Source organism: Shewanella sp. CG12_big_fil_rev_8_21_14_0_65_47_15 (genome assembly GCF_002783505.1).
In the GTDB taxonomy this organism is placed as follows: domain Bacteria; phylum Pseudomonadota; class Gammaproteobacteria; order Enterobacterales; family Shewanellaceae; genus Shewanella.
The window spans coordinates 1-51,112 of the sequence record NZ_PFGL01000020.1 but is presented as its reverse complement, the minus strand read 5'-3'; the positions used below and the strand labels follow the sequence as shown (position 1 = coordinate 51,112).

37 protein-coding genes, 1 tRNA gene, 1 pseudogene and 1 riboswitch (1 of these 40 cut by a window edge) are annotated in these 51,112 nt (G+C 46.2%); of the genes and pseudogenes, 25 read left to right on the top strand and 14 right to left on the bottom strand.

The genetic code is table 11. The features are described from left to right. The 7 genes from COW15_RS06075 to COW15_RS06045 all read left to right on the top strand — a co-directional run. Positions 1-63 (top strand) — tRNA-Val (locus COW15_RS06075); it begins 46 nt to the left of the window's first position. A 168-nt stretch (positions 64-231) separates the two neighbouring features. Further along, positions 232-462, top strand: a complete 231-nt coding sequence (locus COW15_RS06070; RefSeq protein WP_293630963.1) for a hypothetical protein — start codon at positions 232-234, stop codon at positions 460-462. A 447-nt stretch (positions 463-909) separates the two neighbouring features. Next, on the top strand, positions 910-1,929 hold the full coding sequence (locus COW15_RS06065; protein ID WP_293630960.1) for a TRAP transporter substrate-binding protein: 1,020 nt from the start codon (positions 910-912) through the stop codon (positions 1,927-1,929). A 65-nt stretch (positions 1,930-1,994) separates the two neighbouring features. Beyond that, positions 1,995-2,651, top strand: a complete 657-nt coding sequence (locus COW15_RS06060; RefSeq protein ID WP_293630959.1) for a TRAP transporter small permease — start codon at positions 1,995-1,997, stop codon at positions 2,649-2,651. Further along, complete coding sequence (locus COW15_RS06055; protein ID WP_293630958.1) at positions 2,651-4,048, top strand: TRAP transporter large permease subunit; 1,398 nt, start codon at positions 2,651-2,653, stop codon at positions 4,046-4,048. The genes COW15_RS06060 and COW15_RS06055 overlap by 1 nt, the downstream gene beginning before the upstream one ends. Before the next feature lie 101 nt (positions 4,049-4,149). Then, positions 4,150-5,961, top strand: a complete 1,812-nt coding sequence (locus tag COW15_RS06050) for an ATP-binding protein (RefSeq protein ID WP_293630956.1) — start codon at positions 4,150-4,152, stop codon at positions 5,959-5,961. Further along, the gene (locus tag COW15_RS06045; RefSeq protein ID WP_293630954.1) at positions 5,958-7,337 is read left to right on the top strand and encodes a sigma-54 dependent transcriptional regulator; all 1,380 of its coding nucleotides are present in this window, start codon (positions 5,958-5,960) and stop codon (positions 7,335-7,337) included. The genes COW15_RS06050 and COW15_RS06045 overlap by 4 nt, the downstream gene beginning before the upstream one ends. Positions 7,338-7,437: 100 nt before the next feature. Here the strand turns inward: COW15_RS06045 and COW15_RS06040 are convergent, their stop codons facing one another. Continuing rightward, a complete protein-coding gene (locus COW15_RS06040) occupies positions 7,438-10,521 on the bottom strand; it encodes a transglycosylase domain-containing protein (RefSeq protein WP_293630953.1) in 3,084 nt (1,027 codons plus the stop codon). 278 nt (positions 10,522-10,799) lie between these two features. Then, positions 10,800-11,393 carry a thymidine kinase gene (locus COW15_RS06035; protein ID WP_293630952.1) on the bottom strand — a complete coding sequence of 198 codons (594 nt, stop codon included), beginning with the start codon at positions 11,391-11,393 and terminating at the stop codon, positions 10,800-10,802. Between the two features lie 538 nt (positions 11,394-11,931). Between COW15_RS06035 and COW15_RS06030 the strand changes: the two genes are divergently transcribed. Both COW15_RS06030 and COW15_RS06025 read left to right on the top strand, forming a co-directional pair. Beyond that, entirely contained in the window at positions 11,932-14,031 is a 2,100-nt protein-coding gene (locus COW15_RS06030; protein WP_293630951.1) for a cytochrome c3 family protein, read from the top strand. Between the two features lie 247 nt (positions 14,032-14,278). Then, positions 14,279-14,599 (top strand): annotated as a pseudogene (locus tag COW15_RS06025) (dipeptidyl carboxypeptidase II); the annotation flags it as partial. A 139-nt stretch (positions 14,600-14,738) separates the two neighbouring features. Here COW15_RS06025 and COW15_RS06020 read toward each other — a convergent pair. The 3 genes from COW15_RS06020 to COW15_RS06010 form a co-directional block, all read right to left on the bottom strand. Next, entirely contained in the window at positions 14,739-16,307 is a 1,569-nt protein-coding gene (locus COW15_RS06020; protein ID WP_293630950.1) for a Na+/H+ antiporter NhaC family protein, read from the bottom strand. Between the two features lie 79 nt (positions 16,308-16,386). Then, a riboswitch (Lysine riboswitch) is annotated at positions 16,387-16,583 on the bottom strand. 95 nt (positions 16,584-16,678) lie between these two features. Next, a complete protein-coding gene (locus COW15_RS06015) occupies positions 16,679-17,605 on the bottom strand; it encodes an FAD-binding protein (protein ID WP_293630949.1) in 927 nt (308 codons plus the stop codon). Further along, the gene (locus tag COW15_RS06010; protein ID WP_293630947.1) at positions 17,606-18,355 is read right to left on the bottom strand and encodes an electron transfer flavoprotein subunit beta/FixA family protein; all 750 of its coding nucleotides are present in this window, start codon (positions 18,353-18,355) and stop codon (positions 17,606-17,608) included. A 311-nt stretch (positions 18,356-18,666) separates the two neighbouring features. Between COW15_RS06010 and COW15_RS06005 the strand changes: the two genes are divergently transcribed. From COW15_RS06005 to COW15_RS05970, 8 genes are all read left to right on the top strand, one after another. Then, the gene (locus COW15_RS06005) at positions 18,667-19,059 is read left to right on the top strand and encodes an H-NS family nucleoid-associated regulatory protein (RefSeq protein WP_293630946.1); all 393 of its coding nucleotides are present in this window, start codon (positions 18,667-18,669) and stop codon (positions 19,057-19,059) included. 219 nt (positions 19,060-19,278) lie between these two features. Next, complete coding sequence (locus tag COW15_RS06000) at positions 19,279-22,353, top strand: amidohydrolase family protein (RefSeq protein WP_293630945.1); 3,075 nt, start codon at positions 19,279-19,281, stop codon at positions 22,351-22,353. Next, complete coding sequence (locus COW15_RS05995; RefSeq protein WP_293630944.1) at positions 22,353-23,663, top strand: amidohydrolase family protein; 1,311 nt, start codon at positions 22,353-22,355, stop codon at positions 23,661-23,663. Before COW15_RS06000 ends, COW15_RS05995 begins: the two co-directional genes overlap by 1 nt. A 77-nt stretch (positions 23,664-23,740) precedes the next feature. Further along, entirely contained in the window at positions 23,741-24,121 is a 381-nt protein-coding gene (gene rcsF, locus COW15_RS05990; protein ID WP_293630942.1) for an Rcs stress response system protein RcsF, read from the top strand. A 116-nt stretch (positions 24,122-24,237) separates the two neighbouring features. Continuing rightward, complete coding sequence (tsaA, locus tag COW15_RS05985) at positions 24,238-24,972, top strand: tRNA (N6-threonylcarbamoyladenosine(37)-N6)-methyltransferase TrmO (protein ID WP_293630940.1); 735 nt, start codon at positions 24,238-24,240, stop codon at positions 24,970-24,972. Further along, positions 24,973-25,614 (top strand): acyltransferase, encoded by a 642-nt coding sequence (locus COW15_RS05980; protein ID WP_293630938.1) that lies wholly within the window; start codon positions 24,973-24,975, stop codon positions 25,612-25,614. A 33-nt stretch (positions 25,615-25,647) separates the two neighbouring features. Continuing rightward, positions 25,648-25,779, top strand: a complete 132-nt coding sequence (locus COW15_RS05975; protein WP_293630936.1) for a hypothetical protein — start codon at positions 25,648-25,650, stop codon at positions 25,777-25,779. A gap of 109 nt (positions 25,780-25,888) precedes the next feature. Next, on the top strand, positions 25,889-27,604 hold the full coding sequence (locus tag COW15_RS05970; RefSeq protein ID WP_293630934.1) for a proline--tRNA ligase: 1,716 nt from the start codon (positions 25,889-25,891) through the stop codon (positions 27,602-27,604). A gap of 82 nt (positions 27,605-27,686) precedes the next feature. On the opposite strand, the gene COW15_RS05965 is transcribed toward COW15_RS05970, so the two are convergent. Continuing rightward, entirely contained in the window at positions 27,687-28,568 is an 882-nt protein-coding gene (locus tag COW15_RS05965; RefSeq protein WP_363699917.1) for a helix-turn-helix transcriptional regulator, read from the bottom strand. A gap of 184 nt (positions 28,569-28,752) precedes the next feature. Between COW15_RS05965 and panB the strand changes: the two genes are divergently transcribed. The 6 genes from panB (at position 28,753) to COW15_RS05935 (ending at position 35,427) form a co-directional block, all read left to right on the top strand. Then, the gene (gene panB / locus COW15_RS05960) at positions 28,753-29,595 is read left to right on the top strand and encodes a 3-methyl-2-oxobutanoate hydroxymethyltransferase (protein WP_293630931.1); all 843 of its coding nucleotides are present in this window, start codon (positions 28,753-28,755) and stop codon (positions 29,593-29,595) included. 136 nt (positions 29,596-29,731) lie between these two features. After that, on the top strand, positions 29,732-30,856 hold the full coding sequence (locus COW15_RS05955) for a patatin-like phospholipase family protein (RefSeq protein WP_293630930.1): 1,125 nt from the start codon (positions 29,732-29,734) through the stop codon (positions 30,854-30,856). Positions 30,857-31,139: 283 nt separating this feature from the next. Further along, positions 31,140-31,391, top strand: a complete 252-nt coding sequence (locus COW15_RS05950; protein ID WP_293630929.1) for a hypothetical protein — start codon at positions 31,140-31,142, stop codon at positions 31,389-31,391. Positions 31,392-31,539: 148 nt separating this feature from the next. Further along, complete coding sequence (locus COW15_RS05945) at positions 31,540-32,250, top strand: YjbF family lipoprotein (protein ID WP_293630928.1); 711 nt, start codon at positions 31,540-31,542, stop codon at positions 32,248-32,250. Positions 32,251-32,260: 10 nt separating this feature from the next. Further along, positions 32,261-33,046 carry a capsule biosynthesis GfcC family protein gene (locus COW15_RS05940; protein WP_293630927.1) on the top strand — a complete coding sequence of 262 codons (786 nt, stop codon included), beginning with the start codon at positions 32,261-32,263 and terminating at the stop codon, positions 33,044-33,046. After that, entirely contained in the window at positions 33,046-35,427 is a 2,382-nt protein-coding gene (locus COW15_RS05935) for a YjbH domain-containing protein (protein ID WP_293630926.1), read from the top strand. The genes COW15_RS05940 and COW15_RS05935 overlap by 1 nt, the downstream gene beginning before the upstream one ends. Positions 35,428-35,557: 130 nt before the next feature. Here COW15_RS05935 and rfbC read toward each other — a convergent pair whose 3' ends face one another. The 3 genes from rfbC to COW15_RS05920 form a co-directional block, all read right to left on the bottom strand. Next, positions 35,558-36,097: a dTDP-4-dehydrorhamnose 3,5-epimerase gene (rfbC, locus tag COW15_RS05930; protein ID WP_293630925.1), complete on the bottom strand. Its 540-nt coding sequence runs from the start codon at positions 36,095-36,097 to the stop codon at positions 35,558-35,560. Further along, on the bottom strand, positions 36,084-36,974 hold the full coding sequence (rfbA, locus tag COW15_RS05925; RefSeq protein ID WP_293630924.1) for a glucose-1-phosphate thymidylyltransferase RfbA: 891 nt from the start codon (positions 36,972-36,974) through the stop codon (positions 36,084-36,086). Before rfbA ends, rfbC begins: the two co-directional genes overlap by 14 nt. Positions 36,975-37,625: 651 nt before the next feature. Continuing rightward, entirely contained in the window at positions 37,626-38,993 is a 1,368-nt protein-coding gene (locus tag COW15_RS05920; RefSeq protein WP_293630922.1) for a GAF domain-containing sensor histidine kinase, read from the bottom strand. Positions 38,994-39,409: 416 nt separating this feature from the next. Here COW15_RS05920 and COW15_RS05915 point away from each other — a divergent pair, with 416 nt between their 5' ends. Together COW15_RS05915 and COW15_RS05910 are read left to right on the top strand one after the other, a co-directional pair. Continuing rightward, entirely contained in the window at positions 39,410-39,850 is a 441-nt protein-coding gene (locus tag COW15_RS05915) for a copper resistance protein NlpE (RefSeq protein WP_293630920.1), read from the top strand. Positions 39,851-39,858: 8 nt separating this feature from the next. Next, positions 39,859-40,485 carry a HutD family protein gene (locus tag COW15_RS05910; RefSeq protein ID WP_293630918.1) on the top strand — a complete coding sequence of 209 codons (627 nt, stop codon included), beginning with the start codon at positions 39,859-39,861 and terminating at the stop codon, positions 40,483-40,485. A 225-nt stretch (positions 40,486-40,710) separates the two neighbouring features. On the opposite strand, the gene COW15_RS05905 is transcribed toward COW15_RS05910, so the two are convergent. From COW15_RS05905 to COW15_RS05885, 5 genes are all read right to left on the bottom strand, one after another. After that, a complete protein-coding gene (locus COW15_RS05905) occupies positions 40,711-41,013 on the bottom strand; it encodes a GIY-YIG nuclease family protein (protein ID WP_293630916.1) in 303 nt (100 codons plus the stop codon). A 558-nt stretch (positions 41,014-41,571) separates the two neighbouring features. After that, complete coding sequence (gene rfbB, locus COW15_RS05900) at positions 41,572-42,597, bottom strand: dTDP-glucose 4,6-dehydratase (protein ID WP_293630915.1); 1,026 nt, start codon at positions 42,595-42,597, stop codon at positions 41,572-41,574. Between the two features lie 224 nt (positions 42,598-42,821). After that, a complete protein-coding gene (locus COW15_RS05895) occupies positions 42,822-45,041 on the bottom strand; it encodes a DUF255 domain-containing protein (RefSeq protein WP_293630913.1) in 2,220 nt (739 codons plus the stop codon). Continuing rightward, the gene (locus tag COW15_RS05890) at positions 45,041-48,208 is read right to left on the bottom strand and encodes a CRTAC1 family protein (protein WP_293630911.1); all 3,168 of its coding nucleotides are present in this window, start codon (positions 48,206-48,208) and stop codon (positions 45,041-45,043) included. The genes COW15_RS05895 and COW15_RS05890 overlap by 1 nt, the downstream gene beginning before the upstream one ends. A 111-nt stretch (positions 48,209-48,319) precedes the next feature. Next, positions 48,320-51,112: VCBS repeat-containing protein (locus COW15_RS05885; protein ID WP_293630909.1), on the bottom strand; the 2,793-nt coding region annotated here is incomplete at its 5' end.

Genomic DNA, 51,112 nt, shown 5'->3' with positions numbered 1-51,112 from the left:
AGCTGGGAGAGCACCTCCCTTACAAGGAGGGGGTCACTGGTTCGAGCCCAGTAGCGACCACCATACTTTTTCCCTCTTATACTTTACCCTCAGCCCTACTCAACTATGCTTGATCTAGATCAGTGCGTGCTTAATTGGCAATTTCACATTTAATGTCCTGTTAACCACCCAATGCGATTGCCGCCCATGCCTGATTTCACTCTGCCTTTGGCATACTTGGAGATCAACACTATGGCCAGTGTCAGCCAATCCGCCTCCTTAACCCATATTGCGGCTTATCTAAAACACACCCACGCCTGTGATGAACAAACCGCCCTAAAGGAAGCACGGGAAGTCATGCAGAATCTGGTCAGCATGCGCCAAAAGGGCTATATCACGGGTTGGTATTTTGATGAATACGGTCACTTAGAGTTGCTCCCCAGCGATGCCATTCTCAAACGTATTGGTGCTGAAGATGAGTGATTTTCCAATATAGCTCCCGCGCATACTAAAGCCATATACAGTATTCTCCTTAGACGCAGCTTTCTCTTCACTTAAACCATGCCATCAACTTTTTAAACTCAGCCACTTTTTAAACTCTTTTTGATCTAAAAATAACTGATTACGCTTACTTAATCGGCAATGGCCGAATACTCATCAGCAAGGTAGAAATAAGCATTTGGGTGGATTTCCACCCAAACAAAGAATAAGCGTGAGCGAGATCTCACCCATTAAACTAAAAGTGTGACAAACATCAAATGAACTACACTTTAGTAACCAAACACTTACAGAGCGCAACGTAAGTTGGCGTGGTATTTGCCTTTAGTAAGACAGACCTCAGGGAAATCAAGGCTGTATTCCTACTCACACTTGGTAACAAACTAACCAAGACTGGGGACAAATCCTAACAACAGAAAAAGGAACTCAAAAATGACATTGAATCAACAGATTGGAATCACCCGTCCATTGAAAACCGTTGCAAAAATGCTAGCCCTCGCTTCTGTTTTCGCAACCAGCTTTAACCTGTTCGCCGCCCCAGTTGAAATCAAATTTTCCCACGTCGTCGCGGAAAATACGCCAAAAGGTCAAATGGCCCTAAAATTTAAGGAACTCGTTGAGCAACGTTTACCGGGTGAATACACTGTCAGCGTATTTCCTAACTCACAGTTATTTGGGGATAACAATGAGTTAGCAGCACTATTGTTAAACGACGTGCAATTTGTAGCACCTTCGCTCTCTAAATTTGAGCGTTACACTAAACGCCTGCAAGTGTTTGATTTACCATTTTTATTTAATGATATGGATGCAGTAAACCGTTTCCAACAGGGAGATGCGGGCCAAACTCTGTTGAACTCCATGAGCCGTAAGGGAATTGTCGGTTTAGGCTATCTACACAATGGCATGAAGCAATTTTCTGCCAATACTCCGTTAAAACAACCTGCCGATGCCAAGGGTCTTAAGTTCCGTGTAATGGCATCTGACGTATTAGCGGCTCAGTTTGATGCCGTGGGCGCTATTCCAGTGAAAAAACCTTTCTCTGAAGTATTCACCCTGCTACAAACCCGCGCCATCGATGGTCAAGAAAATACCTGGTCTAACACTTACTCACAAAAATTCTATGAAGTTCAAAGCCATATTACAGAAAGTAACCATGGAGTCTTAGATTATATGGTCGTGACTTCTGATGCGTTCTGGAAAGGTTTACCCGCTGACAAACGTAAGATCATCAAAGAAGCATTAGATGAGTCCATTGCACTGGGTAATAAAATCGCTGCCGAGAAAGATAGCGCAGATAAACAGTTAATCCTTGATTCTAAACGCTCTGCTCTAGTGACTTTAACGTCAGAAGAACGCCAACAATGGATCGATGTAATGAAGCCTGTTTGGGCTAAGTTTGAAGATCAAGTTGGTAAAGATGTGATTGAAGCCGCTGTTGCTGCAAATAAATAATAATGATACTAAACCGCTTAACCCTATTCGGGGTTAAGCGGTATTTCAGCGAGGGGAGTACTGCTGTGATATCGCGAATTTTTGGTTACTTTGAAGAAGGTGTGCTCAATCTACTGATCACCTTAATGACACTACTCGTATTTTCCGAGGTCGTAGCACGATTTTTCTTCCATACGGGTTTTTTATGGATCCAAGAACTCACCTTAACCCTGTGTGGTTGGTTTGTGTTATTTGGCATGTCCTACGGGGTAAAAGTCGGAGCCCATATCGGTGTCGATGCCTTTGTGAAAACCCTGCCACCTAAGGCGAAGAAGATCACATCCTTAATCACGGCCTTGATTTGCTTAACCTACTGCGGACTCTTTCTAAAGGGCAGTTGGTCTTACCTATCGCAAATGTACCAAATCGGTGTGCCAATGGAGGACATCAACTTCCCCAAATTCCTGTTAAATAGTTTAGATCCTGACTTTGCATGGAACACTCTACGAATCGATGTAGAAGATGGTGCTGTGCCCATATGGATATCCCAAAGTATTCTGCTGATTGGCTTTAGTATGCTCACATGGCGTTTCCTTGAGCTCTTTATTGCCATTTTACGCAACCAAGTCTCTGGCCTCCAATTTGCCGATGAAGCGAAAGAAAGTATGCATTTAATTGATGAAAGTGCTCAACAGGCACATAGCACTCTGACATCGGACACAGATAACAAGGAGGCGAAATAATGGCGATTGCAACTCTATTTACCGCCCTGCTCGTCTGTATGTTTTTAGGCATGCCCATCGCGATTGCGTTAGGTTTTTCCAGCATGCTGACGATTTTATTCTTTTCCAATGATTCACTAGCCTCAATTGCACTAAAGCTGTATGAGTCCTCGTCTGAGCATTACACGCTGCTGGCAATTCCTTTCTTTATCCTGTCTTCCGCCTTCCTCTCCACTGGGGGGGTTGCTAGACGAATTATCGACTTCGCCATGGACAGCATTGGCCATATTCGTGGTGGTTTAGCCATGGCATCCGTAATGGCCTGTATGCTATTTGCCGCAGTTTCGGGCTCATCCCCCGCCACAGTGGCAGCCATTGGTTCGATTGTGATCGTGGGTATGGTGAAAGCGGGTTACCCCGAAAAGTTCGCTGCAGGTGTGATTACCACTTCGGGTACCCTTGGCATTTTGATCCCACCTTCGATTGTGATGCTGGTTTATGCCGCAGCGACAGAGGTATCAGCGGCCAGAATGTTTATGGCGGGCTTAATCCCAGGTTTAATGATGGGATTTCTGTTGATGGTCGTTATCTACATAATCGCCCGCTTCAAGAATCTGCCTTCACGCCCTTTCCCTGGTTTTAAGCAACTTGGGATATCCAGTAGTAAAGCACTCGGTGGGTTAGCGCTTATCTTTATCGTATTAGGTTCGATCTATGGCGGTGTGGCGAGTCCCACTGAAGCGTCGGCTGTCGCCTGTATGTATGCCTACTTTATTGCCGTATTTGGCTACCGTGATATTGGTCCACTCAAAAATGTGGCTTGGCGTAATCCAAACGAAAATCTACTCGCGGCATGCGGGCGCAACTTAGCTCATATGCTGTTAGGGTTGATTAAAACCCCCATAGATAAAGAAGTTCGACATGTGGTACGGGATGGCGCCAAGGTCAGCATTATGCTGCTGTTTATCATCGCTAACGCTATGCTGTTTGCCCATGTGTTAACCACAGAACGCATTCCCCATATCATCGCTGAATATATTGTGAGCATGGGCCTACCCGCTTGGGGCTTCCTGATCATTGTGAACTTGCTGCTGCTGGCTGCGGGTAACTTTATGGAGCCTTCGGCCATTGTGCTCATTATGGCGCCAATCCTGTTCCCCATCGCCACCCAGTTGGGGATAGATCCGATCCATTTAGGCATTATCATGGTCGTGAACATGGAGATTGGGATGCTAACACCGCCAGTGGGGCTCAACCTCTTCGTGACGGCGGGGATCACAGGCCGCAGTATCGGCTGGGTTATTCAATCCGTGCTCCCATGGTTAGCCTTAATGTTGGCCTTCCTCGTCCTTATCACCTATGTGCCGCAAATATCGCTGTTTTTACCCGAACTGCTCGATAAGCTGAACGGATATTAATCTCAAGGGATAAAGATTATTCCTTGATCCTAGTTAGTTTTTAAGCGAGCCTACTCAGGCTCGCTTTGTTTTGTCTTAAGTGATAATCAGGATTATCCGCAATGCTACCCATGACACCAAAAGCCAAGAAACGTCTTCTGCTGACCATAGTGCTACTCGCGGGCCTATTTGTCATTTTGAAATTAACCTATTGGGTACATTTATATCAGGGCAAAGTGGAGATCCAACAACAGTCGGAAAAACAATTAAAGGAACTCGTTAGCTTTTTGGATGGTGCCCTCTCCCGTTACGAAAGCATTCCCCATGTGCTCTCCACAAACCCTATGTTGGCTAACGTGCTTAATGATCAGCAAAATCCGAACAAAATCCAAGAATTAAACCTCTATTTAGAGGAAATACAGCATGTTACAGAGGCTTCAGACATCTATCTTATCGATGCATTAGGGATTGCCATTGCCGCCAGTAACTGGCAACAGAGTTTCTCTTTTATCGGTAAGGACTATTCCTTCAGACCCTATTATACCGATGCCATCTCGGGTAATTTAGGCCGCTACTATGCGGTGGGAACTAGCTCTGATAAACGCGGGTTTTACTTTTCATATCCCATTTATCAACAGGGAGGCAAAGGCATACTCGGGGCTATTATCGTCAAAGTCGATATTGCCGATATAGAACAGCAGAGCACGAGTATAGCGATGGCGGGTCGATACCAGTTTTTGATCAGCGATCCCGACGACATAGTGTTTATCTCCAGCGTCGACGAGTGGCGCCTAACGTCTCTCACGCCACTGACTCAAGCGAAACAGTATGCGCTGAATGCCTCAAAACGCTACGCCGAACGTCCGATAGGCGAATTGTTAATGAAACCCCAATATCAAGAAAAGGGTAATAACGGCGATCATATTTATCAAATACGCACGGGCAATGCCCTAGCCCAGTATATGGATACCCATCATTTGATGACCAAGGCGGGTTGGCGCGTGCATATTCTCTCGCCGATGAAGCCGCTGATCGAGTCTATGCCGGCGATGATGCTATTGTCGGCCTCGATTTATCTGTTACTGGCACTGGGCATCCTCTTTAGCAGTGAGCGGCGTCGCAACCTGCAACGTATGCAACTGGCGCAAAACCTGCTCGAACAACGGGTCGAAGAGCGGACTCAAGATCTCAAGCAGGCCAACAATCGCCTAAAGGATACCCAAGATGAATTGATCCAGGCGGCAAAATTAACCGTGATAGGCAGTCTGTCCGCCAGTATCAACCACGAACTCAATCAACCACTGGCAGCCCTACGCAGCTATGCACAGAATACTCAAACCTTCCTTGTCCGTAATATGCAGGATAAGGCATTGGATAATCTTAAGATTATTATCGAACTCACAGATAGACTTGCCGATATTGTCGGTCAATTTAAAAGTTTTACCCGCAAGAGCCAAGGCACCGACAGCGCCACCGATATTAACCGCTGTATTAAGCAGGCGCTGACGATAGTGCAACCCGAAATTGATAAGCAAGGGGTTGAATTGGATGTACAATTACCCGAAGGACAATACCAAGTCTGGGGCGATAGGGTCAGATTGCAGCAGGTGTTTGTCAATATTATGAGTAATGCCATTGTCGCCATGCAGCTATCGGTTAGACGGCGTTTGATTATTCGTGTTACCAGTACAGATAAATTCTGTATCAGCATTCAAGATTCGGGGCCCGGCGTCAGGGAAAGTCAAATGGAAAAAATCTTCGAGCCCTATTTCACCACGAACGAACGCCATGGCCTTGGGCTAGGATTATCGATTTCCCAACGTATTATTGAGTCAATGCAGGGTCAGATCAATGTCGCCAATGCCGAAGACGGCGGCGCTATTTTCCATATTATTTTGCCGATTTATTTGCTCGAGGAACGCCAGTCAATATGAGTTTGCCCACATCAATCCAAGACTATTCGGTGCTTATCATCGATGATGAACTTCATATAGGCACTGTATTAGTGCAGTTATTTGAACTCGAAGGTATTAAAGCCCTCGCCAGCACTGAGCCTAAAGGCATAGCTAAACTACTGGACAAAGACTGGGCAGGGGTCGTGATCTCCGACGTCAATATGCCACAGCTCGATGGCATCAGCCTGATGCAGCAAATTCGCCAACAGGACCCCGATCTCCCCGTAGTGCTACTCACCGGCTTTGGTGACATAGCAATGGCCGTTAGCGCGTTAAAGCAAGGTGCCTATGATTTTCTCGAAAAACCCTTCAACAATGAGCATATGCTCGATGTAGTAAAACGTGCACTGGATAAACGCAGCCTCACCCTCGAGAATCGTAAATTAAAGAAAGAGTTAGAAAGTCAAAGTCTTCCGGGGCCGCGAATTTTAGGTCACAGTGCTGGCATTAACAGAATGCGCCATATCATAGATCAAGTGATAGATACCCCCGCCGATGTGTTAATTGAAGGCGAAACCGGCACAGGCAAAGAACTCGTTGCCCGTTATTTACACGATCATAGCAGCCGCAGCCAAGCCAATTTTGTCGCCATTAACTGTGGTGCCATCCCTGAAAATCTTATTGAAAGCGAGCTATTTGGCGCCGAAGCCGGTGCATTTACCGGCGTAGATAAAATGCGCATAGGTAAATTTGAATATGCCAATGGCGGCACGTTATTTTTAGATGAGATTGAAAGTACGCCGCTGTCACTGCAGGTCAAACTGTTGCGAGTACTTGAGGATCGTAAGGTTGAACGCTTAGGTTCAAATAAGAGTATTAATTTAGATATTCGTGTTATTGCTGCCACTAAGGTCGATTTAAAGGGCCTGTGCGACACGGGGGAATTTCGCCAAGACTTACTCTACCGCTTAAACTTAGTCACAGTGCCAATCCCGCCGCTGAGGGATCGCCGCGAAGATATCCCCCTATTATTTTTACACTTTGCTCGAGTCGCTTCGGCGCGTTACCACAAGGCGCTTATCCCCCTCAACGCCGAGCAAAATGCCATTATCACCTCACACGACTGGCCGGGTAATGTGCGCGAGCTAAGGAATCTCGCCGAGCGTTATGTACTCCTCGGTGGTGAAGCCGCCTTTGCGGGTAGCCTAGGGAATACCCCTAGTCTGCACTCCAGCATGTCACTACTGCAACGGGTCGAATTTTTTGAGCGCGTGCTGATTGAAGAAGCCTTAAGTCATAATAAGGGCAGTATAAAACTCACGATGGAACAGCTCGAGCTGCCCCGTAAAACCTTATACGATAAAATGCGTAAATATGACTTAGACAGAAAACAGTATGTGAATTTAGAGGAGTGATAGACAAAACCCCGCGTAAGTTACGCGGGGTTTATAAAATATATTTTTTAGTCAATTAGTTATCTTGGCAAAATCCAATACCCAAAATACACTCGGCAAACTACTCCATCGCAGCTTCAACGGCACACATTCCCTTTTGGTTTTTTACATAGGGGGCGAGGATCGGCATCATGCCCTTCATCACCTGCAGCGGCAGTGCCGAGGTAAAGCTAAAATCATCGGACTTACTGCCCGGCACAAAAGCCGTTAAAGTGCCAAAATAGTTATCCCCTAAATAAAACACAAAGGTGGCGGTGCGGTTCATCGCCGTGGTGGCGACTTTTCGGCCCTGCTGCATTTGCGTCACAATGCGGTTATCTCCCGTGCCCGTTTTGCCACCTATGGCCAGCATTGCCCCATTCTCATCGGTGAAAATACCTTTTAAACGCCTTGCCGTACCATTTTGTACCACGTTTGCCAATGCCGCTTTGAGCGCCTGAGCGACTTCATGGCGCATCACGCGCTCACCTTGGGTATGCTGATTTTGCAGCCGAACCTCGTAGGGGGTATCCGCCGCAAAATGCAGCTGATTAATACGCACTGTGGCCAATCTTACGCCATCGTTCTGGATTATCCCCATCAGTTCGGCCAACGCAGCGGGTCTATCCCCCGAGCTGCCCAGCGCCGACCCTAAGGAAGGCACCATAGATTCAAAGGGATAGCCTAAACGCGCCCAGCGTTGGTGAATATCGAGGAAGGCCTCCACCTCGAGCATCACCCGTACCCGCACATCACGGGCGTTCTTATGCCGAGTCCTAAAGAGCCAACGGTAGACTTCCTGACGCTCAGCTTTACTGGCTTCTTTCACATCGCTTAGGTTGGCATCCGGGTGGTGATTAAGGTAATCGAGTACCCATAACTCCAAGGGGTGAACCCGCGCGATATAGCCTTGATCGGGCAGGTTATATTTATCTGGACCATATTTGTTATACAGATCTTTAATACGCTTATCGCTGTAGCTATTTTGTGGCAAGTGCTGCTGTAAAAAGGCCTTAAAAGAGGCGATAGACTCATTGGGCTGTAAATACCGATAGGCCGCAGTAAGCTGTTGTTCCGATTGTGATAAGCCATCGAAGAACATGTCGAACCTTTCATTTGCGGCCACTTTCTTGTACTTGCGGTAGAACTTAGTCACAAAGGTATTGCCTTCACGGTCGGCAAATATTCGCAAATATTCCTCACGGCGGGGATCTTTATCATTACGCAGCAGCTGGGCCATATTGCCTTCGTTTTGCATACTGCTGCTGTAGTTCACTATGTCGCGCATCAAGCGCACAAAGGGCAAGTTAATCGAGTCTTGCAGCGCCTGGTACATGGTTGGTGTTTTAAGATCTTCCGACTTCTTAAAGTTATTAAACACATGTAATCCACCGCCGGTGAAAAACTGCTCATTGGGCGATGCAGAATATTCCCGTTGCAGGGCAGCATCTAACATGCGGTCTAGGCGTCTATCTGGGTTAGCAATCAGATAATCGATGGCCCAGCGCGTTAAGTGATCCCTCGGTTCTATAATGATCGACTCTAACTCAATCCCGTGTTTCTTCGCATACTTATCGTGGATCTCAGCGATGATCTCCAAATATGTTGCTAATACGCGCAGTTTCGCGGTCGAGCCGAGTTCTAACTTGCTTCCTTCATTGATATCAAAGGGTTGGTCCGTACTGTCGGTCTGTACCCGAACGCGGTTAGCCGTATCGGTACGCTCGTATAAGGTAAAACTATAGAGCACATTTTGCAGTTGGCTGGGTTCCAATAAACGCTCGCCCAAGAGGCCGACCTGCTCTGCGGTTGACACTTTTCCAAGGCTGCGCAGGTAATGGCTGACCTGTTGCTGCAAGTCACTGTGTAGGCTGCTATTGACCGTAAGATCTAATCGGTCTAAATCATATAAGCCGACGTTTAACATCCCTGCGGTGCGGATACGGATAGTGTTAACGCCTTTATCGGCCCCCGATGACTGGGTATTACGTTGGGGTTTAGTCACCTTAAATTGCAATCTTTGCGCTAATGCTGCATCCCTTAAGCCACGGTCTATCAGGTAATATTGACCGAGTAATCGAATGTGGCTATCGACTAAATTTTCAAGATCTTCATGGCCTTGTAATAAATAATAGGAAGGTCGGCGCTGGGCAATCATCAGGGCAACCACTTGGCGGAACACTTGCCCACGCTTAGCCGCATTCGCTTTGATTTGGGGTGAGGCTAATAGCTGATTCGCCGTATCGAAATCGGTACCAAACCATGCCCACAGTCCATCACCAATCCCATGTACTTCGCCATGATTGGGTGCAGAGGATAAAGGCACGGTATTTAAATAATCTTGCACGATACGTTTACGGGCGGGCTCCGTTTTCTCCCCCTGCTGGTACACACGCACAGTGGCAGAACCAATCTGCAGTAATTTATCTTTAATGCTCAAGGTTAAACCTTGGGAAGAATGGCGAAATTTCTCAATCTGGGTCGCCAGCGTACTGCCGCCTGCCGTGGAGACATTCATCCCGAGCATTTCAGCAATTTGACTCATTCCCGCCACCACAAATCGTGGCCAATCGATCACTGGGTTAAGTTTTTCTTCCGTTGTCCACAACTCGCGGTTTTCAATAAACAGCAAGGTATTGACGATCTCGTTAGGGATCTTATCGTCATCCTGATAGACACGTTTAGGGTAGGTAAACTCGTATAGATCGGTATTACGGCAGTCGAGTAAAGTGAGCCCCGATTGCGCTTTCTCATGGTAAGGCGGGAAAAATCCTAACTGCGCATATTCCTGCAATGCTGGCGAAAATGCCACTTGCTGGGTGATCTGGAAATTTCGCTGCAATAATCTGTCGATATACAGGGGCAACTTGCTGTAACCATGGCGCTCATCGAAAGGACCATAACTTGGGTAGATAATCGATGGGGTCGGCTCGCTTCTCAACTCATAGGTGAGTTTCTGGGCATATTGATTAATGTATTTTGCCTGATAGAAAGAGGTCTTAACCTCTTGGCCAATCAAAATCGCTAAACAGAGTATAAGAATAAAAAATAGGAACCAAGCACGTCCCTTAGATCTGGCCTTAGGCTTAGGCTCGGCCTTAGGTTCGGGTTGCGGCGGACGAGGACGATAATTTTCGAACTTCATCTCTTGCGTAGTATTAGGCAAAACTGCTCCAAAAAATCACTAAAATCACTTTTTCACGTGGGATCTGATAGCCCACTTATGCTCGCAACAGAGGTTAGCGACTAAGTGTATAGCCGCTAAACACTCAAGTAGTGCTCATTTCACCCATCGGAGGATTTCCTTTTCCTATGCATCGACTTTGACTCTTTGGAGAGCAAGCTAATTTGTCGTCAGATTTTTCGCTATTTTAATGAGTTAACTGTTCATCTCAAAGTGGTTTATCTAAAAATATTCACCATTTGCCCTTTGACATCATTACCTCAGGCGATATTGGGCTCATCCCAAATAAACTCACGGAAATGCTTACGGCAAACCGATTCGTAACTATCATTACCGCCAATCGCCACTTGCTCACCTTCGCGCATCACTTTGCCATCGCCATCGAGGCGCACCACCATATTGGCTTTGCGGCCGCAATGGCAGATAGTCTTCAATTCGACTAACTTATCGGCCCAAGCCAGCAAATAATGACTGCCGCTAAAGAGTTCCCCTTGAAAGTCCGTACGTAAACCATAGCACAACACAGGAATATCTATTTTATCAACAATATAGGTTAATTGTTTAACCTGTTCTTTGCTTAAAAACTGACACTCATCCACCAAGACGCAACTCAGTGGCATTGCCTGATGTGCAGTTTGGATCATATCGATAAGGTTATCTTGGCTGCTAAAAACCTGCGCTTCAGTCTCAATACCGATACGAGAAGCCACCTTGCCCTTACCGTATCTATCATCGATCGAGGCCGTCATCACTAAGGTATTCATCCCGCGTTCGCGATAGTTATAGGAAGATTGCAATAAGGAAGTGGATTTGCCCGCGTTCATTGCTGAGTAATAAAAATAGAGTTGTGCCAAAACGAATACCCTTAAAACGTTATTTATTCACGTCTGTCGCCAGAGCTAAATTAGGTAATAGTCTACCATTAGGCTCCATATCAGAACACTAGCCAACCCTAAGCTTTAAGTCGAAATTCAGCAATAGCGCCATAAATCCAATATCTGCATGCCTAAAAATTCGCCCAAACACCGATTAAGTGGCTCCATTAGCTGCCCACAAACAGCAACACTTGTTAAATCCGCGTAAATATATCAAGTTGTTAAATTAACCTTAATTAAACCTTAAATATTGTTTTATAAGGAAAAAGTAATGAATATTAAATGTTAAAAATGAGATCTACCTCCAAAGTAATAGGTGTAAATGCGGTAAAGTTCAAAAATTCAACAACCAATTAACTCTAATATCCACTTTGAGCCAATTTGTGCTCAATTAAAAAAATAAAGTATTCGATAGCTTGCAAATTAAAACCTACGGTTCAAAGCACTAATCTCCCCCTGCAAACTTTAGTGCTGCAATCCGTCCTTTATATGCATATTGGATCAATTGGAGATTATGATGAGAATTTTCACCTCTAGAAAACTGGCCTATTTCGTTGCCTTAGCACTAACAGGTGCCCTTGTTGGGTGTGGTGATGATGGCAAAGATGGTGCCGATGGCGCACCAGGAACGCCCGGCATTCCAGGGACGCCAGGCACACCAGGAACACCTGGCGAGCCATGGACGCCACCTGTAGTAACAAGTTCGACGGCAACCAATATCAAAGTGCTCAGCTACAACTTCGATGAAGGTAGTATCACTTATGAATTCGAGATTACCGATGAAAATGGCAGCCCAATCAATGGATTGTTAAATGCTCAAGCTAAAGTAGCAGCCTTAACCGATAAAGGATTTATCAACAACCGTACCGAAAGCGATATTAATGGAGTTGCAGATAATGTGCATATAGGTGGAGCGGCAACCCAAGCAACCGAAGGAGCCACACTCACCACTATCGACGATGGCAAATACCAATTTAAAGCACCGATGAAAGGTGTTAATCCCAGCACTGAAGGTATCGTTTGGTTACGTGTCGGTGGTAACGATGGTATTGCGACCTCCCAACCATTAGTGGTTAACAAACCTGAGGGCACCCATTCTACGACTACGGACAGTTGCTACTCTTGCCATATTGACTACTCAACCAGCCCACGTCGTCATGCGAGTTATGTTGCTAGCGGTATGGACAGTGAAGTCACCTTTGTTGAAGGTTGTTTAGCTTGTCACGGCTCAGTCAGCCGCGCAGCTAAAAACGCCGAAGGTTTCTCTATTGGTGGATATGCTACCAACACACTATCAAAAATTGGCCATGTTAATCACCAGGAATTTACCAAAGATTTCAGCGTGATGAACTGTACTTCCTGCCACGTAGAAGCGCCTAACAATATCAACGTATCAGGCCCAGGCTGTATTGACTGCCATAACAGCGGTGGGGTACCAGGCGCTATCATTCCAAGTGATGGTGCAGATTTACGCATTATGCACGAAAGCAAAACAGGTATCACAGAGCGTCAAGTACTGCGTGCTAAATATAAACTGGAATTATCAACACCCGTTAAAGTGGATGATATTTCAACTAAAACTGACCACTATGCTCCCGATGGATCAGCAGCGGCTAAAGTTGAACCCGGTTGGTGTACCACACTGACAGTGAAAGATACCGAAGGCAATATCTTCAGTATTAAAGATAACTTTAACTATTCAGATCCTCTGGTATTTGATGCTAAGAAACCTATTGTCTATGCGGGTGCTTATTTGCATGCCTATGACAATAACACTGTAGTGGGACGCCCCGGCAACCGCACTAACTACTACTATGGTTACAATGCGGATGGCACCAAGAATATCTGTCACTTACTCACTGATATCCAAGCCGTTAATGCTAACTACGCCTACTCAGCTCGCGTCACCTTTAGTACCCCGGGTTGGATGGAATACGATGGTAATCAACGTTACCAAAGTAATGGCAAACTAAGAGCCAATGGCTATGACGGCTCTATGGGCGTTTCCTTTACCGCTTACTCTGATGTTGTTGATCCTGTGACCACAGCTAAAGTCTCTGCCTTTGAACGTCGTACCGTCGTCAGTGATAACAGCTGTACCACTTGTCACAATGATGCCACTGCGTTCCACAAAAATGGGGCCTTCGATGAAGGTGGTAAAGCCTGTGTGGCCTGCCATGATAATGGTATGGCACGTACATCAGCAGTATTAGGCGCAGGTTTTGGCCCTATGGTTCACAGCTGGCACTGGGGTGAAGGTGCTAAAGTCGGTGAAATTGCAGCCGATGGCACTCAAGCGAAAACCGCTAACGGCGCAGGTGCAATTGAAGCCTCTACTAGCTGTGTTGCCTGTCACGAAACGGCTATTGATTTAAGCAAAGTGCCAAATCAATACATCCTTGAGCCAGGTAATAAAATGACCAGCCCAGTCACAGCTAACTGCTTCGCTTGTCATAATAGCGATTCTGCTAAGGCGCATATGGCCAGTAATGGTGGCGAAATCAGCGTACCAAGTGTTGCTGACTGGTTTAAACAACCCACTTCAGAATCTTGCGCTGTATGTCACGACACAGGAAGAAGTACTGGTATTGATAAATACCACAAGTTTACTCGCTAATTAGTCATTTCATCATCGCATGATTAAGTAGTAAGTAAAAAAGCGGTACCTATTTTCCCTGCAAGGAAATAGCAAAGGAGCCTCGCCCATGCGAGGCTCTTTTTTAGTTCGAATCACAAACTGTTACAAACCACTCTCAGACCTATTTAAGTTATTAAGGTTAGAGCTCTAAAAAACAACAATTCCAAGAAAATCAATTAATTATGCGTAAAAATTTTATTCCCATCGCCATCGACGCCACGCTCGCCAACGTTCACTGCACTTGACCAAAGAGATAGCGATCGTTATCGATAGTAAAGACCAACTAGCGGGTCTAACTGAAAGTGACATCACCTCGGCAGCATATGATGCCAAAGCCGCAGGCCACGATGGCAAGTATCTGATGAACATAACCAACACCACTCGCCAGCCCGTATTGGTCTCACTGGAAAACCGTGAACTGTGCCAACATATTTGGGAAGCCTCAGCTAACCGTGGCTTAAGCGGTGAAAACGAAACCGCTTCACTGGTATCATGTTTAGTACAGCTACGCGCAGAATGTGCCCCCTTCTTAGCCTACAAAAACTTCCGCGGCCAAGAGCCAACCACTGAGAGCCTATTAAACCGTCACGGTTTAAAGTAAGCCCTTTAGTCATCGCCTTTTGAACCATAAAAAATCAGCCAGCATATTGCTGGCTGATGTATCGCTGAAACCTCAAGCTAACCCGCTACTTGGCCACACGATTAGACTGTATGCGTAGCCAAATGATACTGATCACAAACATCAGACCACACGTTGCTAAACCCGCAGTAACGGATTCAGTAAATCCAAGTACAACATAACCCGCTAAGCTAATAAACGCTGCAATCAATGCATAGGGTAGCTGAGTGACCACATGGTCGATATGATGACAACTCGCGCCCGTGGACGACAAAATAGTGGTATCGGAAATCGGCGAGCAATGATCGCCAAATACCGCCCCCGCGAGTACAGAGGCAAGCATAGGTAACATCATGCTAGTGTGGCTTCCCATCGCCATATCGGCGGCAATCGGCAACATGATCCCGAAGGTGCCCCAACTCGTGCCGGTTGAAAACGCGGTTATGCCCGCTAGCACAAACATTAAGGCGGGTAGAAACGCGAAAGGAATATTTCCTGTTGCTAAACTCGCCATAAACTTACCGGTTTCGAGTTGGCCAATAACCCCTGCGATTGTCCAGGCGAATAACAGGATATAAATGGCCGGCAGCATAGAGCGGGCACCCTGCACGACACCTTTAACCACCATAGATTTCTCAACCCCCTGCGCAAGGTTAACCACTAATGCAACCGCTAAACCTGCTAGGGAGCCAAAGAATAATGATGAACTGACATCAGTCTTCTCAAAGGCTGAAATAATATTAAATTCAACACCTTCTTTTGCCAAAACCTGGGCACCACTGTCGATCATAAAATACAGGGTTGCAAATACCAGCACAGTAATTGGCAGGAATAAGCCTAAGATTTTGCCGCTTTCCGCTTCCGGGAGATCGGCATTCGCACCAGGGGGCAACCCTTTGGTCTCATCGTATAAATTTCCGCGCTGGGCATTGAGTTCATGCTCGCGCATAGGGCCAATATCCAGCCCCATAAAAGCAACACAGAGTAATAACAACAAAGAGAAAATCGCGTAGAAATTCATTGGGATCATTTGAATAAATACACTCAAATGTCCAGAATCCGCAAAACCGTGTGCCGTTAAAATTCCGCCAATTAACGCAATAATATAAGCCCCCCAGCTAGAAACGGGGGAAATAACACAAACTGGCGCCGCCGTTGAATCCAATAAATACGCTAACTTAGCACGGGAAATATAATAGCGGTCGGTGACGGGTCTAGCGACAGAACCAACGACTAAGCTATTGAAATAGTCGTCAATAAAGACAACACAGCCTAAGAACATGGTCAGTAATTTTGCATCACGTTTATTGCGAATATGCAAACGCGCCCAGTCGGCGAATGCGCGAGCACTGCCACTCACAGTAATCAGTGCGGTGATCATGCCCAGTACAATTAAGAAACCGAGAATATATAAGTTCCAAGAATTAACCGCGCCATCGGCCCAAAAAAGTCCCTTAATGCTATTAAATAAAAACTCACCACTGGCAAGAGGTGAAAATTGATTGAGTAATAAAACACCAATCACAATACCTAAACCTAAGGAGAGGAGTACGCGGCGAGTTAAAATCGCCAATACAATCGCTACCACGGGCGGCAGCAATGAAAGTGCCGAATCGGCATAACTCATAACAGTCATTGATTATTTCTTCGTCAAAATACGAATGGAGGGCGACTGAACTGGTGGGGAAAGGCAATAGATACCCAAGGTCACCTGTCCTATCAGTAGCGCTCCATAGTAACTATTTCTAATATCCATATCAGAAAATACTATGGCAGTGCTGCACCTATTAAGTACAACCCCAGCAGTTGATCGTGATAAATCGAACCACTTCGGCACCAAATCCTTTCGCGATCGATCAACGGAATCACCCTACTGATCACTACTGATATTTGGCGCGCCTCTACTTCTAAGAACGCCCATGCGTGGGCGTGAGGCACATAAAAACATAAGCGGCTAAGCAGATGCCACCGCAAAGCCGCTTACTGTGACCTAGATCACGGATAAAATCAACCGAGACTCGCAATCAACTCAGGAACAGCATCAAACAGGTCGGCCTCGAGACCATAATCGGCCACTTGGAAGATAGGCGCTTCAGGATCTTTATTGATGGCAACGATAACTTTCGCGTCTTTCATCCCCGCTAAATGTTGAATCGCACCGGAAATACCGACGGCAATATACAGATTTGGCGCAACAATTTTGCCAGTCTGGCCCACTTGTAAATCGTTAGGTACAAAGCCAGCATCAACTGCGGCGCGTGATGCACCGACAGCGGCACCGAGCTTATCTGCCAGTTGTTCTAACATACCGAAGTTTTCACCGCTGCCCATACCGCGACCACCGGAGACGATAATGCCCGCATTACCTAATTCAGGACGCGCAGAAACCGTTAAGGATTGAGACACAAATTGTGTTCTCGCCGCAAACACTTTATCGAGTAGCGTCAGTGCAGCATTGTTACCCTCGGCCGTCGCATCAAATGCACTGGCACGCACTGTCATCACTTTTATCGCATCATGACTTTGCACTGTCGCTAAGGCATTGCCCGCATAAATAGGTCGCACAAAAGTGTCAGCATTAACAATGGCAATCACCTCAGAGAGTTGTGCCACATCTAATAGTGCCGCGACCCGTGGCATAGCATCTTTGCCAAAGCTTGATGCCGCAGCCAGTATATGGCTGTAATGAGGTGCTAAATCCACCAGTAATTTTGAGATATTTTCCGCAAGATGCGCTTCGTAGACACTGGCATCGGCAAGTAAAACTTGGCTAACACCTTGTAATGTTTGCGCAGATTGCGCAACAGCACTGCATTGATGACCGACAACTAATACATGCACATCCCCACCAATGGCACGCGCCGCCGTGACAACCTTGGCGGTATCGAGTTTCAGAGCCGCATTATCGTGTTCAGCTAATACTAAAATGGCCATTTAGATCACCTTCGCTTCATTTTTTAACTTTTCGACTAGCTCAGCTACCGAGGCTACCATAATGCCAGCTTTGCGCTCTGCAGGTGGCGTCACTTTCACTAGGGTTTGGTGGTTTTTCAAGGTCACACCCAAATCGGCAATCGTCATAACATCCAAAGGTTTACGTTTCGCCTTCATAATGTTTGGCAATGAAGCATAACGGGGTTCATTCAAACGTAAATCGGCCGTCACTACAGCCGGTAATGGTAGACTCAGGGTTTGCATACCACCGTCGATTTCACGGGCGACTTGCACCGACTGACCTTCGACTTTAATTTCGGAAGCGAAGGTTGCCTGCGGCATATCCGACAGTGCAGCAAACATTTGCCCTGTCTGGTTATTGTCACCATCGATAGACTGCTTACCAAAAATCACCAATTCGGCCTGTTCTTTTTCCTGTACAGCCTTAAGGAGTTTGGCGATAGATAAAGGCACTAGCTCGTCTTCGGTATCGATGTGGATCGCACGGTCAGCACCGAGTGCCAGCGCAGTACGCAATTGTTCTTGAACGGCTTTATTACCGATGCTAACGACCACCACTTCAGTAGCACTGCCCGCTTCTTTCAAACGAACCGCTTCTTCTACTGCGATTTCACAAAAAGGGTTCAACGCCATTTTGAGGTTTGCGGTGTCAACACTTGTGTTGTCAGCTTTGACCCTGACCTTCACATTGGCATCAACTACGCGCTTAACAGGCACCAATACTTTCATAGGGTTTCCTTCCTACACTTTCATGTACATGGACAAAACATTGGTCGTTACCAATGCAGGATAGAGCAACTTTACGTCCTGTTAACGTTAACGTCAACTAAAGTCAAACGCCTGTTTGTATTTTTTAATACTGGGCTGTTGGCCACATTTTTGAACACTTATTTGCCACATATAAAAAAGTTCAAATTTTAAATAATATTTAATTTCTCAATATTGTGTAATTTTATTTGATTCGAGCTATATTAGTTTCTATCATTTAGGGGTTGTTCACCATTATCCTGTATTAAAAATAGAGTGGGACGAAAATAGATATGAGCGAATTTTTAGAGATATTAACTCACGGTCGTCGTTTTAAAGCTGCGGTAAAAGATCTCAGCGTAGAAGAACTGCGTGATTTAGCCGCTAAACTAGATAAAATTCTAGTAGAACGTGAATCAATGGAAGAAGAAGAACTGCAAGCCATCGCGGCTCGTAACGCTAAGATTGAAGAAATCCGCCAACAAATGGAAGCTGTCGGTTTATCCATCGATGACTTAGGTGGTGTAGCGGTTAAAGCGGCCAGCAAAAAGCGTGCTCCTCGTCCAGCAAAATATCAAATTGAAGTTGACGGTGAAATGGTTCAGTGGACAGGCCAAGGTCGTATGCCAACCGTATTTAAGAACGAGATCAACAAAGGTCGTTCTATGGATGATTTCTTAATCTAATCCAGCCTAAAAGTACCGCACTTGTAATAGTGATTACAGCATTACAGTTAGGTAACATAAAAAACTCGCCATCTGGCGAGTTTTTTTATGCCTCAATTGTCCAAAATAGGTCGACGTTCCCCATTACAGTCAATGCTAAAATTGCGTTACAATTCTGACTTAGTATTTACCCCCGCTTTCGGTTACTCTTTATCCACCCTCCCCTACTCAAATAAAAACATGCAGATAAACAATAAGATAATAATAAGCTGCGGCATAATAACTAGCTTTGTTCCCTTCAGTATTTTCGCCCAAGGGAATCCGGTACAGCCCGTTAATAAGTTAACCGCTTTTACCCATGCAGAATTACTTGTCGCACCGGGAAAACGACTAACCGATGCCACTCTATTGGTTGAAAATAATAGAATTAAAGCCATTATTGAGCATGGAGATATACCCGCCTCTGCATTACAAATCGACCTCACGGGTTACACTATCTACCCAGGTTTTATCGATCCCTTCACCGACTACGGCATTGAATTTGAATATCCCAAACTCGGTTTAACCCGTCCCGTATATGATATTAAACGTATAGGCGGAAATGCCGAAAACGGTGCAATTCATGCTGAAAAAGAATGGTTTAATTACGTTTATCCCAATAAAGAACGAGCAAAGGATTGGATCAATAACGGTTTTACTAGCGTGCAGAGTAGTAAGCTCGATGGCATTTTTCGCGGCACAGGTGTGAGTCTGTCCTTAGCCGACAAAACCGCTAATGAAGTGATTTATCGAGCACGTACTCAACCCTTTATGGCATTTGATAAAGGCACATCTGAGCAGGATTACCCCAATTCATTAATGGGAAGTATTGCACTGATCAGACAGACCTTTGCCGATGCAAACTGGTATAACCAAAATAAGCACAAATCCGCCAATAGCACAATAAACTCCCCGTTTGAGTTTAATATCGCCTTTGAAAAATTAGATCATTTAGCCGAGAAGCCAATTGTCTTTGAAACGAAAAATCTCAATGATTTATTACGCGCGGCTCACCTACTCAAAGAACATCAACAGCCCGCTAATCTTTTAGGAAGCGGTCAAGAATACGCTCGCATTAACGAGCTAAAAACCTTGAACTATCCCTTGATCCTACCGCTCAACTACCCACAAGCTCCAGACGTCGGTACCGATGATGCCGACCGAGAAGTGTCGCTGGCAGACTTAAGGCAATGGGAGCGTGCACCAACAAATCCAGCCGTAGTCGCCAAAGCCGATATTCCCTTTGCCTTGACTCAATACGGCATTAAGACCGATGCTTTTTGGCCACGTTTGCGCCAAGCCATTGCCCAAGGGTTAACCGAAGAAAAAGCCTTGGCCGCACTCACCATTCAAGCCGCTGAAATGGCGGGAACCGCAGATTTTACTGGCAAACTCGCCCCTGGATTTATGGCTGATTTTGTGGTCACTAAGGGCAATATCTTTAAAGATGGCCAGATCTATAGCGTTTGGTTACAGGGCCAAGAGCAGAGTATTCGCTCACTTTCGCAGGCTAAATTACTGGGTAATTACCAATTAAGTTTCAATAACCTCACGCTGGATTTATCGCTGCAAGATATCAGCAAAGACGATAAACCTAAGTTTCAGGGTAGCTTGAGTAGTGGTGAACAAAGCATCTCGCTTACTAACCTCACGCTAGAAGATGACGGTAGAGTCAGTTTTAATGCCAATCTTGCCGCCGCCGGGATCCAAGGGATCAGCCGTTTTACCCTATGGCTGGCTAAGGATGGTATTCAGGGGCGCATGGTCGATGCCCAAAGCCGCAGTACCAATGTTGCCGGCATGACCATCGCAGTAAACGATGAGCAAATAACAGAACAAGCCCCAAAGATAGCGGCAAACACAAATATAGTGAGTCAACTCACCTACCCCAATGTTGCCTATGGCCTGAATGAAGCGCCTAAGGTTGAAAAACTGCATATCAAGAATGCCACCCTGTGGACCTCGGATAAACAAGGCATTCTCGAACATGCGGATCTGTTGATGGCCAATGGCCGCATCGAAAAAATTGGCCAGCAATTAACGACGCCATCGGGTTATCAAGTACTCGATGCAACGGGCAAACACCTTACTGCGGGCATTATCGACGAACATTCCCATATCGCCATCAATGGTGGCACGAATGAAGGCACTGATGCGGTCACCTCTGAGGTGCGTATTGGCGATGTGGTTAATTCAGAAGATATCTCAATCTACCGCGCCCTCGCAGGTGGTGTCACCAGTGCGCAATTGCTCCACGGCAGCGCGAATCCTATCGGCGGCCAATCGCAACTGATCAAGATGAAATGGGGAGAAAGCGCCGAGCAACTTAAATTTACCAATGCACCGACGAGTATTAAATTTGCCCTTGGCGAAAACGTAAAACAGAGCAACTGGGGCGAGAAGTTTGTGCAGCGCTACCCGCAGACTCGCATGGGAGTTAAAGCCTTATTTGCAGAAACCTTCGATGCCGCCATCGCCTATCAGAATGCGTTAAAAGCCTATGATGATCTGCGCTCCAGCGATAAGAAAAAAACCATCGCACCGCGGCCAAGCTATCGCCTACAGGCCGTCGCTGAAGTATTAAATCAACAGCGCGATGTGCATATTCACTCCTATGTGCAGTCAGAAATTCTGATGTTTTTGCGTTTAGCCGAAGCCTATCACTTTAAAGTGCAAACCTTTACCCATGTGCTCGAAGGTTACAAAGTCGCCAGCGAGTTAGCCGCCCATGGTGCTGGCGCATCGACCTTTGCCGATTGGTGGGCCTATAAGTTTGAGGTGTATGACGCTATCCCGCAAAACGCTTGCCTAATGCAAAACAAAGGCGTGACCACTAGCATTAACTCAGACGACTACGAAATGCAGCGCAGACTCAACCAAGAAGCGGCTAAGTCTATGATGTATTGCAATATGTCAAAAGAGGATGCTTGGAATATGGTCACCATCAATCCCGCTAAGCAGTTAAGAGTCGATGAATACGTGGGCTCACTGACCCCTGGGAAAATGGCCGATATCGTACTTTGGAACGCAGAGCCGCTGTCTATTTACGCTAAGGTGAACCAGGCATGGGTTGAAGGAAAACGCTATTTTGACCGTGACCAAGACCAACTCGCCCAGCAGGCCGTAGTCAACGAGCGCGCCAAACTTATCCAAAAAATTCTCAGCAGTGATGATAACGCCAAAGCCGGTGAAAAAGTCACGCCACTCAACGAACCCCAGTGGCACTGCGACACCCACTATCTGGCATGGGGCCACACTCACCAGGGAGCCAAATAATGCAACCTTTACCGACAATACTCTTGTTTGCAACATTACTGGGGGGGCTCCCCACAGTAAGTGCCAACGATATAGTGCCGACACCAAAGCAAAGCCACACAGTGCTGATTAAGCACGCCACAGTCCACACCGTCAGCCAAGGTGTGCTTAGTAATACCGATGTGTTAATTGAGAATGGAAAAATTACCGCAGTGGGGAGTCCATTAAATATGCCCGCTGACGGAGGAGCTGACACTCAAATCGTCGATGCGAGCGGTAAACATTTGTATCCGGGGCTGATTGCCCTCGATACCAGCTTAGGTTTAGTCGAAATTGAGATGAGTCGCCCCACCGTCGATAACGCCGAAGTCGGTGATTTTAATCCACAAATTAGCACAGCAAGCGCCTATAATCCGGATTCAGAACTTATCCCTACCATACGCTATAACGGTATCACCCACGCCCAAATCGTCCCCAGCGGCGATGGGTTAGCGGGGCAATCGGTGCTGATCAATCTCGATGCGTGGACGATTGAAGATGCACTCAAGCCAAGTGCTGGGCAATTTCATGTCTACTGGCCGCAAATCAAGCGCATGCCCGAAGATGAAAAAGAGAAAGCCAAGGCAATCGAGAACAATCAACGGGCTATCGATAGACTTAACGCTGCCTTTGAGGATGGCTATCGTTATTTTTTAAGTGATCAACATAAAAACCAGGATGAAAGCAATCAGTCCAGCACTCAGAATCTGCGTTGGCAGGCCATGTTGCCACTATACCAAGGTAAAGCGACACTGTTTGCCCATGCCGATACGGTTGGACAAATTGAGCAAGTGATTGCCCTAGCGAAAAAATACCAATTCAAACTGGTGATTGTCGGCGGCTATGACGCATGGCGTTTAGCCTCAAGCCTAAGGGAAGTCAATGCCAGCGTCATTTATCCCCATACCTTGAGCCTGCCTAAACGTAAAGATGAACCCGTGGATTTGCCCTTTAAGATCCCATCATTGCTCGCCAATGCGGGGATCCCCTTCGCCCTGGGTTTCTCATCGGATTGGAATAGTCGCAATCTCCCCTATGCCGCGGGTTACAGCGCCGCCTATGGTTTAACACCGGAGCAAGCACTTAAATCTGTCACCCTAGATGCGGCAACCCTGTTAGGGGTGGAGGATTTAGGGGCTATCGCAGTGGGGTATCAGGGCAGTGTCGTGCTGTCCGAGGGGGACATTCTCGACCCTATGACCAATAAGATTGTGGCTATCTGGATTGAAGGACGGCAGATAGATCTGAATAATCGCCATCAGCAGCTTTATCAAAAGTACCTTAAGCGGTAGAATTTGCTCAGATAATAATATCGCATCGGCGCAGTCTTTAAGACTGCGCTGTTTTCCCCTCAAACGCAGGTCAAACCATGAAGATGATCCTCTCAAGTGCATTAGTGCTACTGCTCAGTGCCTGTGCAAGCGACTACAGTTTTAACAGTAATTTGAACGGTGAGGCAATCGATGACTATTTCAAGGCCTCCGATGTTACCCTCTATGAAGGTGATACCTTGCCTAAAGGGCACTACGAATTAAAGGGACTAGTTCAAGGCGAATCCTGCCAAGCCGATGTGAATGCCGTACCCGCTTCACTTGCGGATGCCAGAACCGAAGCTCGCCGCACCGCCGCAGATAAAGGCGCTAACGGCATTATCATCAAACAATGTGTGATGTTAGATGAAGCCGCCCAGGGTTGTATCAGTCGCGCCCTATGCGTCGGCCAAGCCATCAAAACGGCTACCCCAGAGTAAGCTTCACGCATAGCAAGCGTACTGCTGCCGATTCGATGATCTGAGATTGTCCATATCAACCGCTTAACAATGAGCTTATGCGGTTGTTATATTTAGCCTTTTAGGTAATTTTTTGCATGACATTTACCAACCAAATTGTCGCCGTCGCGATCTGCCGCACTCCCTATAAACAAAAGTTTGGCATACCAAGGCAACCCGGACTGGTTGAAGCCCGTGGCTATGTCGAACTCGAACCCCATGTGAATCATATCGATGCGGTACGTGGTATCGAGCAATATTCCCATCTGTGGTTACTGTTTTGCTTCCATGAGAATCTTGCCCAAGGTTGGAAAACCACAGTGCGGCCACCCAGATTAGGCGGCAATGAAAAACTCGGCGTATTTGCCACTCGTTCCACGTTTAGGCCCAATGGCATTGGGCAGTCGGTCGTTAAACTGCACGGCGTAGTGCAGCGTAAGGGCAAAGTTTGCCTCGAGATTTCCGGTATGGATCTCCTCGATGGCACGCCGATTATCGATATTAAGCCCTATATTCCCTTCTCGGATTCCATTATCGATGCGATAGGCGGCATCGCCCAGGAAGCGCCCCACTTAATTTCGGTGGTATTTTCTGCCCATGCCAACGCCCAAATTAAGCGTTACGCCGAGCAGGAAAACTACACAGATTTAGCCCTACTGATCCGCGGTGTACTCGGTCAAGATCCACGGCCTGCCTACAAAAAAGCCAAGGATGATCCTAAGCTTTATCAAGTCGCCCTCTATGATTTAGATGTGTTTTGGCAGATGGCGGTCGATGATAATGAGCAAGAATACATCTTGGTATTAGAACTCAAACCGGGGAAATGTGGCTAAATGTCTGCGCCAACGCCTAGATCAGAGCCGGCATCTTTGCCTGACTATCAAAGCCAACATAAAAAGCGTCTCTCTTGGATGCCATGGCTGTATTTTTCTTTAAAAGAGAAACATTTAGTCTGGGCTAAACCCTGGCAGGATGAAATCCAAGCCACACTTTGCGCCCTCGAAACAGTACAAATAGGCGAGCACTGTTTTATCGCCCCCGAAGCCCAGTTATTTGCCGAGCCCAACCGCGATATTCGCATGGGTAATCGCTGCATGATCGCCGCCGACTGTTTTTTGCATGGCCCCATTACTATGGGGGATGAAGTGGCGATTAATCATGGCAGCTCCCTCGATGGTGGCAGGCTAGGCATCAAGATAGGTAATCAAACTCGCATCGCTAATAATGTGACTATCTATGCCTTTAACCATGGCATGGCGCCAGATACACCTATATATCAACAAGCTGCCAACTCCAAAGGTATTGTGATAGGCAAAGATGTGTGGATTGGCGCCCAAGCTGGCATAGTCGATGGTGTGACGATTGGCGATCACGCCGTGGTCGGCATGGGCAGCATAGTAACAAAAGACGTGCCCAACTGGGCCATAGTTGCTGGCAACCCCGCCAAAGTGATCGGCGATAGGCGGGATAAGTAAACATAAACAGAAACGTGGATCTAGATACTAGCAGTGACGAAGTCACGCTCTAGCCGCGTAGCGCTCTTCCTTCCGTTATCCGTTATCCGTTATCCGTTATCCGTTATCCGTTATCCGTTATCCGTTATCCGTTATCCGTTATCCGTTATCCGTTATCCAGCATAAAAAAATGCCTTTTACCCCCAGCTAACTGAATTTAACCTAAATCCCTAGGTGACATCATCCAAGCAGGTGATAAAATGGCGCCCATTCAACTCAAATTTGGACATCGGTAATGCGCGTCAGCAAGTACCTACTATCAACACAAAAAGAAACTCCTGCCAACGCAGAGGTCATTAGCCATCAATTAATGTTACGTGCCGGTATGATCCGCCGTAATGCGTCGGGCCTTTACAGCTACCTGCCCACGGGCTTACGTGTACTGCGTAAAGTCGAAGCTATTGTTCGTGAAGAAATGAACAAAGCAGGCGCGATTGAAATATTAATGCCTATGGTACAACCGGCTGATTTGTGGGTAGAAACGGGTCGTTGGGATAAATTTGGTCCAGAATTGCTACGCTTTAAGGATCGCCACAACCGTGACTTCGTTCTGGGGCCAACCCACGAAGAAGTGATCACCGACTTAATCCGTAAAGAAGTCAGCTCTTACAAGCAATTACCGCTGAATCTTTACCAAATCCAAACCAAATTCCGCGATGAAGTGCGCCCACGCTTTGGTGTGATGCGTTCACGCGAGTTCCTGATGAAAGATGCCTACTCTTTCCACCTCGATGTCGATACCATGAATGCGACCTATGAGGCCATGTATCAAGCCTATAGCAACATTCTGTCGCGCATGGGCTTAGCCTTCCGCCCCGTATTAGCTGACACAGGTTCTATCGGTGGCAGCATGTCACACGAGTTCCATGTACTGGCACAAAGCGGTGAAGATTTAATTGCTTATTCGACTGGCAGTGACTATGCGGCCAACATTGAAAAAGCCGAATCACCTATGCCAACCGAGGCTCGCGGCGCCGCCACCGAAGAGTTACGTTTAGTCGATACCCCCAATGCTAAAACCATTGCCGAGTTAGTTGAGCAATTTAATTTGGATATCACTAAGACAGTTAAAACTTTGATCGTAATGGGTGCAACCGAAGCCGCTCCGCTAGTAGCATTAATTGTTCGCGGTGACCACGATCTTAACGAAATCAAAGCCGACAAATTAGATTTAGTGGCATCACCCTTAGAATTTGCACCAGAAGCCCTTATTCGTGACGCCATTGGCGCAGGTCCCGGATCACTCGGTCCTGTGGGCTTAACTATGCCAATCATTATCGATCATAGCGTCAGCGTGATGAGCGATTTTGCCGCCGGTGCTAACGTCGATGATAAACATTACTTTGGCATCAACTGGGAGCGGGATCTGCCGACAGCACAAGCTGCCGATATCCGTAATGTGGTTGAAGGCGAGCCAACACCCGATGGTTTAGGCACTTATGCGATGGCCCGCGGTATCGAAGTCGGCCATATCTTCCAACTCGGCACTAACTACTCTAAATCGATGAATGCAACTGTACTCGATGAAAACGGCAAGTCACAGGTGCTGCTGATGGGTTGTTATGGTGTCGGCGTGAGCCGTATTGTAGCCGCAGCCATCGAGCAAAACTTCGATGACCGTGGCATCATTTGGCCAGAAGCGATTGCCCCCTTTAGCGTGGGTATTCTGCCAATGAATATGCACAAGTCGCACCGCGTAACCGATATCGCCGAGCAGTTGTACAAGGACTTAACCGCAGCGGGTATCGACGTGTTACTGGATGATCGTAAAGAGCGCCCAGGCGTGATGTTCGCCGATATGGAACTGATTGGACTCCCGCACACTGTGGTAATTGGCGATCGCAATATCGATGCCGGCGTATATGAATACAAAAACCGCCGCACCGGTGAAAAGCAAGATATTCCATTTGACCAGCTGGTCGACTTCCTGAAAAGCCAGATTAAAGCCTAAGCCTTAGCTCTAGTCGAATAAAAAAATTAAACGCACTTAGGTTGTACTTAAGTGCGTTTTTTATTGGCTATAATGCGGCTTTTTACTGCTGTATTTTGGGCACTGTCGTTTGCGCTAACAGGTACTGACTCGGAGCGACGCCCATCAACTGCCTAAACATATAACCAAAGGCTGAACCCGAGGCATAACCCAAGGATAACGCTGTAGTGAGCACAGATTCACCTCGGCTGAGCATTTGAATCGCCACCTGCAATCTAAGCCTTTGCAACCATTGGCTATAACTCAGCCCTGTTTGCCGTTTAAATAATCTCGCTAACGTGCGGGCCGAGGCGCCGACCTCCCGCTGCCAATCCACTAAAGTGCGTTGTTCGCTCGGATCCGCCAGCAAAGCCTCGGTAATACGCAGTAATTTTTTATCCCTAGGATAAGGTAAATCCAAGGCGACCTTAGGTGCGAGCACCATAAAGTCACGGATCACCATCAAGAGCCGCATGACGCTATCCTTATCATCAGGGTCTATCAGCCCCGTCTCACTCTGCACCAAGGCATTTGCCTCTTGCAGTAATAACTGCAAAACAGGCTTCACACTCAGACAAGTGCAGTCGGGTGGAAAGCCACCTATCTGTGTTTCATCCAAATACAGACTACTCAATTGCACTTGAGCAAGCGCTATAACCTCATGATCGACAAAGGGAGGCACCCACACTGCTTGTTCAGGCGGCACTATGTAGCGCCCGGCAGGCGTGATCACACTCAACACACCCTGACTGGCATAAATGACCTGCCCCCAAGAATGACTGTGCCGCTGCACATGCTCAAACGGCATGAGTGTTCGCTTAAGCAACATAATGGAGGCACTTAGCCCTGCGGCGGCTAAACGTGAAGGTGCGACCTGCGTGTGCTGAGTAATATGCTGCTGGGATAAATGAATGCCGGTGACTTGACTCAAGGTGTTATCGCCCAAGGTGATCTTTATATCGAAACTTCTTTTCGTATTATCGAGCATCTTCCGTATAGAAGCGCCTCTTTGTATAAAGCACCTTTATATAGAAGTGTCTTTTTATCTAGATATTAAGTCAATCTATCGAGTTAAAGCCAACGCAGCAAGCGCTAACATACCCTCTCAGATTTAACGAGTTGGAGATGATATGAGTATCCATATGAATAAAAACCGAGTCACGCCCGTAACCTTACAAAAAATGAAAGGTAAAACGCCCATAGTCGCCCTCACTGCCTATGAAAAACCGATGGCGGAACTTATCGATCCCCATGTGGATATGATTATCGTCGGCGACTCTGTCGGCATGGTGGTTTATGGACAAGACTCCACACTCGGGGTTACCTTAGAAATGATGATTAATCATGGCCTTGCTGTCACTCGCGGCGCAGCACACGCCTGCGTGATTATTGATATGCCCTTTGGAAGTTATCAAGAATCGCCTCAGCAAGCCTTTAGACATGCGAGCCAAGTATTGATACGCACAGGCGCGCAGGCGGTAAAACTCGAAGGGGGCGCAGAAATGCTCGATACCACTCGTTTTTTAACCCAGCGAGGGATCCCTGTGATGCCACACATAGGATTAATGCCGCAACACGTGAATCAATTGGGTGGATTTAAAACCCAAGCAAGGGATGCTGCCGCCATCGAAACCCTCGTTAGCTTAGCAAAAGACTTTGAGCAAGCAGGCGCTTTTAGCATACTGATTGAAGGTACCTCCGAACTCGCGGCGCGCACCGTGACTGCAGAAGTCTCAATCCCAGTCATCGGCATTGGCGCCTCACCCACCTGTGATGGCCAAGTGCTCGTAACTGAAGATATCCTAGGCTTATTTTCTGACTACACGCCTAAATTTGCCAAACGCTATATCGACTTAGGCCCCTTAATCACTCACGCCTGCGCCGAATACGCCAGAGAGGTGAGAACCGCTGAGTTTCCAACAGCAGAGCATTGCTTTGGCCTCAGCCAAACGATCAAGCTTACAGCGGATTAATTGTCTAAAGCGAAATGTTGCAGCAATCGAATAAACGATAAATCGAAATTTACAACTAATTAAGTCTATCGACTTGCTTTTTATAGGGCGGCGTTGCTTTAATAAAATCATTAAAACAATAAATTGAGTCTTGAGATTGCCTACATCAACAGCATTAGTCCTAGGCGGAGGCGGCGCGCGAGCAGCTTATCAGGTCGGTGTGTTAAAAGCACTGGTCCAACTATATCCCCGCAATCATGGCATCCCCTTTAAAATCATCTGTGGTACTTCTGCTGGCGCGATAAATGGCACTTCGATTGCGACCCATGCCTCTTGTTTTCACCTCGGAGTAAAAAAACTCGAATGGGTATGGCGACATTTTGAAACCCGAAAAGTGTATCGTGCCTCGATTGTGGGGGTGTTGAGTCACTTAGCCAAAATGGCGCTCAAGGGAATGCAGGATGATAAGGTCAATACCGATGCGGGTAGCTTGCTGGATAACGACCCACTGCGAACGCTACTGAATGAGCTTATCGACTTTAAACGCATCGATCGCAATATCCGTAACGGTGCGCTTACGGCCCTCAGTGTGGATGCCTCCTGTTATAACAACTCCCGCTCAGTCACCTTTTTTCAAGCCTCGAGGGATATAGAAAATTGGACCAGAGCGAGACGCAGCGGCGAACGTATGATGCTCAACACTGAGCATTTACTCGCCAGCTCCGCTATTCCTATGGTGTTTCCATCGATTAAGCTTAACCAAGCCTATTATGGCGATGGTTCGGTCCACCAGCTTGCACCACTGTCGAGCCCCATTCACTTAGGAGCCAATCGGCTATTGGTCATCAATTTGGACAGCCCCCATAAACATTACCCGATGGAGTTGGAATATCACCCCAAAACGGCCACGATTGCGGGTCATCTGCTCGATACCATCTTTTCCGATACCTTAAATAGCGATCTTGAACGATTGGAGCGCATTAATCACACCCTAAGCCTTATCCCGGAAACGAGTCGAACTCAACTGACCCTGCAACCCATAAAGGCCTTAGTGATCAAGCCAAGCGAAGATTTAAGTAAGATAGCGGCACGTTTCTACGACGATATGCCCTGGGCCATTAAAACCTTACTGGGTTTTATTGGTATCGATAGGCAATCGGACTCGAGTATCGTGTCCTACTTATTATTCGAGAAATCCTATACCAGTGCGTTAATCGATTTAGGTTATAAGGATGCCATGGAACAACTGAGTGAAATAAAGACCTTCTTCAACTTGGCTTAATTGCACCTGAATCCATTTTTTCATTAACGAGCCTAAGGAAGGTTTTGAATTACTAAAACGTAAATGGTATAAGATCAAGGTGCCCATCTTAGGCATATATACTTAACAGGAATGGGTTAAACTCATTCTAAACTAAGGAATATTCTATAGCAGCTAAACAGCAAATCAGTCTAAAGTCTGAATACACTGATAGATTTAGCATTGATCATTTAAGTTGAATCACCTATCATGCTGTACTAGATTAGCTAAAAATTAGGTTAATTTTTTCTAAAAGGGAATCACGATGAAAAAAACTTCATTAGCACTTATTGCTGCTATTTCAATGTTAGGCTCAGTAGCTGCTCAAGCAGTTGATGACGCTGGTACAACAACTGACGGTAAAACTTTTGGCGGTTCGAACGGGGCTATGGTTGGTGCTGGTATTGGTGCTGGTGCAGTTGTGACTGGTGTGTTAATTGCTGCAAACGGCGCTGACGGTAACCCAATTTCCAACTCAGGTACTGGTACTGGCTCTACTACAGGTACTGGTAACTAATCAGTTAAAACCTTTTCCAAACAACCGCCTATTGGCGGTTGTTTTTTTTAAGCTCATCGAGAGAAAATCAAGCTCTGGTTATGGCTTGAAATCAGTCTCACATCTCTTTACATTTGATATTTATTACTATTGAGAATAAGCAATTCGGATGCGTATAAATAAAAAACTATTGCCGCTAGTCACCCTCTCGGCCGTATTAGTAGGCATGTCTGGCTGTAGCCAACGAATTAGCGCCTTAAACGATACGATAAAGCTCGCTTTTATTGGGGATGACGACGTCAAACTCACCACAGAGCAGGTAAAAGCCAATCCCTACGCCAGTATTTATGCCAAGCTCGACGATATGCCACAGGCATTTATTGCTTTAGCCTTTGCCGAGCCCCAAGTCACCCTATCTTCAATAAGACCGACCCCAGATACACTGGAACTTAAATGGTTGTCGGCGGATAAAGGGATGTTAGTCACAAGAAATGGTCGTTTAGTTAAAACCCATAACCTGCTTGCTGGCAACTTAGTCGCAATTGCAAGCACACAACCCGACCCTCTTCTATTGGGTTTGCATTTAAGCAACACGCCCAAAATGTGGACGCGCACCCTTGACTGGCAACCTAATTACCACTTTGGCTACATCGCGAGTTCGCAATTTAATTTTATTGCCGAAGAAAACATCCTTATCAATGATACGCCAACACAGGCGCTGCATTTCAGCGAAATGGTTTCAATCGCCGCGCTTGATATCCACTATCAAAATGAATTTTGGATCAAACCGAATAATGGCCAAGTGATTAAGAGTCGCCAAAAGATAGCGCCTAATCTGCCCTTTATCGATATCACCTTACTTAAGCCATTCGCCTCTTAGTGGAGCCATTATGAGATCCTATTTAACCCCTCTGGCACTGCTCGCTAGTACGCTTTTTTTATCGACGGCTCAAGCAGAAACTCAGCTATTTGTCGCGACGTCTTCGAGCAAAGATGCCCAGGTACAAATCACCTATCCCAGCGCAATCCGGATCAGACAAGCACTGCAGGACGGCTTAGTACAACTGCCTCTCTATAACAAAAACACTAACGATGAGGTAGAGCCAATCTATTGGTTAGGTGCAGCCCTACTCGATATTCAACATACCGCAGCCTTAGAAGCTAAGCGCCAGCAAGTGCTTAGTCAATTAGCCGACATGGGACAAAAAGCAGATAACAGCAGCTATATTGCAAAACTGGCACAATTAGCCCAATTTTTACGCCAAATAAAACTTGGTCAGCGCGTTATACAGCCTTTGGATATGGATCTTGTTCGGATCACGGATGCCTATAATTCACTCCTCGATGGTCGTTTTTTGTTAGTGTTACCTCCACGTCCAACCACAGTGACAGTCGTTGGCGCTGTCGCTCAAACTGGCAATATGGCATGGCAGAGCCAAATGGACAGCCGAGAATACCTTAAGCAAGCGGGCTTATTGGATAATGTCGAAAATAGTTTCGTCTGGATCATTCAACCCGATGGCAAAGCGATAAAACAACCTATCGCCTATTGGAATCATCAAGTTCAGGATGTCGCTCCTGGAGCAACACTTTTTGCTGAGTTTTCAAGCCTTTTTGATGATTACTCTGATCTAAATGCAAACATCGTTGAATTACTCAGGAATCGGGCTCTGTAATGAAAATTTCTCCCCCTTCAATCCATCGCTTAGGCCGTTTATCCGCACTGTCACTGGCGCTCTTACCCCTATTCAATGCCGTCGCCGATGAATTTTCATCCCCCCAACTGTTACCATCACAATCTGATTTTGGTGGTGTGGGTCTAATGCAAATGCCCACGGGACGCATGGCTCCCGAGGGCGAGTTTAATTTCGCCACTAGCTATAACGATGACTATCAGCACTTTAGTGCATCGGTACAGTTATTCCCTTGGTTTGAAACCACGGTGCGATACACCCAAGTGCAAGATCTGTTATACAGCAATGACCCTAGTTTTAGTGGTAACACTAAATACACAGATAAAGGTATCGACTTTAAAGTTCGCCTGCTTGAAGAAACGAATTGGCTACCCGAAACCTCCATAGGTGTACGGGACTTTGGTGGTACAGGCTTATTTGATGGCGAATTTATTGCTGCGACAAAAAGGGTTGGTCCATTAGATTTTACCTTAGGCATAGGTTGGGGCTATATAGGTAATAGCGGCAACCTCACCCAGGATAAAAAAGATCTCAACTACAACTGCGACAGGGACACCTCCTATGGTGGCAAAGGTGGCACTGTTGACTACCAGCGCTGGTTTAAGGGCTGTGCGGCACTTTTTGGTGGAGTTGAATATCAAACCCCTTGGGACCCCCTACGGTTAAAAGTGGAATACGACGGCAACGACTATCAATCCGACTTCCCCGTTGTACGTGGTGATATCCCCATGCCACAGGACAGCAAGTTTAACTATGGCATGCTATACCGCTTTGGTGATTGGGGGGATCTGCACTTAAGCTATGAGCGCGGTAATACTTGGACCTTAGGCTTTAGTTTGCAAACCAATTTTAATACTTTAACGCAAATTAAACTCGACCCTGCGGCGGCTAAATATCAGCCCCTGCCCGCGGCACCTTTAACACAGGTATCAACCAATTCAGAGCAAAGCAGTGCCGCGCCGTCTTCGGCCAGTACAGTAACGAGCACTAAAGTAGAACCCACAGCTCAAATTGCCGCTGAAGTTACTAAGGAAGTTACCTCGGAAGTTGCCACTGCAGAGGTCTCGATACAGCCTCAAATCGTCGCAAACACAGTCGATTGGACAAAAGTGGCGCAGCAACTGGGAGAGATTGCAGGTTACTATAATGCCAAAATTTATCTCGATACCGACAGTATTACTGTGATTGGTGAGCAGACTCGATTTAGAGATAGAAACGAAGCCCATCACAGGGCGGCCACTATCCTAGCGAACAATACCGATATCACTCGCATTAAAGAATATCGTTTAATCGAGACCCACTATAACCAACCGATGACCGAAACACGCATCGATGCACAAAAATTTGCCAGCATCGCAAGCTATGGTTACCTCAATGCCAAAATGACGGATTCGAGCCAAGTGAGTGTCCCAAGCTTGCCGCAGGGACAACTGGTGACCAGCACAGATAAAGATTGGTTAGATAACTTAGGTTTCGATATTTCCCCAACTATGGTGCAATCCTTTGGCGGCTCCGAAGGCTTCTACATGTTTAATATTGGGATGACAGGCACGGCGAGTTATCGATTTACCGATAACTTTGAGTTTGCAGGCTCTATTTATCTTAACCTCTATGATAACTACGATAAGTTTCTCTACGATGTGCCACCCGATGGCACAGACTTAAAACGTGTCCGCACCTTGATCCGCCAATATGTTCATGACAATCCTGTGCGGATCAATAACCTGCAACTGACTTGGATGGATAATCTTAGCGAAAATATCTCCTACCAAGCCTATGGTGGCTATCTAGAAATGATGTATGGCGGTGTGGGAACTGAGTTTATGTATCGCCCACTCAATAGCCAATGGGCCTTCGGATTTGATGTTAACTATGCTAAACAGCGTGATCCCGATAGTATGCTTGGCTTCTTCGAGGAAGAGCATCAATTTGACCCTATAACCAATCGCCCCTATCGCGTACAAACGGGTGTCGTTACGGGGCATGTAACGGCCTATTACCAACCCGAATGGTTCCCAAGCACCCTGTTAAAGGTGAGTGCGGGCAAATATCTCGCCGAAGATAAAGGTGTGACTGTCGATTTGTCTAAGCAGTTTGATAGCGGTGTGATTGTCGGCGCATTTGCCACTAAGACTAACCTGTCGGCGGAAGAATATGGCGAGGGTAGCTTTACCAAAGGTTTCTATATTTCAGTGCCATTCGATCTGATGACCATCAAGTCGACCCACAGCCGCGCCTTCCTATCGTGGGTGCCGCTAACCCGTGACGGTGGTCAAATGCTCGGTCGTAAGTACAACTTATTTGATGTCACTGACGCACGCGCGCCCTGGTATACCAGACCAAGTGTTGAACCAGCAAAATAGCGAGTAACCAGCTAAAACGAAAAACGGGCAAGAATTATCTTGCCCGTTTTGTTTTTCGCCCCTAACAGAAATTAAAAATCACAAACTCACAATGAATAGCGATGAATAATAAGTTAATGCCGCGCCTGCATTAAATGCCGGCGCTGGCGACACTGTCCCGCGTGGATAAAATCGGTGCGGCTATCAAGGGCCAATCGATGGCGAAGTCGGCATGGTCCCAAGCAAGCACATATTCATCCTGCGGCGCGTAATAATCGGTGCAACGGTAAATCACATCGGCATAATCACTCAGCACGTAAAAACCGTGGGCAAACCCGGGTGGGATCCACATCTGCAAGTGATTATCGGCCGATAATATCCGACCGACCCATTTCCCATAGGTCGATGAATTTTTACGAATATCCACCGCAACATCGAAAATACTTCCCGCACACACTCGCACAAGCTTTCCCTGGGGTTGCTGCAATTGATAATGTAATCCCCGCAGGACATTTTGCTGCGAGCGGCTGTGATTCTCCTGTACAAAAACAGCGGCAGAGAGTCCTCGATTGGCAAGGCAATCATCAAAATAGGATTGCCTAAAGGTTTCCATAAAAAAGCCGCGTTCATCACCAAATACCTGGGGCTCAAATACCAGCACCTCAGCTAACTCAGTTTCAATACACTTCATTAAATACCTGTTTATTAAGCAGTCCTAACAAATACTCACCATAACCACTTTTCAATAAAGGTTGCGCCAAGGCTTGTAGCTGTACAGCATCAATCCAGCCTAGATAGAATGCTGTTTCTTCAGGGCAATTGATTTTGAGCCCTTGCCGTTTTTCAATCGCGGCAACAAACTGTGTTGCCTCTGCCATAGCGTCGGGCGTCCCAGTATCAAGCCAGGCGGTTCCTCGCCCCATAATCTCAACCTGTAGCTCACCTAAACTCAAATAACGGCTGATCACATCGACAATCTCCAACTCTCCCCGCGCCGAAGGATGCACACTCTTAGCAAAATCACAGGCTCGACTATCAAAAAAATACAATCCGGGAATCGCATAGGAAGACCGCGCCGCTAAGGGTTTCTCTTCGATTGAAATAGCCTTTCCTGAGTCATCAAATTCAACCACACCATAGACATTAGGATTGGCCACATGATAGCCAAAAACAGTCGCCCCCGATTGTATTTGTAATGCTTTCTGTAGGTTTGCGCTAAGATGCTGACCATAAAATAAGTTATCACCTAAGATGAGTGCACATGCATCCCCGGCTAAAAAGGACTCGGCAATGATTAATGCCTCAGCCAACCCCTTTGGCGACGACTGCTCGGCATACTCGAGCCGAATCCCCCAACGAGCGCCATCCCCTAACAGGGCACGAAAAAGCGGTAAATCATGGGGAGTACAAATGATCAGTATCTCCCGAATGCCAGCCTGCATTAGGGTGACAAGGGGATAATAAATCATAGGTTTATCATAGATTGGCAGCAGTTGCTTACACACCACCTGCGTCATAGGATAGAGTCGAGAGCCAGTGCCTCCCGCCAGTAAAATGCCTTTTCTCATTGATATATCTAGGATTAGTGGCTCAATTAAAGTGCAAGGATTGTAGCATACAAACGCAAGGAAAAGCAGGACGGTCGAAGGCCTGCGAGGTTCTAGAAGTTGCGAAGCAACGCCCTAGATGACAGAACACTTCGTTTACGGTGAACGGAACGCTGCGCTGACGGAAGAAGCGAAGCACTTTACTCTTGCGCCGTCATCCTCGCGAATGCGGGGATCCATCGCGCTAGCTGGAATGCGGCTAGCTGGAACAACCGTCATCCTCGCGCATGCGGGGATCCAGCTCTTGGATCTAAGTCACTAGGCTTTCAACCACCAAAAGACGTTAGTATGGATTCCCGCGTTCGCGGGAATGACAAAGGGGATTGGATTCCCGCCTTCGCGGGAATGACGAAAAGAGTGGGAATAACAAGGAGAAAAGCGGCTGCCCTCTAGATAACAGAACACTTCGTTTACGATTGACGGATTACCGAACGCTCGCAAGCTCACTCACAGTCAGGGCGAGGCTCTTGCTGTAAACCGTCAGTCACGCAGTGACGTTCCGTAGCCGCAAAGCGGCGTTCGTAGAAACTAGAGCGCTTCGCTGCTAGAGTCTAGAGTCTAGAGCCTAGAGCCACGCAGCGACGTTCTAGAGCAAGCCTGCGAGCGTCCTATTTACCGCTCGGGGATCTGAATTTCGACTTTTACGCCTTGGTTTGGGTGGGAAGTCAGCAAAATACTGCCATTTAATTTCTGCGTCACCAGATTATAAATAATGGACATACCAAGCCCAGTGCCGCCGTCCTTGCGCGCGGTAGTAAAAAAGGGCTCAAACGCCTTCGCCTTAACCTCATCGGACATACCCACACCGTTATCCTGATACATCATTCGAATTTGCTCATTGAGTTTGTCAACCCGAATAGTGATTGCTTTATCTCCCGAAAAATCGTCAGGAAAACCATGGCGAAAACTATTCGCCACTAAGTTAGTAAATATTTGGGCAATCGCACCGGGATAAGAATCGATAAAAATATTGTCATCCAACTCAACGGTTAAGGTGATATTTTTCTTACGCATTAAAGGCCTTAACGAGCTAAAAATCTGGAATATATAGGTCTTTAGATTAAAGCGTTCACGCTCCAGAACGGACTGATCGGCCGCAGTACGTTTAAAGTTGTGCACTAACTCAGCCGCCCGCGAAAGATTACGTTCGATTAACCCTAAACCATCTTGCATAGTATTGATAAAACTTAAAAACTTGTCTTCATCCAGCTCATTACGCTCAAAAAATCTCTTCAATAATGCCAGTTCATCTAAACAATGGGTTACCGACGTTACCGCAATCCCCAATGGCGTATTGACTTCATGGGCGACCCCAGCGACTAAGCTTCCGAGTGCCGCCATTTTTTCGTTCTCAACGAGGTGGTTTTGGGTCGATTTCAGGTTAGCTAATGCCGCCTCTAATTCTTTTGTTCTATGCTCAACTTGGCTTTCAAGATCCGCATTGATTGCCTTTAATTGTTGTTGATAATCAAAAATTTCCTTAGCACTCATTGCGCGCGCAAACAAATCGGCTAGCGCGGAAGCAAATGCTTTTTCATCCCGAGTCCACTCACGGGGTTCACCTCGATGTTCAGAGCAAATAATTCCAACCATCTTACCACTGCGTCGTATCGGGCTATCGAGCATTGAGGTGATGTGATTGGGCAGTAGATATCCAGTCAAAAACTCGTGGGTGGCAAGATCCGTTTGCGCGTTATTAGCAACGATAGTGCGTTCGTTATCTAACAAGCTGAAATAATGAGGATATTGGGTACGGGTTATCGCTAATGGCTCCTGCGCGCGCGCATTCGCATTATCGAGCAGAAAAAAACACTGAATGCTTTGGTGATCTTCACTCCACAGCCAGATCCCGGCACGGGAAATGTTAAGCCCCTTGCAGACGGATGACACAATCAACTGCGATGCCTGTGTTAAATCCCCCTGATCGATCACCTGGGACTGACTTACATCGAATAGAATGCTGTCTAACATGCGCGTCATAATGATATTGATCCACCTAAAGATTCTGTATTGTTTTTCGATAACACCACAAGCCCATCTCTCAAGCACTAAGAGATAGATTTTAGTATAGATTCAATCTAGAAAGTGACGAGGGCATGTTGACGTTTCGAGATTAAATTTTGTTCGCTCTGGTAAGTGAGTGATCGCGAAACGAGGAGTGAAGTGCCATTATTCACCCCAAATGATGAGCCGCAAGAGTGAAAATCAGAACCAAAGCTTGCCATCACTACAACAATTTATCTTCACCAAGGGTAAGTTCTATCTGCGAAATAAACAATCAAAATGCAAATAACACATTGTTATAACATGATAATAAGAGAAGTTTGGTTCAACACGCCTTGCCAGGTATGATAACTACTGACATGCTAAGTTTTATTCAACTAATGGGATCGAGTATGAACAAATCACTCTTGACAATCGCCCTTTTAGCCCTGTTCACCACAGCCTGCTCAGAACCCGCACAGCCAAGCGAAAATGCAGCGGCACAAACCGAAACAACTTCGAGCATTCCCCTTGGCGATACCAGCAAAAATGCACTCGACTGGCCCGGTGAATATGAAGGCGTCCTTCCCTGTGCAAGCTGTGAGGGGATCCAAACCCATATCAGCCTGCTGGCAGATAACAGCTTCGAGCTAAAGACAGTTTATTTAGGCAAAGATGAGCGGATTTTCAAAGTAACAGGCACCGCAGTTTGGGATGCTCAAGGGCGCAATATCACCCTAGCGGATGGTAGCCAATATTTAGTCGGTGAAAACCAACTCATCATGCTAGACACTGAAGGCAAACGCATTACCGGCGAACTTGCCGAGCATTATGTGTTGAAGAAGAAAGGTTGATAAAAAACATGCAACTTATCCGCTATCGAGAATGCCCATCAACACCATGGAAAAATGGCGGCGGTAGTACCAAACAATTACTGATTTCCCCAAGCCATGCGGATTTATCTGATTTTGATTATCGGATAAGCATAGCCAGGGTTTCGAGTAGCGGCCCTTTCTCACAATTTATCGGCATAGATAGACAACTATGCTTGCTCGAAGGTGGAGGACTTAAACTGTATATTCAAGGAGAGGGTCACAATAACTGCGCCATATTAACCCCCAATGATGCCCCTTTTAATTTTAAGGGTGAAACTCAAATTGAGAGCCAATTACTGGATGGCCAAGTTCTCGATTTCAATGTAATGACCAAACGGAGCAGATACAGCTCCAATATCGAAAAAATTTGTATTAACAACACTTTTATTTATGGTTCAAGCAGAAACCCGCTCGACACAACACAGAACAAAAACACACCAATACAATTACTCTTGTGTTTAGAACCCGTTATATGGGACCTGAATGGCCATTTAACTGAGCTTGAACGCTACGATTTATTGCTCTGCCCCTATGGCGAACCGCTCAATTTCAAAAGCGATAACCCAACCGAATGGCTCAGCATTACCCTTAGCAGGAACAAAGCGACGCCCTAAAAGTTGTGAAATAACCTTCCTAGATAACAGAACGCGTAGTTCACAGTTGACGGAACGCTTCGCTGACGGAGGACGGATTACGGAAAAAGCCGATTGCTGTTACGTTGTCATCCTAGCCACTCTTAGGCTGTCATCCTCGCTTTCACACCGTCATCCTCCCCCCTTTACACAGTCATCCTCGCGGACGACTGCATGGATGCAGGAGGTAGAATAACGCAGGAGCAGTTATCGATGCGGGGATCCAGCAATTACCGTGTACCATAAATCTTGCCACGTTGGATTTTGTGAATTAATCAGCTCAATTTTCCATTCACGACGCCATTTTTTCAGCTGTTTTTCTCTAGTGATAGCCTCATACATAGATTGATGAGATTCGAAGTACACTAACTGATCAACTTTATATTTATGGGTAAATCCATCAATAATGGCGTTTTTATGCTGCCATATCCGCTGCTCTAGATGACTTGTTACACCAATATATAAAGTACCATTAAATTGGCTAGCCATAATGTAAACATAGGGTTGCATCGTTCATCCTTGAGTTGTGGCAATCCATTTTATACGAGATTTAAATAATAACTCAGAAGCTGGATTCCCGCCTACGCGGGAATGACGAAGGAGTATGCTGTCATCCTCGCGAACGCAGGGATCCAGCTTTTATACCGTCATCCTCGCGAACGCGGGGATCCAGCTTTTAGCTTTAAGTCACTACGCTTTAAGCTACCAAAAGACGTTAGTATGGATTCCCGCGTTCGCGGGAATGACGAGAGTCTTAGATTCAGACTTTCACGGACTGGAATGACAAAGAATAGGGAAAAGTGCCCGCGCCCTAGATGATAAAACACTTCGTTGACGCTTAACGGAACGCTACGCTTACGGTGGACGGATTACGGAACGCGCGCAAGCTCACTCACCGTCAGGGCAAAGTCCGTTCTGTAAATCGTAAGTGGCGCATTCCGTAGCCGCAAAGCGGTGTTCCTAGGATCTAGCAGCAAAGCGCCCTAGCAGTTACGCAGCAACGCCCTAGATTCTAGAGCCATGATTCTAGATCCATGCAAGTGGCGTCTTAGCTGGCCAAAGAACGCCCTAGCTCCAGACATCGTTCTGTTTAACGATCCAAGCTACGGTCTTTCTAAGGCCTGAACTAAAGGATTCTTGTGCGCGCCAGCCAAGTTCACGCTCAAGTTTGCTAGCATCGATCGCATAACGCACATCATGGCCTGGACGGTCATCAACATGTTGTATTAAATCACGAAACCCCATACTGCTCATGGCCAGAGACTGCGGATGAGTGGGCACTAACTCCTCTAATAAATCACAAACTTGCTGCACCACAGCAAGATTAGTGCATTCATTTGAGCCGCCAACATTATAGGTCTCCCCAAGCTGCCCCTCCGTTGCGACTAAAAATAACGCCTTAACATGATCATCGACATATAACCAATCCCGCACCTGCTGGCCATTGCCGTAAACGGGCAGTGGTTTTCCCAATAACGCATTATTCACCATTAAAGGGATTAGCTTTTCAGGATATTGAAAAGGACCATAATTATTAGAACAGTTAGTAATAACTATCGGTAAACCATAGGTGCGATGCCAGGCACGAACCAGATGGTCCGCCGAGGCTTTGCTGGCAGAATAAGGAGAACTGGGATCATAGGCGCAGGCTTCACTAAACAGCCCCGTTTCACCAAGGGAGCCGTAAACCTCATCGGTAGAAATATGATGTAATCGAAAACGGTGCTGTTGTGTTTGTTCTAAAGTTTGATAGTAGCCACGACATGCCTCGAGCAGCGTGTATGTTCCCACAATATTGGTTTGAATAAACTCCGCGGGTCCATCTATCGAACGATCCACATGGCTTTCGGCCGCTAAATGCATCACAAGATCGGGTTGGAATTGCTGCAGCACCTGCTCTAACCTTGCCCTATCGCAAATATCTGCCTGTACAAAATGATAGCGCTCACTATCGGCAACACCAGCCAGAGATTCGGGATGGCTCGCATAGGTCAGCTTATCGAAGTTGAGCACCACTGACTCCGTTTGCTCAATCAACATACGAACCAAAGCCGAGCCAATAAAACCAGAGCCACCAGTAACCAAAATCCGCATAATATCTACCACACAGCAAAATCTTAGAAAACCAAAAGTAAGGAAGTATATCAGAAAAGCAGAACGAGCTTGCTAGCATCTGAGAAGCTCAACTTCCTAGGCATAACACTTTTTCAGAGAGAATATTAAGACGAAACCAGTCGTACAAGGTGGCTAGCACGAGGACTTGTTAATGTCCTAACCAGTATGGTCTAACCACATCACCCAGCTATACAACATCTCAATTAAAGCAATAAGATAATAGTTTCAGGTAATAAGCAGAGCTTGTCTGAACAGGCCTGTAGTCGTACTTTTACCTTGGTAAGGCCGGATATGTTCACCGATGAAGTGGATGTCGGGCGTAAAAGAATGCTTGTTTGATCGTCATATAACTTCAAGAGTGACTGACTAAAGCCTAGTTGCCGAAGCTGCGGGCTGGGATAGCCAATCTCGAAAGCAGCAGTATCGCCTACCACTTCAACTTCAGTCGCTATCAGTTTTTCATTGGTACTAGGATTTGCATTTACATGCCAACCTGGCTCTAAATCGAGTTTAACCTCCAGATGGCCCCCACGACGAATCAGTGAAACCTTTCCATGTCCTTTCGCAAAATAAGATGCTCGCAAAACTGGGCTATCCGTTTGCTGTGCGGCCGCCGCCCAAAAACTATAATTGTCTTCGACATCATCGGATTTCGAGCTATGATTTTTTATCAGTTGACTCGCAATCGTTCGATATTCCTTGCTGCCCAAGTTCCTGTGCCCTAAAGCCATCGCTTGATAAACGCTCGAGTAGACCGACGGCAATTCCCCATCGTTGCTCAATTCCTGCAAGGTTTCAAAGCGATAATCTTTAACCAATGCATCCAACAACCAAGCTGCTCGTTCTCTAATGGAAAACCTATTAGCATGTTCAGCCAAAGTACGTTGGACAAGGTTAGATTGATACGTGGTTTTATAGAGACTCAAATTAAGTAATGCTTTGGCAAACCAAGCATAATCTTCTGAAGTCGCCTCAATGCTGGCTCGTCCTTGGAAAACAATTCGGTGCAGCTTGTTATTACGACGCGCCATCTGCCAAAGTTGCTCGGCAATCTCTGAGGCTGTCGCTAAAAATTGCTCATTATTCGTCACCTGATAAGCATCAACCAATGCATCAATATACATCGCATTCCAACTGACGATAATTTTCTCATCGACCAAGGGCGCAACATTTTGATGGCGTAACGCGACCAATTTCCGGTGCCATTGATTATTGCGCCAATCCATATCTAAATTCGCCAATGCCACTAAATTCGGCTGACTATTGGCATAAAAATTAAATCCTGCATCTGATAGTAATGCTTGGTCAGTCTCAATAAAACGGTAATAGCTTCCCTCTCCGCCATCAGAAATAGCTGACATTGCAGATGAACGGCCATAGGGTTGATATAAGAAACTGTCGACCCAGTTGATCGTTTGTTCCATCGCAGCCAGATACTGAGGTTTAGCCGTAATGAGGTAGAGGCGTGCAAGCACTTTGACCATAAATGCTTGTGTGTAAAGCATCTTTTCGAAATGAGGTTGTTGCCACAATCCATCTACAGCATAACGATGAAAACCACCCTCGATGGCATCATAGGTTGGGCTCAATAAAATAGTATCAACATGCTGTGTTACCACATCAATAATGCGTTCATCACCATGGGCAAGATATTGTTCTAATAATCCCAACAACCAATATTCTCGGAGGAATCTTGGACCACTACGACGAGCTTCATCCGCCAAAGTCTTTAACCGTTTAGCATTGAGTTCACGAATAACAACATGTGGATCTAAATGATTAGGGCTCACGGGATTAAGAGGTGTCACTAACTGTGCCGATATTCTATCCGCGACGGCGAGCAAAGATTCGGGGCTTGTTTGCCACCGCTGACCGAGGGCGCTAATCACTTTAACAAACTGACTTTCGGGAAGGTAAGAATCCGCCCAGATAACCTTACCTTGCGGCGTTAAGATCACATTGATTGGCCAGCCAGCCTCTCCCTTTAAAAGCTCTAAAGCAAGCTTGTAACGGTTATCGACCAATGGCCATTGTTCACGGTCGACTTTAATGCTCACAAAATGTCGATTTAGCATGGCCGCCACCGCTTCAGAATTAAAGCTTTCCTGTGCCATCACATGACACCAATGACAAGTTTCGTAACCGATAGAGATAAATATCAGTTTATTATCACTCGCAAACGCTTGCTCGAAACGGGCTTGCCACTGCAACCAATTGACGGGTTGTAGCGAATGACTCAGTAAATAGGGTGATTCAGCGGCGATTAACGAATTAACGTATTTCGGTTGTCCATTTTCTTTGATCGCGCTATCGAGAATATTCCGCTCATTGAACCAACCACGCCTAGCTTCAAAAAGTGAAGAATAACTATCGGCGATAGCGCTGTAACTCAACAGCGCTATCGCTAGCAAAAATAAACGCATCACTGAACAGCTTTCGCCTCATATTTGACAGTGTAAGCTTGGTTAGCTTTTACATTATTTAACCTTTGACGTTTACCATTGGGCCAAATGATGACCACTTTAGCTAGGGTTGATTTGCCAAGACCGATGGATTGCTCTTTCGGGTGCACTGACATATACCCTTGACTCCCCGACACTTGCCGCCAGCTATATCCTTTATCACCATACCCAACAATAATTTGTGCTCCAATCCCATCTAAATTAACACCATTTTCAGGTGAACCAATTAAACGGATCTTCAACCAATGATTATTGAGAGTGTTAGCCTGATTCTCAAATAGCTGTGCTTTATCATGGTAGTTATTTACGATGACATCTAAGTCACCATCATTATCAAAATCTAAATACGCCGCAGACCGTGAGTTCGCAACAAAGTCCAAGCCGCTTCGCTCCGACACATTAGACAGCCCACCATTAGTATTTAAGAAAAACACATTACTGGCTTTAGCTGCATCCGGAAAATACCCCGTCATCGCTTCACCCGTGTTAGGGTCGGAATAATAAGGATTGCTGGAGGAATAGACATAGTAATCATTCATGCCATTTAACACATAAAGGTCTTCATCACCGTCATTATCGACATCAAAGAAGTCCGCATCCCATGCCCACCCAGTGGAAGAGTAACCTCTGCCAATTTTATCACTCGCTTGGTAACGTAACGCTCCATTAGCGTTTTTGCCTGAGATAAATAAATCATTACCTTCGACAACACGCATGTTAGCCAATTTATCTGGATTGAACTGCGCTTGAGTGTCTTCACTTGGTAACACATATTTTTGATCTTTATTCATAGTGACAATATTTGACACGTACACATCCGGTAAACCATCACCATTTAAATCACTTAAGCTAAGATTCATGGTATATGAAGGCTTACTCGTGCCAATTTTAGCGGCATAGTCGACAAATCCTTTGCCTTGCTGGTTGATGTAATACGCATTAACACCGAAATCATTGCCCACTATCAGGTCTTGCCAACCATCCATATTAAGATCGGTATGGGTGACGGCCTGGCCCCAACCCGAGTTATTGGCACCCAATGCATCTTCAGCCTTTTCAAAAACAAAATTGCCTTTATTAATGAACAATTCGTTTGGCTCACCATTATCGTTGCGGCGCTTCAATGTCGGTAAACTGCCCGTTAAATAATTACCAAAATACTCGATATAGATATCGAGAAGGCCGTCGTTATTGACATCGAATGTGGTTGCGGGGCCACCTATATGACCCGCGCCGCCAAGCTTGGCAATCTCGGTTTTCTCAGTAAAGGTACCATCACCATTATTGCTGTAAATACGATGAGGTTCATCGACATAAGTGATCATAATGTCTTGATCGCCATCATTATCAAAATCGGCAATTAATGGCTGACGGGGTTCACCTGCAAGTCCGCCGACCTTGGATCCTGCGTTACCTTGGCTAACGGCTCGCTGGCTCACATTGCTCAGGCCTGATTTAACGGTCACATCTTCAAAAACATCACCACGATTGACATACAACTTATTACCCACACCACTCAACACGAGTAAATCGGTTAAGCCATCGCCATTAATATCTTCTGCGGCAACACCACCACCGCCGAACGCCGGTGGGATCGTAATAATGCCAGTATTAGTATCTTTATTAAGGTAGCTACGAAGTTGGCGGCTTAACCAATCTGAAGATCGGTGCTCGATATTAATGTGCTGCTTATCGGTGACGTTGGTAAAAAACTTAATTGCTGCATCGGTTTCTGTTGAGGCAGATAGAATCGTCGGCGTGGTCACTGGCTCGGGAACATATTGATGATAGGCATCAACTTGCTTTGCTATACGGTTATATGCTGCGGTCACAAAGCTTGCATCTAGCTCGCTGGCCCCTTTTGCCTTGCCCTCTTCTCCCGCGGCACGTAGCAACAATACCCCGTAATGCGCAATCGCTTCGGTCAATAGCTCCGCGGCAAACGGATCCGCTTCGATGGTCACCCGGTCACCTAAATCAGCCAGAGCTTCTTTTAAATAGAACCAGTGCAGTCCTGAGTCACGAAACGAGTCCATGTCATAGGCTTCAATCTCAATTTGTTGTGCATATGGGTAATTGGGATAAAAAATCACATCTTCATATTCGTTAACACTATGAGGCAAAATATTATCCATCGCCACATCAACATCGGCCTCTTTAATTACCTGACCTTGTTTAACAGCCGCCTGTGATTGAAGATAAAAGCTACCTGCAAATGCAACCATAGCTTCGGTAAAATAACGGGTAAATTCCGCTGACTTTTGCGCATCCTTTGGCAAAGCCAACTTGGCAAAATAGACTTGCAGATTACGGGAAAATAACGTTTGATTGACTTGATTGTATTGCTGAAACGCGGCGATTTTTAAATCAACAATTTCATTCAGCAGCCCTGTTTTAGCCGTTTTGCCACTGCTGACCGTAGTAGCAGACACACTCTGTTTCGTATCGGTAAACTCTGGGAATAACCGAGCCCAACTTTGACTAAGACTTTTTTCACTCACTTCATACTCATCAAGGCCACGGGCAATAAGATCTGCCTCCTTCAGAAGTGATAGGGTCACTAAATCCAATTGGCCTCGAATAAATTCGACGGCATCATCTGCCAATGGCGGTAAGTTAACCTCCATATCAAGCAGCGCATCTTGCTGCACGGCCAACATGGCTCTGAAACTATAAGCAATAGAGCCGTAATGCTTCTGATCCCTTGAATCGACAACCACGCTCGCTTTTGGGGTAGTGACAGTCCAATGATCTTTAGATTCTGTCGCGGTAAACAATGAAGCGACTATGGGTTTAACATCACTTAAACTAATACGTTCTGCACTAGGGTGCGCCTTTGCAGCAAGGAGCCAAATTTCTCGGATGAGATGTTTCTGATATTCGGCTTTAGCGTAACGTGCGGCATCAGAAAGAGGAGTACCATAAATGAGACCTTCTAAACGGGTCGCTGTCGCGTGGCATTTAGGATCACGTACGGACTCTAACTTTCCCATCAACCGCAACAAACCTTCATCGTGGACGGGCAAATCCGTCACTGACATATTCGGATTTGTTTCCGCAATACTGGTGGCCATCGACAACAGTACACTTAGTGTCACTGCACTTATAGTAAAAGTCTTAATTCCCATAGACCCAATCCTTCCCAACTTAACACCTAATATAGGTAAAACGCACAAAAATAGTACAGGGCTAATAAGCCCTGCACCCATTATAGTTATATCCGCTAAGCAACATCGCGATTAGCGACGGTTTTGAAACCGACTGAACAGGCATATTACCAAGGTAAATAAAGCCCAAATGGGGAATCCACCACCGCTATTTTCCCCCTCTTTCGGGTTAATCACATCGAAGTTAACTTGGTTCTGATTATTAGACGCCCCTATGTCATATTCAAAACTTGAAACCATACCGTTGAGGGCAAATTCTCCCGTCGATATCGGCGTCAACCACATTTGAATATCAACACTTTGAGCCACCTCAAGCGTTCCTATCGCACACCGGATTTTTCCATCGCCTAAAACACACTCGCTAGGAAGTGTGGTCACAGCCAAGTCTGACGGGACATTGATATCCAGCATCACTTCTGTCGCTTGAGCATCCCCTTTGTTCTGCACTGTCCATGTCACTAATGAACTTTCGTTAACTTTCGGGAAACTGGCATCCTGAGCGTAAAGTGCCAAATCAACATCTTGACGACCAATTGAACCACTTGCACTGACGTACCATGCTGATAATCCATTTTGAGCATCAAACACGACAACGTCCAAATTGCCATCATTATCCAAGTCAATCAGTTCTAACTTTGCAATATCCGTCCCCGTAATGATTGCGTTATCAGGGCGAATATCGTTAATGCCATAGTAATGCCAAATACTGACACCTGTTTTAGTCAGCAATAATATTTCAGGCACACCATCGGCTTCCAAATCACGAATGAGAATATTATCAACACGAGGGAAGCTCACTTTACTGACAACAAACTCAGCATCAAACGCATTGGCAACGAGTCGCCATCCGTTATTGTCATAAACGAAGAGATCGAGCATGCCATCCTGTTCCAAATCAGCGGTGACTATTTTCTCACTCTGATCAGTCAAACTTTGCACAGCCGTCCCTGCCCAAACGGTTCCGTTTAATTTATGCAATATGGGAGTTTGCCCTTGATAGGTCGCTAATATGCTGATATTTGAGCTGTCCTGTACAAGATTCAGCGATGTCACTCCAGTTTCTATTACATCCTCAGCCATAGGTGCTAAGTTTTTCTTTGCTGTAGCAAGCGCAGGTGCAGGTGCAGGTAAAGTAAACGGCAACAACTGCACTGAGGTTGCGCCAGTTCCGAGACCAGAATAGATAGCAATTTGAGCTTGATAAATACCCGCAAGGATAACCTCTGGATGACCATCCAAATTGACATCAGCCACAACGGCAATATCAGCAAGTACGGCATCAAGGGACTCTTCCGAGGCGACTTCAAATGCTGCAGTCAACATATACGCCTTAGAAATGCCGCTCGCCCCGCCTGTTGTGACAATATCGGGTAAGCCATCACCATTAATATCTGCGACCACCAACGATGTCAGCGCGGAGGTGACTGGGATCCTTGAAGACTCAACTAACTGACCTAACCCGTCATTTAGCAAGACCTGAATATCTGCAGTTGCAGCCTGATAAACCAACAAATCTGCAAACGAGTCGCCATTAATATCAACGGCGTATCCTGCATTCGCAGGCGTGCTCGATAGAATAGCGCCAGGCAGAATCGCCAGAGTATTTGCAAGCAATATACTGGCGGTTTCTGTCGTGGTGACATCATCAAGATTATCACCCACAAGGCTAAGCTTCGCAGTACTAAATCCAGCAGCAATATCAACGACAGCAAAGCTGATAACGCTCGTCACTTGAGCACTAATGGCTAACTCATCATTGAGCACGCAGGTGATATGACCCACCGAAACCTCACTACAGAACTCAGGCATAGACGACAGACTGAACTGAGCACCATATTCGATATCATAGGTAACGCCTTTCGCTGCGGTATAGCCGACATTATTGATCTCAGTAATCAAGTTAACATTTTGATTAATAACTGCGGGTGCCGGTGAGAAGTAGAACTGAACCGCGACCTCTGTATCGGTTGGTTGCGCGACCATTAAACTAAACTCTTGGGTCACTAACGTATCTACTATGCCATCCGTTAATCCCAAAACGATATCAAAAGTTTGATCGGCTGCTGACAAGGGAGGCGTACCACTGAGTAAATTGCCACTCAACTGCAGCCAGTCAGGACCCGTTAACAGGCTTAACGTCAACTCACTACCAACATCCACATCCGATACCTCGACCAAGTAGCGGTATGTCGCCCCAGCCTGTCCCTCCAAATTGGGCTCAGCATCAAAAACAGGTGCATCGTTCACATTGAGCACTTCAATGCTAAACGCTGGTAAATCAATCTGCATAGTGCCATCGGTAACAGAAATCATGACATCGTTTGTCACCCCAACATCATCGTTTGTCGGCGTTCCTGATAACGTCCCGTTACTTGTGTCGAAACTCGCCCAACTGGGTTTATTTGCAATAATAAAGCTTAAGCTATCACCTTCATCTTCATCACTCACAGTGGGGATAAAAATATAACTTGAATCCTCTTCGACAGTTAACGAAGGAGAACCCTCAATAACGGGCTCATCATTGACATTAACCACTTCAATATTAAACACAGCTAAATTGACAGATTCAGTTGCATCAGAGACAGAAATTATGATCCCAGAAGTCGTGCCCACATCCAAATTGGTGGGAGTGCCACTTAATTGACCCGTGCTGCTATTGAAGCTCGCCCAGCTTGGCATATTGCTAATGCTAAAGACTAAACTGTCGCCGCTATCCTCATCGCTCGCGGTGGGGGTGAAGCTGTAGGCACTGTCCTCATTAACCGAGGTCGCGGGCGTGCCCGAAATCACCGGCGCATCATTGGTGTTGCTGACCGTGATACTGAAGCTACCAAGGTTGGTGGTGACCGTGCCATCAAAGACGCC

Coding starts and splice junctions, on each gene's coding strand:
- COW15_RS06070 (WP_293630963.1), top strand. CDS start 232: ATGGCCAGTGTCAGCCAATCCGCCTCCTTAACCCATATTGCGGCTTAT.
- COW15_RS06065 (WP_293630960.1), top strand. CDS start 910: ATGACATTGAATCAACAGATTGGAATCACCCGTCCATTGAAAACCGTT.
- COW15_RS06055 (WP_293630958.1), top strand. CDS start 2,651: ATGGCGATTGCAACTCTATTTACCGCCCTGCTCGTCTGTATGTTTTTA.
- COW15_RS06050 (WP_293630956.1), top strand. CDS start 4,150: ATGCTACCCATGACACCAAAAGCCAAGAAACGTCTTCTGCTGACCATA.
- COW15_RS06045 (WP_293630954.1), top strand. CDS start 5,958: ATGAGTTTGCCCACATCAATCCAAGACTATTCGGTGCTTATCATCGAT.
- COW15_RS06030 (WP_293630951.1), top strand. CDS start 11,932: ATGAGAATTTTCACCTCTAGAAAACTGGCCTATTTCGTTGCCTTAGCA.
- COW15_RS06020 (WP_293630950.1), bottom strand. CDS start 16,307: ATGACTGTTATGAGTTATGCCGATTCGGCACTTTCATTGCTGCCGCCC.
- COW15_RS06015 (WP_293630949.1), bottom strand. CDS start 17,605: ATGGCCATTTTAGTATTAGCTGAACACGATAATGCGGCTCTGAAACTC.
- COW15_RS06010 (WP_293630947.1), bottom strand. CDS start 18,355: ATGAAAGTATTGGTGCCTGTTAAGCGCGTAGTTGATGCCAATGTGAAG.
- COW15_RS06005 (WP_293630946.1), top strand. CDS start 18,667: ATGAGCGAATTTTTAGAGATATTAACTCACGGTCGTCGTTTTAAAGCT.
- COW15_RS06000 (WP_293630945.1), top strand. CDS start 19,279: ATGCAGATAAACAATAAGATAATAATAAGCTGCGGCATAATAACTAGC.
- COW15_RS05995 (WP_293630944.1), top strand. CDS start 22,353: ATGCAACCTTTACCGACAATACTCTTGTTTGCAACATTACTGGGGGGG.
- rcsF (WP_293630942.1), top strand. CDS start 23,741: ATGAAGATGATCCTCTCAAGTGCATTAGTGCTACTGCTCAGTGCCTGT.
- tsaA (WP_293630940.1), top strand. CDS start 24,238: ATGACATTTACCAACCAAATTGTCGCCGTCGCGATCTGCCGCACTCCC.
- COW15_RS05980 (WP_293630938.1), top strand. CDS start 24,973: ATGTCTGCGCCAACGCCTAGATCAGAGCCGGCATCTTTGCCTGACTAT.
- COW15_RS05970 (WP_293630934.1), top strand. CDS start 25,889: ATGCGCGTCAGCAAGTACCTACTATCAACACAAAAAGAAACTCCTGCC.
- panB (WP_293630931.1), top strand. CDS start 28,753: ATGAGTATCCATATGAATAAAAACCGAGTCACGCCCGTAACCTTACAA.
- COW15_RS05950 (WP_293630929.1), top strand. CDS start 31,140: ATGAAAAAAACTTCATTAGCACTTATTGCTGCTATTTCAATGTTAGGC.
- COW15_RS05945 (WP_293630928.1), top strand. CDS start 31,540: ATGCGTATAAATAAAAAACTATTGCCGCTAGTCACCCTCTCGGCCGTA.
- COW15_RS05940 (WP_293630927.1), top strand. CDS start 32,261: ATGAGATCCTATTTAACCCCTCTGGCACTGCTCGCTAGTACGCTTTTT.
- COW15_RS05935 (WP_293630926.1), top strand. CDS start 33,046: ATGAAAATTTCTCCCCCTTCAATCCATCGCTTAGGCCGTTTATCCGCA.
- rfbC (WP_293630925.1), bottom strand. CDS start 36,097: ATGAAGTGTATTGAAACTGAGTTAGCTGAGGTGCTGGTATTTGAGCCC.
- rfbA (WP_293630924.1), bottom strand. CDS start 36,974: ATGAGAAAAGGCATTTTACTGGCGGGAGGCACTGGCTCTCGACTCTAT.
- COW15_RS05920 (WP_293630922.1), bottom strand. CDS start 38,993: ATGACGCGCATGTTAGACAGCATTCTATTCGATGTAAGTCAGTCCCAG.
- COW15_RS05915 (WP_293630920.1), top strand. CDS start 39,410: ATGAACAAATCACTCTTGACAATCGCCCTTTTAGCCCTGTTCACCACA.
- COW15_RS05910 (WP_293630918.1), top strand. CDS start 39,859: ATGCAACTTATCCGCTATCGAGAATGCCCATCAACACCATGGAAAAAT.
- COW15_RS05905 (WP_293630916.1), bottom strand. CDS start 41,013: ATGCAACCCTATGTTTACATTATGGCTAGCCAATTTAATGGTACTTTA.
- rfbB (WP_293630915.1), bottom strand. CDS start 42,597: ATGCGGATTTTGGTTACTGGTGGCTCTGGTTTTATTGGCTCGGCTTTG.
- COW15_RS05895 (WP_293630913.1), bottom strand. CDS start 45,041: ATGCGTTTATTTTTGCTAGCGATAGCGCTGTTGAGTTACAGCGCTATC.
- COW15_RS05890 (WP_293630911.1), bottom strand. CDS start 48,208: ATGGGAATTAAGACTTTTACTATAAGTGCAGTGACACTAAGTGTACTG.